The sequence below is a fragment of the Streptomyces capparidis genome, assembly GCF_054782095.1.
In genome coordinates this window covers 115,029-163,165 of the sequence record NZ_BAAGTD010000012.1, presented here as the reverse complement: position 1 = coordinate 163,165, position 48,137 = coordinate 115,029, and the positions used below count along the sequence as shown (strand labels likewise).

The 48,137-nt window shown below is 75.4% G+C and carries 45 protein-coding genes (1 of these 45 only partly in view); 15 read left to right on the top strand and 30 right to left on the bottom strand.

Translation table 11 applies throughout. The features are described from left to right. Positions 1-177: 177 nt before the first annotated feature. The 3 genes from ACYVO2_RS12910 to ACYVO2_RS12900 form a co-directional block, all read right to left on the bottom strand. Entirely contained in the window at positions 178-1,131 is a 954-nt protein-coding gene (locus ACYVO2_RS12910) for an aldo/keto reductase (RefSeq protein ID WP_461007873.1), read from the bottom strand. Between the two features lie 237 nt (positions 1,132-1,368). Beyond that, on the bottom strand, positions 1,369-3,435 hold the full coding sequence (locus ACYVO2_RS12905; RefSeq protein WP_461007864.1) for a neutral/alkaline ceramidase: 2,067 nt from the start codon (positions 3,433-3,435) through the stop codon (positions 1,369-1,371). A 251-nt stretch (positions 3,436-3,686) separates the two neighbouring features. Beyond that, positions 3,687-4,322, bottom strand: a complete 636-nt coding sequence (locus ACYVO2_RS12900; RefSeq protein ID WP_461007863.1) for an NAD(P)-dependent oxidoreductase — start codon at positions 4,320-4,322, stop codon at positions 3,687-3,689. Positions 4,323-4,504: 182 nt separating this feature from the next. Between ACYVO2_RS12900 and ACYVO2_RS12895 the strand changes: the two genes are divergently transcribed. Both ACYVO2_RS12895 and ACYVO2_RS12890 read left to right on the top strand, forming a co-directional pair. Continuing rightward, the gene (locus tag ACYVO2_RS12895; protein ID WP_461007862.1) at positions 4,505-5,119 is read left to right on the top strand and encodes a TetR/AcrR family transcriptional regulator; all 615 of its coding nucleotides are present in this window, start codon (positions 4,505-4,507) and stop codon (positions 5,117-5,119) included. A gap of 238 nt (positions 5,120-5,357) precedes the next feature. Further along, positions 5,358-6,377, top strand: coding sequence for a synaptic vesicle VAT-1 family membrane protein (locus ACYVO2_RS12890; protein WP_461007861.1), 1,020 nt, complete (start codon positions 5,358-5,360; stop codon positions 6,375-6,377). 35 nt (positions 6,378-6,412) lie between these two features. Here ACYVO2_RS12890 and ACYVO2_RS12885 read toward each other — a convergent pair whose 3' ends face one another. Then, positions 6,413-7,750 (bottom strand): cytochrome P450, encoded by a 1,338-nt coding sequence (locus ACYVO2_RS12885; protein ID WP_461007860.1) that lies wholly within the window; start codon positions 7,748-7,750, stop codon positions 6,413-6,415. Between the two features lie 182 nt (positions 7,751-7,932). Between ACYVO2_RS12885 and ACYVO2_RS12880 the strand changes: the two genes are divergently transcribed. Further along, positions 7,933-8,250 carry a DUF2795 domain-containing protein gene (locus tag ACYVO2_RS12880; protein ID WP_461007859.1) on the top strand — a complete coding sequence of 106 codons (318 nt, stop codon included), beginning with the start codon at positions 7,933-7,935 and terminating at the stop codon, positions 8,248-8,250. A 66-nt stretch (positions 8,251-8,316) separates the two neighbouring features. Here the strand turns inward: ACYVO2_RS12880 and ACYVO2_RS12875 are convergent, their stop codons facing one another. After that, positions 8,317-10,149 carry a ricin-type beta-trefoil lectin domain protein gene (locus ACYVO2_RS12875; protein ID WP_461007872.1) on the bottom strand — a complete coding sequence of 611 codons (1,833 nt, stop codon included), beginning with the start codon at positions 10,147-10,149 and terminating at the stop codon, positions 8,317-8,319. 407 nt (positions 10,150-10,556) lie between these two features. Here ACYVO2_RS12875 and ACYVO2_RS12870 point away from each other — a divergent pair, with 407 nt between their 5' ends. Further along, positions 10,557-11,117: a GNAT family N-acetyltransferase gene (locus ACYVO2_RS12870; protein ID WP_461007871.1), complete on the top strand. Its 561-nt coding sequence runs from the start codon at positions 10,557-10,559 to the stop codon at positions 11,115-11,117. 13 nt (positions 11,118-11,130) lie between these two features. On the opposite strand, the gene ACYVO2_RS12865 is transcribed toward ACYVO2_RS12870, so the two are convergent. The 4 genes from ACYVO2_RS12865 to ACYVO2_RS12850 form a co-directional block, all read right to left on the bottom strand. Further along, on the bottom strand, positions 11,131-11,727 hold the full coding sequence (locus tag ACYVO2_RS12865) for a TetR/AcrR family transcriptional regulator (protein WP_461007858.1): 597 nt from the start codon (positions 11,725-11,727) through the stop codon (positions 11,131-11,133). 43 nt (positions 11,728-11,770) lie between these two features. Next, on the bottom strand, positions 11,771-12,610 hold the full coding sequence (locus ACYVO2_RS12860) for a TetR/AcrR family transcriptional regulator (RefSeq protein ID WP_461007857.1): 840 nt from the start codon (positions 12,608-12,610) through the stop codon (positions 11,771-11,773). A 276-nt stretch (positions 12,611-12,886) separates the two neighbouring features. Continuing rightward, a complete protein-coding gene (locus tag ACYVO2_RS12855; RefSeq protein ID WP_461007856.1) occupies positions 12,887-13,309 on the bottom strand; it encodes a CBS domain-containing protein in 423 nt (140 codons plus the stop codon). A gap of 93 nt (positions 13,310-13,402) precedes the next feature. After that, the gene (locus ACYVO2_RS12850; RefSeq protein WP_461007855.1) at positions 13,403-13,828 is read right to left on the bottom strand and encodes an SPW repeat protein; all 426 of its coding nucleotides are present in this window, start codon (positions 13,826-13,828) and stop codon (positions 13,403-13,405) included. Positions 13,829-14,151: 323 nt separating this feature from the next. Here ACYVO2_RS12850 and ACYVO2_RS12845 point away from each other — a divergent pair, with 323 nt between their 5' ends. Continuing rightward, positions 14,152-15,060 (top strand): lytic polysaccharide monooxygenase, encoded by a 909-nt coding sequence (locus ACYVO2_RS12845; protein WP_461007854.1) that lies wholly within the window; start codon positions 14,152-14,154, stop codon positions 15,058-15,060. Between the two features lie 98 nt (positions 15,061-15,158). Then, positions 15,159-16,376, top strand: coding sequence for a pyridoxal phosphate-dependent aminotransferase (locus ACYVO2_RS12840; RefSeq protein WP_461007853.1), 1,218 nt, complete (start codon positions 15,159-15,161; stop codon positions 16,374-16,376). A 77-nt stretch (positions 16,377-16,453) separates the two neighbouring features. Here the strand turns inward: ACYVO2_RS12840 and ACYVO2_RS12835 are convergent, their stop codons facing one another. The 3 genes from ACYVO2_RS12835 to ACYVO2_RS12825 form a co-directional block, all read right to left on the bottom strand. Continuing rightward, positions 16,454-17,608 (bottom strand): methyltransferase, encoded by a 1,155-nt coding sequence (locus ACYVO2_RS12835; protein WP_461007852.1) that lies wholly within the window; start codon positions 17,606-17,608, stop codon positions 16,454-16,456. Continuing rightward, positions 17,605-18,102, bottom strand: a complete 498-nt coding sequence (locus ACYVO2_RS12830; protein ID WP_461007851.1) for a VOC family protein — start codon at positions 18,100-18,102, stop codon at positions 17,605-17,607. The genes ACYVO2_RS12835 and ACYVO2_RS12830 overlap by 4 nt, the downstream gene beginning before the upstream one ends. A 115-nt stretch (positions 18,103-18,217) precedes the next feature. Further along, positions 18,218-20,812: a PA14 domain-containing protein gene (locus ACYVO2_RS12825; RefSeq protein WP_461007850.1), complete on the bottom strand. Its 2,595-nt coding sequence runs from the start codon at positions 20,810-20,812 to the stop codon at positions 18,218-18,220. A gap of 356 nt (positions 20,813-21,168) precedes the next feature. On the opposite strand from ACYVO2_RS12825, the gene ACYVO2_RS12820 reads away from it, so the two are divergent. Then, a complete protein-coding gene (locus ACYVO2_RS12820; protein WP_461007849.1) occupies positions 21,169-23,847 on the top strand; it encodes a glycoside hydrolase family 97 catalytic domain-containing protein in 2,679 nt (892 codons plus the stop codon). Positions 23,848-23,878: 31 nt separating this feature from the next. Here ACYVO2_RS12820 and ACYVO2_RS12815 read toward each other — a convergent pair whose 3' ends face one another. Then, a complete protein-coding gene (locus tag ACYVO2_RS12815) occupies positions 23,879-24,625 on the bottom strand; it encodes a uracil-DNA glycosylase (RefSeq protein ID WP_461007848.1) in 747 nt (248 codons plus the stop codon). A 208-nt stretch (positions 24,626-24,833) separates the two neighbouring features. On the opposite strand from ACYVO2_RS12815, the gene ACYVO2_RS12810 reads away from it, so the two are divergent. Both ACYVO2_RS12810 and ACYVO2_RS12805 read left to right on the top strand, forming a co-directional pair. Further along, entirely contained in the window at positions 24,834-25,073 is a 240-nt protein-coding gene (locus ACYVO2_RS12810) for a phosphopantetheine-binding protein (protein WP_461007847.1), read from the top strand. Positions 25,074-25,191: 118 nt separating this feature from the next. Further along, positions 25,192-25,392 (top strand): hypothetical protein, encoded by a 201-nt coding sequence (locus tag ACYVO2_RS12805; protein ID WP_461007846.1) that lies wholly within the window; start codon positions 25,192-25,194, stop codon positions 25,390-25,392. A 201-nt stretch (positions 25,393-25,593) separates the two neighbouring features. Here the strand turns inward: ACYVO2_RS12805 and ACYVO2_RS12800 are convergent, their stop codons facing one another. The 6 genes from ACYVO2_RS12800 to ACYVO2_RS12775 form a co-directional block, all read right to left on the bottom strand. Then, positions 25,594-25,977, bottom strand: coding sequence for a DUF2267 domain-containing protein (locus tag ACYVO2_RS12800; protein ID WP_461007845.1), 384 nt, complete (start codon positions 25,975-25,977; stop codon positions 25,594-25,596). 107 nt (positions 25,978-26,084) lie between these two features. Further along, on the bottom strand, positions 26,085-27,182 hold the full coding sequence (locus ACYVO2_RS12795; protein ID WP_461007844.1) for a Gfo/Idh/MocA family protein: 1,098 nt from the start codon (positions 27,180-27,182) through the stop codon (positions 26,085-26,087). Further along, positions 27,182-27,937, bottom strand: coding sequence for a sugar phosphate isomerase/epimerase family protein (locus ACYVO2_RS12790; RefSeq protein ID WP_461007843.1), 756 nt, complete (start codon positions 27,935-27,937; stop codon positions 27,182-27,184). Before ACYVO2_RS12790 ends, ACYVO2_RS12795 begins: the two co-directional genes overlap by 1 nt. A gap of 314 nt (positions 27,938-28,251) precedes the next feature. Then, positions 28,252-29,286, bottom strand: coding sequence for a LacI family DNA-binding transcriptional regulator (locus ACYVO2_RS12785; RefSeq protein ID WP_461007842.1), 1,035 nt, complete (start codon positions 29,284-29,286; stop codon positions 28,252-28,254). 247 nt (positions 29,287-29,533) lie between these two features. After that, positions 29,534-32,152 (bottom strand): glycoside hydrolase family 48 protein, encoded by a 2,619-nt coding sequence (locus ACYVO2_RS12780; RefSeq protein WP_461007841.1) that lies wholly within the window; start codon positions 32,150-32,152, stop codon positions 29,534-29,536. A gap of 428 nt (positions 32,153-32,580) precedes the next feature. Beyond that, complete coding sequence (locus ACYVO2_RS12775; protein WP_461007840.1) at positions 32,581-33,048, bottom strand: ATP-binding protein; 468 nt, start codon at positions 33,046-33,048, stop codon at positions 32,581-32,583. 855 nt (positions 33,049-33,903) lie between these two features. Between ACYVO2_RS12775 and ACYVO2_RS12770 the strand changes: the two genes are divergently transcribed. Together ACYVO2_RS12770 and ACYVO2_RS12765 are read left to right on the top strand one after the other, a co-directional pair. Further along, a complete protein-coding gene (locus tag ACYVO2_RS12770) occupies positions 33,904-34,911 on the top strand; it encodes a glycoside hydrolase family 6 protein (RefSeq protein WP_461007839.1) in 1,008 nt (335 codons plus the stop codon). A 209-nt stretch (positions 34,912-35,120) separates the two neighbouring features. After that, a complete protein-coding gene (locus tag ACYVO2_RS12765; RefSeq protein ID WP_461007838.1) occupies positions 35,121-35,576 on the top strand; it encodes a DoxX family protein in 456 nt (151 codons plus the stop codon). A 5-nt stretch (positions 35,577-35,581) separates the two neighbouring features. Here ACYVO2_RS12765 and ACYVO2_RS12760 read toward each other — a convergent pair whose 3' ends face one another. The 4 genes from ACYVO2_RS12760 to ACYVO2_RS12745 all read right to left on the bottom strand — a co-directional run bounded on the left by ACYVO2_RS12760 (position 35,582) and on the right by ACYVO2_RS12745 (position 39,000). After that, entirely contained in the window at positions 35,582-36,445 is an 864-nt protein-coding gene (locus ACYVO2_RS12760) for an AfsR/SARP family transcriptional regulator (RefSeq protein ID WP_461007837.1), read from the bottom strand. A 97-nt stretch (positions 36,446-36,542) separates the two neighbouring features. Next, positions 36,543-37,613: a translation initiation factor IF-2 gene (locus tag ACYVO2_RS12755; RefSeq protein ID WP_461007836.1), complete on the bottom strand. Its 1,071-nt coding sequence runs from the start codon at positions 37,611-37,613 to the stop codon at positions 36,543-36,545. Further along, a complete protein-coding gene (locus tag ACYVO2_RS12750) occupies positions 37,610-38,548 on the bottom strand; it encodes an ABC transporter ATP-binding protein (protein WP_461007835.1) in 939 nt (312 codons plus the stop codon). The genes ACYVO2_RS12755 and ACYVO2_RS12750 overlap by 4 nt, the downstream gene beginning before the upstream one ends. Then, positions 38,545-39,000: a GntR family transcriptional regulator gene (locus tag ACYVO2_RS12745; RefSeq protein WP_461007834.1), complete on the bottom strand. Its 456-nt coding sequence runs from the start codon at positions 38,998-39,000 to the stop codon at positions 38,545-38,547. Before ACYVO2_RS12745 ends, ACYVO2_RS12750 begins: the two co-directional genes overlap by 4 nt. Positions 39,001-39,260: 260 nt before the next feature. Here ACYVO2_RS12745 and ACYVO2_RS12740 point away from each other — a divergent pair, with 260 nt between their 5' ends. Together ACYVO2_RS12740 and ACYVO2_RS12735 are read left to right on the top strand one after the other, a co-directional pair. Further along, the gene (locus ACYVO2_RS12740; RefSeq protein ID WP_461007833.1) at positions 39,261-40,838 is read left to right on the top strand and encodes a glycosyltransferase family 39 protein; all 1,578 of its coding nucleotides are present in this window, start codon (positions 39,261-39,263) and stop codon (positions 40,836-40,838) included. A gap of 55 nt (positions 40,839-40,893) precedes the next feature. Then, positions 40,894-41,439 carry an HD domain-containing protein gene (locus ACYVO2_RS12735; RefSeq protein WP_461007832.1) on the top strand — a complete coding sequence of 182 codons (546 nt, stop codon included), beginning with the start codon at positions 40,894-40,896 and terminating at the stop codon, positions 41,437-41,439. Here ACYVO2_RS12735 and ACYVO2_RS12730 read toward each other — a convergent pair. After that, positions 41,436-42,296 carry a fructosamine kinase family protein gene (locus ACYVO2_RS12730; protein ID WP_461007831.1) on the bottom strand — a complete coding sequence of 287 codons (861 nt, stop codon included), beginning with the start codon at positions 42,294-42,296 and terminating at the stop codon, positions 41,436-41,438. The two genes, ACYVO2_RS12735 and ACYVO2_RS12730, sit on opposite strands and share 4 nt — an antisense overlap. 94 nt (positions 42,297-42,390) lie before the next feature. Here ACYVO2_RS12730 and ACYVO2_RS12725 point away from each other — a divergent pair, with 94 nt between their 5' ends. Next, the gene (locus ACYVO2_RS12725) at positions 42,391-42,726 is read left to right on the top strand and encodes a YnfA family protein (RefSeq protein WP_461007830.1); all 336 of its coding nucleotides are present in this window, start codon (positions 42,391-42,393) and stop codon (positions 42,724-42,726) included. 62 nt (positions 42,727-42,788) lie between these two features. On the opposite strand, the gene ACYVO2_RS12720 is transcribed toward ACYVO2_RS12725, so the two are convergent. From ACYVO2_RS12720 to ACYVO2_RS12705, 4 genes are all read right to left on the bottom strand, one after another. Continuing rightward, the gene (locus ACYVO2_RS12720) at positions 42,789-43,415 is read right to left on the bottom strand and encodes a class I SAM-dependent methyltransferase (RefSeq protein WP_461007829.1); all 627 of its coding nucleotides are present in this window, start codon (positions 43,413-43,415) and stop codon (positions 42,789-42,791) included. Between the two features lie 78 nt (positions 43,416-43,493). Next, positions 43,494-44,219, bottom strand: coding sequence for a tyrosine-protein phosphatase (locus ACYVO2_RS12715; protein WP_461007828.1), 726 nt, complete (start codon positions 44,217-44,219; stop codon positions 43,494-43,496). A 76-nt stretch (positions 44,220-44,295) separates the two neighbouring features. After that, positions 44,296-44,718, bottom strand: a complete 423-nt coding sequence (locus ACYVO2_RS12710) for a DUF2267 domain-containing protein (RefSeq protein WP_461007827.1) — start codon at positions 44,716-44,718, stop codon at positions 44,296-44,298. A gap of 233 nt (positions 44,719-44,951) precedes the next feature. Continuing rightward, positions 44,952-45,407 carry a MarR family winged helix-turn-helix transcriptional regulator gene (locus tag ACYVO2_RS12705; RefSeq protein ID WP_461007826.1) on the bottom strand — a complete coding sequence of 152 codons (456 nt, stop codon included), beginning with the start codon at positions 45,405-45,407 and terminating at the stop codon, positions 44,952-44,954. 332 nt (positions 45,408-45,739) lie between these two features. Between ACYVO2_RS12705 and ACYVO2_RS12700 the strand changes: the two genes are divergently transcribed. Continuing rightward, positions 45,740-46,531, top strand: coding sequence for an SDR family NAD(P)-dependent oxidoreductase (locus ACYVO2_RS12700; RefSeq protein WP_461007825.1), 792 nt, complete (start codon positions 45,740-45,742; stop codon positions 46,529-46,531). 23 nt (positions 46,532-46,554) lie between these two features. On the opposite strand, the gene ACYVO2_RS12695 is transcribed toward ACYVO2_RS12700, so the two are convergent. Together ACYVO2_RS12695 and ACYVO2_RS12690 are read right to left on the bottom strand one after the other, a co-directional pair. Continuing rightward, on the bottom strand, positions 46,555-47,691 hold the full coding sequence (locus tag ACYVO2_RS12695) for an MFS transporter (RefSeq protein ID WP_461007870.1): 1,137 nt from the start codon (positions 47,689-47,691) through the stop codon (positions 46,555-46,557). A 41-nt stretch (positions 47,692-47,732) separates the two neighbouring features. Further along, positions 47,733-48,137 carry the 3' portion of a glycoside hydrolase family 2 TIM barrel-domain containing protein gene (locus tag ACYVO2_RS12690; protein ID WP_461007824.1) on the bottom strand. The gene runs 2,610 nt beyond the window's last position, so only the last 405 of its 3,015 coding nucleotides appear in the window; its start codon lies beyond the right edge, outside the window; the stop codon is at positions 47,733-47,735.

Here is a 48,137-nt window from a genome sequence, read left to right as displayed (position 1 = left end):
CCCGCCGCGCTCGCGCTGCTCGGCCTCGGCGCCGACCCCGGGCGCGCCGCCCCGGACGACCCGCCGCCCCCGGCGCACCGCACCGCGGCGCCCGGGGCGGCGTCTCCCCGGGCGGGGCGGCGGCGGGCCGGGAGGGGGTGAGCCGCCGGGCGGCGGCCGTGGGCGCGGAGCGGGCCGTCAGCCCAGCAGGCCGTCCAGCTCGGCCAGTTCGTCCTCGTCCAGCGGGGCGGTGTCCAGCACGCCGAGGTTCTGGTCGAGCTGGGGCACGCTGCTCGCGCCGATCAGCACGGAGGTGACCCGCTCGTCGCGCAGCACCCACGCCAGCGCCAACTGGGCCAGGGTGCACCCGCGCGCCTTGGCGAACGAGTCCAGCGAACGCAGCAGCGCCAGCTGCTCCTCGGTGAGCGACTCCCGCTTCAGGAAGTGCCCGACGGCCGCCCGGGAGTCCGCGGGCACGCCGTTGAGGTAGCGGTCGGTGAGCTGTCCCTGCGCCAGCGGCGAGTACGCGATCACGCCCGCGCCCTGCTCGGCGGACGCCGCCAGCAGCCCGTTCCGCTCGACGGTGCGGTCCAGCATGCTGTGGGCGTGCTGGTTGATCAGCAGCGGGGTGCCGAGTTCGCGCAGCATCCGCGCCGCCTGCACCATCCGCTCGGGGCTGTAGTTGGACAGCCCCACGTACAGCGCCTTGCCCTGGCGCACCGCCGCGTCCAGCGCGCCGACCGTCTCCTCCAGCGGGGTGACCTCGTCGGGCCGGTGCGAGTAGAAGACGTCCACGTACTCCAGGCCCGTCCGGGCCAGCGACTGGTCCAGGCTGGCCAGCAGGTGCTTGCGCGAGCCGAACTCGCCGTACGGGCCCGGCCACATGTCGTAGCCCGCCTTGGTGGAGATGAACAGCTCGTCCCGGTACGGCCGGAAGTCGCGGGCGAAGTGGACGCCGAAGTTGGCCTCGGCCGAGCCGTACGGCGGGCCGTAGTTGTTGGCCAGGTCGAAGTGGGTCACTCCGCGGTCGAAGGCGCGGCGCAGGACCGCGCGCTGGATCTCCATCGGGTGGCCGTCGCCGAAGTTGTGCCACAGGCCGAGCGACACCTTGGGCAGCAGCACTCCGCTGCGCCCGCAGCGCTTGTACTCCATGTGGGTGTAGCGATCCTCGGCGGCGAGGTGGTGCGGGGGCTTCACGTGGGTCCTCTCGGGGAGCGCGAGTGATCGGGTGGCGGGCGGGGGCAGTCTCACCAGCAGGCGACCGGGGTGTCAATCGGCGACCCGTCGGCCTCGCCGCACCGGGGCTGCCGCCCGGTTCCCGCGCGGGGCCCGGATCCGTGGGGCCCGCGGTCCGCGTCCCGGCCCGGGCCCCGGTCCCCACCCGGGCCCCTACCGAACCGTGAACTCCCGCGACGCCCCGGTGAAGGGGGTGATCTTGCCCGTCAGGTTCTTCCAGTCCCCCGAGTGGGTGATGCGGTACGTGCCGGGCGGGGTCTCGGGGCCGATGTCCCAGGTGATGGTCGCCTTGGAGGTGCCCGCGGCCCAGTCCAGCCGGGACCAGCGGTAGCGGGTCTGCCAGTCGCCGTCGTCCAGGTACCGCGTCCACGCGCCGTCGACCAGCCGCTGCACCTCCAGGAACGTCCCGTTGCGGTGCAGGTCGTTCTTCGGGTGACCGGTGACGAACTCCACCGTCGCGGTGGCCCCGCGCGCGTACGACGCGGCGGGCTCCGTCGTCACCTGACCGAACGCCGTCCCGGACGGCGCGCTGTCGCGGACCACCCCGGTCTGGAGGTTGAGCTGCCGGTCCGACAGGTCCGGCGGCTGCGGGCCGCGCGGCACCGCGGTGCCGTCCCGCATGGCCCTGGCGAGCCGGGCGAACTCCTGCTGCTGCGCGGGCAGCGTGTACATGCCGTACAGGGTGGAGCCGCCCTCGTAGTTCTGGGTGCGGTACTCCTCGGGCGTGGTGACGTACTGGCTGTACGCGTTGGCGTACCCCTGCATGAGCACGTTCTCCAGCGGCACCCCGAGGGCCTGCGCGACCGAGCGCCTGATCCGCAGCCCGGAGACGATGGTGTACTCGGCGGGCCCGGCCACCAGGTAGAGCTGCCCGATCCGGACGATCTGGAGCGGCAGGATCCGCGGGGTGAACGGCAGCGGTTCGTTCACCAGGCCGGTCGGCACCAGGGACGCCTTCGGGTACTGGCAGCCGACCAGCCACTCCGGGGGCTCGATGTGCAGCGGCTCCAGCCACTTCGCGACGGGGCTGAGCATGCCCTCGGTGAAGCCCGGCAGGGCGGGCCCGTCCTCGATGCTGCCCGCGAACGTGGAGGCGCCCACGGTGGCGGGGCACGTGGTGTGCTGCTTGCCGTCCGGGGTGTACGCGCCGTCCACGGTGACGTTCTCCATGTCCACGTACGCCATGCGGTGGTCCACGGCGCCGCCGACCGGGGTGCTCGCGCTGTCATAGACCTGCTTGGCCTTGGTGAACTGGCGCTCGCCGATGATCCGGGTGTTCTCCACCTCGTCCTCGGTGGGTCCCGAGCCCGGCTTCAGGTTGAGGTTCGGGGACATGTCGCCCGCGTTGGTGTTGGGGAACGCCGCGACGAAGCCGGGGGCGTCGTCCAGGTACCGCACGCCCTCGTGGTCGTGCTCCCAGTGGTATGCGGCGTACCCCTTGTTGTCGGGGCTGATGAGTGTGTTCTTGTTCGTCAGCGACGTGGTGTGGGTGGCGAACCAACTGATCGCGCCGACGTCGGCACCGCCCTGGCGGAAGCGCAGCACGGTCATCGCCGGGTCGATGGCTCCGGGGAACGCGGCCCGGTCGGCGGCGGGGTTCTTGTCGAAGGCGGCGCGGGAGCGGTTGACGCTGGCGTTGGTCAGCTCGCCGCGGCCCAGGGTGATGGTGCCGGGCCTGAGGTCCTGGTGGGCCTCGGCGACGGACTCCACGATGCCGTTCACGATCGCGTCGAAGGTGGCCTTCTGGAAGCCGAGGACCGACAGGTTGTACGCCAGGTGGTGGGAGTGGCCGCCGGTGCCCGCGTGGGTGTGGGTGGCCGAGAGCAGCACGTTCTCCTCGCCGTACAGCGACCCGTACCGCTGCGCCAGCTTCCGCAGGACCTCCTGCCGCACCGACTGGAAGATCATCCCCAGGTCGGCGTTGACGTAGGCGACGCGCTTGCCGCTGTCCTGGTCCACGACCACGAAGGCGCGGGAGCGCTGGCGCTGGTGCAGCCCGGTGGCCTTCTGGTCGAAGCTGGAGTACCCCATCATGCCGACTTCGGCGATCTCCCCGGTGACGTCGGAGATGCCGCGGCCGACGAGGTACGTCGTGGCCTCGGCGGAGGTGGGGGAGGACGGGGCGGCGGTGCTCGGCGCACCGGCGAGGCCGGTGAGGGCGAGGGAGCAGGCCAGCGCGGCTACGGCCGCCGTGGCGAGCCCCGGGCGGAAGGACCGCATGGGTGGCGTCTCCTGACTCCCGCTGGCCCGCGGGTGTGGACGAGTGGGGACGCGGATCCGGCGTGCCCGCCGCGCGGCTTCGGCCTGCGCGCGGTGCGCACGGGCGTGCCCGCCCAGGCTCAGCTCTTGACGGGTATCTGTCAATACCGCGTCGGCCTGTCAAGACCCGGTCGGGCCGCGGCCGTCTCCCCGCGCCCTCCGGGCCCCTCCCGCGCCCGGGCGCCCCCGGCCCCCGGCCCCCGGCCCCCGGCTCAGTAGGCCACCTCCACCACCTGCTTGACCGCCGCCGGGTCCGCCGCGAGCGCCAGCATCGCGTGCGCCAGGTCCCCCCGGGAGATCGACCGGCCGCGCCGCACCCTGCCCCCCACCGCCGTGCGGTACCGCCCGGTGACCGGCCCGTCCGTCAGCCGCGGCGGGCGCACCACCGTCCACTCCGCGCCGCCGCGCCGGATCTCCGCCTCCATCGCGGCCAGGTCCGCGTACACCTCGCGCAGCGCCGCCCGCAGCAGCGGCAGCACCACCGACCGGTACAGCACCCCCTCGTCCGCGGGCGTCGGCCCCACCGGCACCGCGCTCACCGCCAGGAACCGGCGGGTGCCCGTCTCCGCCATGGCCCGCAGGATCGCGCCCGCGGCGGCCGACGCGATGCCCGTGCCCTTCCTGCCCCGCGCCCCGAGCCCGGACAGCACCGCGTCCCGCCCGGCCACCGCGGGGGCCAGCGCGGCGGGGTCGGTGACGTCGGCGGTGACGACCTCCAGCGCCGGGTGGTCGGCGGTGAGCCGCGCCGGGTCGCGCACCACCGCCGTCACCCGGTGGCCCGCGTCCAGCGCCTGCCGCACCATCTGCCCGCCCGTGCCGCCCGTCGCCCCGAACACCGTGAGCTCCATCGCAGGTCCTTCCTGGTCCGTCCCGCGTCCCCCGTTGGTGGGTGAGCGTTTACTCACCACTAGGGTGGGTAGCGCGTCACCGATCCGTCAAGGCGGTGCGGTGGCGGGCCGGGTGACCGGCCGGAGTCTGCGACGACCGCCTGGACGACCGCTCAGGCGACGGTGAAAGGCAGGTCCCCGCGATGGCCGAGCGCCCCGCGCCCGCTGTGCCGACCCGGCAGCGCCTCCTGGACGCCGCCGAGCACCTGATGCGCACCATCGGGCTGGCCCGCGTCACCACCCGGGAGATCGCCCGCGCCGCCGGGTGCTCGGAGGCCGCCCTGTACAAGCACTTCTCCGGCAAGGAGGAGCTGTTCGTCACCGTGCTCGGCGAGCGGCTGCCCCCGCTCGGCGCGCTGCTCGCCGAGCTCACCGACGACCCCGGCGGGCGCACCGTGGAGGAGTGCCTCACCGACATCGCCTGCCGGGCCGCGCTGTTCTACGACTCCAGCGTGCCCATCGCCTCCTCCCTGCTGGCCGAGACCGCGCTGCTGGAACGGCACCGCGAGGGCCTGCGCGCGCTCGGCACCGGCCCGCACACCCCGCTGCGCGCCCTGGCCGAGTACCTGCGCGCCGAGCGCGACCACGGCCGGATCCGCGCCGACGCCGACCCGGAGGCGGCCGCCTCGCTGCTGCTCGGCGCCTGCTACCAGCGGGCGTTCCTGCGGCACTTCATGGGCGAGGCCGAACCGCGGCGGGACTCCGTGGAGGAGTTCGCCGCGGCGATCGCCCGGGTCGTCGCCGACGGCATCCGCTGACGGCGGGCCCGCACCGGCCCGCCCTCGGCCCGAACCGGCCCCGAACCGGCCGGTGGCGGGCCGGTCGGTCCGGGCAGGAGCCTCCAGCCGGGTTCGAGCGGGACTTCCGGCGTGTCTCGAGCGAGGCGCGGGGGGCCCGGCGAAAGGGTGTTGACGGCCCGGTCACCGGTGCCACAGTGGCCCCTTCGACCACTGCCGTTTCCGCCACTGCTGTTCCGCTGCCCGCTGGGAGGCCGTCATGCGCGCCGTGTGGATCACCCGCCACGGAGGACCCGAGACGCTTCAGGTCCGCGAGGGCCCCGAGCCCGAGCCCGGCCCCGGCGAGGTCCGGGTGCGGGTCCGCGCCGCCGGGCTGAACTTCTCGGACGTGATGGCCCGCATGGGGCTCTACCAGGACGCGCCCAAGCCGCCCTGCGTCGTCGGCTACGAGGCCGCGGGCGTGGTGGACGCGGTGGGCGAGGGCGTGGCCGAGCCCGCCGTCGGCACCCGGGTGCTGGCCTCCTGCCGCTTCGGCGGGCACGCCGAGGCGGTGTGCGTCCCCGCGGAGAGCACCGCGCCGCTGCCCGAGGCGATGAGCTTCGAGGAGGCCGCCTCGCTGCCCGTCAACTACCTGACCGCCCACCACCTGCTGTTCCGGGTGGGCGGCCTGCGCCCGGGCGACCGGGTGCTGGTGCACCAGGCGGCCGGGGGCGTCGGTATCGCCGTGCTCCAGTTGTGCCGCACCGTGGAGGGCGTCACCGTCTTCGGCACCGCCTCCGCGGCCAAGCACGAGCGGCTGCGCGAGGAGGGCTGCGACCACCCGGTGGACTACCGCACCCGCGACTACGCCCGCGAGGTGCGGCGCCTGACCGGCGGCGAGGGCGTGGACCTGGTGCTCGACCCGCTCGGCGGCCGGGACTGGCGCCGCGGCTACCGGCTGCTGCGGCCCGCCGGGCGCCTGGTCGCCTACGGCTTCAGCAACATGGCGGTGGGCGAGCGGCGCAGCCCCGCCCGGCTGGTGCGGCAGTTGGCCGCCGTGCCGCTGTTCTCCCCGATCGGCCTGATGGACACCAACCGCACCGTGGCCGGGGTCAACCTGGGCCACATGTGGGACCAGCGGGAGATCCTGGGCCCCCAGATGGAGCGCGTATTGGAGCTGTACGGCGAGGGGGCGGTGCGGCCCCGCATCGACGAGGTGTTCCCCTTCGAGCGGGCGGCCGACGCGCACCGCAGGCTCCAGCAGCGGCGCAACACGGGCAAGGTGCTGCTGACGCCGTGACCGCGGCCCGGGCCGGGCGGGCCCGCCCGGCCCGGCTACCCGCGCGCGGCCGTGACCCGGGCGGGCAGCCGGTCCGGCCGCATCACCGTGAACCCGATCGGACGGCCGTACGGGGTGACGGGGAAGCGCAGCTCCACCCGCCGCAGCAGTTGCGCCAGGATCACCTTCATCTCCACGGTCGCGAAGACCGCGCCGATGCAGCGGTGCGGCCCGCCGCCGTACGGCAGGAACTCGTGCGGGCCCGGCTTGCGGTACCCCGGCGCGTCCGGGTCCCAGCGATCGGGGTCGAAGCGCAGCGGGTCGGGCCACACCTCGGGCAGCCGGTGGGTGACGTAGGGGCTGAGCACCAGCAGCGCGCCGCCCGGCACGCGGTGGCCGTCGAAGGTGAACGGCACGGCCACCTTGCGGGCGTTGAACGGGGCGGCCGGGTACAGCCGCATCGTCTCGTTCACCACCCGCTCCAGGTACACCAGGCGCGGCACGTCCGCGGCGGTGACGGGACGGCCGTCCGGCAGCACCTCGCGCACCTCGGCGCGGGCCCGCTCCCACACCGCCCGGTCGCGGGCCATCGCGTGCGCCGCCCAGGACACCGCCGCGCTCGTCGAGTCGTACCCGGCGGCGATCAGGCTGATCACCTGGTCCAGGATCTCCACCTCGCTGAGCGCGTCCCCGCTGTCGTCCCTGGCGTCCACCAGCAGGCTCAGCACGTCCCAGGCGTCCTCGTCCGGATGGCGGCGCCGGTGCTCGATCTCGGCGCGGACCCGGACCGCGACCTCGGCGCGCGCGGCCAGCGCCCTGCGGTAGCCGGGCAGGCCGAGGCTGCGCACCCGGTGCAGCAGCGGCGAGCCGTTGATCAGGTCGAGGACCAGTTGCAGCTTCCGCCCCAGCAGGTCCTCGTCCGCGGCCAGCCTGCTGCCGAACAGCACCTCGATGGTGATGCGCCGCACCACCGCCCGCAGCTCCTGGTACAGGTCGACGGTGCGCCCCGCCCAGCCCGCCATCGCCTCGTCGGCGCGCGCGTGCATGACCTCGACGTAGCGGTCCACGGCCTGGCGGTGGAAGGCCGGGGCGACCAGGCGCCGCCTGCGGCGGTGCTCCTCCCCGTCGCTGACGATCAGGGCCGTCTCGCCGTCCACGGGGATCAACTGCTCGAACGCCTCGCGCCAGCGGAAGAGGTGGGAGTTGGCGAAGATGAAACGGTTCGCCTCCGGGCCCAGCAGATACACCCAGGAGTGGCTGCCGGTGCCCAGTTGCCAGACCGGGCCGTGGGTGCGGTACAGGTTCTCGGCTCCGGCGTAGGGGTGCCGGGCGAGCTCGGCGACGGTGCGCAGGTACCGCGCCGGACGACGGGCGGGGCCGGTGAGCGTTGCCACGTTCGAAGACTCTTCCCTGCGGGGTACGGGTGTGCGAATGCCCAGTGACCCTAGTGACCGGCCACTCGACCCGCCCTCGATCGCGTCCTCGACCCCGTCCTCGACCGCATCGAGAGGAATACCGGGCGGGATCACCGGAGAGGCGCCCGGGAGAGCCCCACGACGAGCCGGAGGAGGCAGACATGGCGCACACGAGCGTGCGGCAGGTGCTGGACGCGGTGAAGGACGTCCGCTTCCCGGCGGGCAAGGACGACCTCGTGGCCGCCGCCCGCCGCAAGGGCGCCCCGCAGGAGGTGGTCGCCGCCCTGCGGGGCATCCCCGCGGAGGAGTACCGCAACCGCGACGACGTGGCCCACTCGGTCCGGGTCGACCCCGACTCCGACCTCGACCTCGACGAGGACCAGCGCGCCCGCCAGGCCAGGCAGGGTGGCCGCCCCGGCCAGTCCCAGCACCTGCGCGACGTCCCCAGGTCCCCGATCAGGGATGAGCTGGACCGCTGAGACCGGCGCGGACACCCGGCGCGGCGGGCGCCCGGCGCCCGCCGCGCCGGTGGGGGGTCCGGCGGATCACACCGGGTTCAGCGTCCACTTCTGGTTGGCCGCGCCGGTGCACGTCCAGATCTGGGTGCGGGTGCCGTCGGCGGAGGAGTTGCCGGTGACGTCGAGGCACTTGTCGGCGGGAGTGTTGACCACGTCGTGGGTGGTGGCGTTGTAGGTCCAGCGCTGGGCGCCGGTGCCGTTGCATGTGTACAACTGCACCTGGGCGCCGTCCGCGGTGGAGCCGCCGGAGACGTCCAGGCACTTGCCCAGGGCGCGGACGCTGCCGTCGGCGGCGACGGTCCAGCGCTGGGCGGCCGAGCCGTTGCAGGAGGTGAGCTGGACGGGGGTGCCGTCGGCGGTGGAGGCGCCCGCCACGTCGAGGCACTTGCCGGCCAGGCCGGTGAGGATGCCGGTGGTGCCGCCGGTGCCGCCGCTCTGGGTGCCCGACCAGGTGAAGGTGGCGCTGGTGCGGGCGGGCAGGGTGTAGGTGAAGGACTGGCCGCCCCAGTTGACGCGGACCGACTGGGCGGAGGTGCCGCCGTTGTGCGCGATCAGCGCCTTGGAGCCGTCGGTGTTGCGCCAGGCGATGTTCTGCACGGTGCCGTTCGCGGTGGAGTCGATGCGGTGGGCGCCGGGCCGCACGAACTTCGTCAGGTGGCCGGTGGTGTAGTACTCGACGGTGTAGTCGACCTGGCCGGCCCGCGGGCCGCCCTCCTGCACCGTGATCAGTCCGGTGCAGGTGCCGCAGCCGCCGTTGTGCGGGCCCATGTTCTGGTTCAGGGCCAGGCTCCACTTGACGATGCTGCCGCTCCAGTTGCGGCCGTAGTTGACGATGTCGGCCATGTCCTCGTTGTGCTGGTCGGCGATCCAGGTCCCGCCGGAGTGCTCGGTGCTGAACTGCCGCACGTTCGGGTACTGGTTGCGGACCTGGGTGCCCACCGCCGGGTCGCCGAAGTAGCCGTGCCAGGCGATGCCGCCGAACAGCGGGTCGTTGCGCACCCCGGCGTCGCCCAGGACCCCGGAGCCGAAGTCGGCGTAGTCGCCGTAGTTCCAGTCGTGGACGAGCACCTTGGTGTTGATGCCCGCGGCCCGGAACGCCGGGTAGACGTGGTTCTTGGTGAACTCCACCAGGCCGGAGGGGTTCCAGCTCATGCCGGGGTAGTTCATGGCGGTGGGGTTGGCGGCCTGGCAGCAGTTGGGCTCGTTCTGCACCGACAGGTAGTCCACCGGGACGCCGGCGGCCTGGTAGCTCTGGATGTACTTGACCAGGTACTGCGCGTACATGGGGTAGTACTCCCACTTCAGCCAGCCCATCTGGTCCATCCGGCCGTTGTCCTTCATCCAGCCGGGCGCGCTCCACGGCACGCCCTTGACCCGCAGCGCCGGGTTGAGCTGCTTGGCCTGGACGGTCAGCAGCCGCACGTCGGTGTCGTAGCCGTTGGCCCCGAAGTCGGACAGGTCGCAGCAGGTGTCGTCCAGCGACACATGGCCGGGCCGGGACAGGTCGGAGGCGCCGATCGGGTTGCGCACGAACGACAGGCCGATGCCCTCGGTCGGCGAGAACAGCCTGCGCATCACCGCGTCCCGGGTGGCGGCGCTGACCGCTCCGCCGCGCAGCAGATGGGCGGTGGTGTCGGTGATGGAGGCGCCGCCCCCCTCGAACTGCTGGTACCTGACGTTCTCGTCCACGGTGACGGTGTGGGCGGCGCTGCCGCCGCCGGAGCCGAACGCGATGGGTGCCTGCTGCTGAAGACCCCGGGTGACGGTGCGGCCGCCGGAGTCGGAGGTGGTGGTCAGCCAGACGTCGACGCGTTCGCCCGCCGCCGCTGCCGGCGGCGTCAGTCCGGGGGAGGCGAGCATCGCGGCGACGGCGAGCAGCGCGACGGTCAGCGCCGCCAGCGGACGGCGGGCCGAGCCGATGGTGCGGGGGGATCTCAAGGCGTCCCTGCCTCTCTGCGGTCACCGGCGCGCCGGCCGTCTCCGCTGCTGCGGCGCCCGGGCGGCGGCCGGCGCGGCCGCAGCAGGTGCGGCCGTGCGGGCGGTGGGCGGGCGAAGGAGCGCGGCCTCGGCTCGCGCCGTGGGGTGCGAGCCCGCGCTTTTCTTATACCCTGACTTAATGCGTGATTGAACTAGTGAGCCATGCGCATGTCAACGCTCGCGGAGCGGGCGGTTCCGCGGCCGCGCGCATCCGGCGGCACGGTCCCGCGTCCGTGAGAAGATCGCTCCCCGGCGCTCGGCTGGACACGGTGAACGCGGAGGACGACACGATGTACGCGATATCCCTGGGCGACGACGGCGCCGAGCTGCGCCCGCTCGAACCGTGGCGGGCGGAGGAGTTCCTGGCCCACATCGAGCGGGGGCGGGAGTTCATCGGGCGGCACATCGCCTTCCCCGACACCGTCACGGACCTGGAGTCCAGCCGGTCGGTCCTCCAGCGCTACGCGGAGAAGGCCGCCGCCGACAGCGGGCGCATCTGGGGTATCTGGACGGACGGCAAGCTGGTCGGCGGGGTCCTCTTCCGGGCGATGGACCCCGGCCTGGGCACCGCCGAGGCGGGCTGCTGGCTCGAGCCGTCCGCGGTGGGCCGGGGCCTGGTCACCCGGGCCGTGCGGGTGACCATCGACTGGGCCGTCGAGGAGCGCGGCATCCACCGCGTCGAGTGGCTGGCCTCGTCGGCGAACGAGGCCAGCATCGCCGTGGCCCGGCGGCTCGGGATGACCAAGGAGGGCGTGCTCAGGGAGAGCTACCCGCACCGGGGCAAGCGGCACGACGTGGAGGTGTGGTCGGTGCTGGCCCCGGAGTGGCGGGCGGCCCGGCGGGAGAGCTGAGCGGGCGCGCCGCTCAGCCGTCCTCCCGCGGGGCGGCCGGGCCAGCGCCGGTCTCCGTCCCTGGGGGCGGCGGCCCGGTCATGCCGGACAGGCCCTGGCGGAGGAAGGCGGCCAGGCCGTGGCCCGCCGCGGTGATGCGGAGCAGCAGGTCGAAGGCGGCGGCCGGGTCGGTGGCGAGGCGGCTCACCACGGGCACCAGCGCGGTCGCCAGCGCGTCCCGCGCCGCGGCGAGTTCGGGGTGGTGGGACGCGTCCAGGCCGGCGTTGAAGGTGACGTCGAAGAGGGCCGGCTCCTCGGCGGCGAAGCGCACATGGGCGGCGGCGAACGCGGCCAACTGCTCGGCGGGGTCGCCGCCCGCCCGGAGCGCCTCGACGAAGCGGGCGAGCTGCTCGCGGTAGCCCTTCGCGGCCAGCGCGGCGAGCAGGGCGTCGCGGTCGGGGAAGTGCTCGCCGGGCGCCGCCCCGCCCACGCCCGCCCTGCGGCCCGCCTCGGTGAGCGTGAAGCCGTGCGGGCCCCGCTCGGTGACGAGTTCGAGCGCAGCGCGCTCCAGGGCGGTGCGCGGGTCACCGCGGTCGGGGCCGGCGGGGCGCCGCTCGGCGGGGGAGTCCATCGAGCCAGGTTAGGGCCTGTCGTCGAATCCCCGTCCGCCCCGCTCAGGTACTCCCCGGCGAACCGCTCCCGCGGCGCCCGCCCTCGCCCGGCCCTCCCGGCGACCCGGGTGCGGCGCTCTCGCGCGCCGCCGCGCGGGCCGCGATGTGGGCGTCCAGGCCGTCCAGCAGCCGCTGGAGCCCGAACTCGAAGTAGAACTCCCCGCCCTGCCAGGCGTCCTCGCCGATCCGGGCCAGGGTGGGGTAGTCGCCGCCGCGCAGCACCCTGCCCAGCACGGGGACCTGCGCGGCCCAGAAGTCCGCGTCGCTGACCCCGGTGCGCCGCTCGGCCTCGACCGCGGCCAGGTGGTCCCTGGCCATGCCGGCGACGAAGCTGCCGACGAGCGCGAGCACGGCCACCATCTCCCGGTCGCCGAGCCCGACCCCGTCGATGCCCGAGAGGAAGCGCTCCACGCCGCGCACCGCGTTGGGGCCGAGCAGCGGGCGCGCCTGGTCCACCTGGAGCAGCCACGGATGGCGGTGATACAGCGCCCAGGAGCGGCGGGCCGCGGCCTCCACCTCGGCGCGCCAGCCGGCGCCCGGCTCCGGCCGCTCCCCGCGGGGCGGCAGGTCCTCCCCGCTGACCCGGTCCAGCATCAGGTCGAGCAGCTCGCCCTTGCCGGGCAGGTAGCGGTACAGCGACATCGTGCCGACCCCGAGCTCCGCGGCGACCCGGCGCATGGACAGCGCGCCGATCCCCTCGGCGTCGGCCACCGCGACGGCGGCGGTGACGATCCGCTCCAGCGTCAGCCCCGGCCGCGGGCCCCGGCTGGGCCGCGCCGCGGTGCCCCACAGCAGCTCCATGCTGCGCGGCACATCGCCGCTTCCGCTGTGCGCCGTGCTCATCGCCTCGCCCTCCCGGATTGCGGACAAGCCTACCCATTCGGGCGCTTCGTCCGCGTCCGCTGCGCGCGGCGGCGGGACGGGGCCGCGTACGACGCACGCGGATCCGCGTACACCGCACGCAAGGGAACGGCGGCCGGCAAGAAGGGTTCACTCCGGGGGGCGACCGTCCAGGGGCCCGCGAACCGGTCGGCTCACGGGCCCCTGGAGGTCTCCCGAGGAGGATGCCGGCCCCGGCGGCTCCGTGCGGGCGGTGCCGCCGGGACCGGCACGCCGAGGTCAGCGGTTGGGTTCGGCGGCGCTGATGTCGGCGAGCGCGGACTCCTCGTCGCGCTCGATGGCCATGTCGCCGATGCTGACGATCCCGACGGGGTGCTGCTCCTTGTCCGTCACCGGAAGGCGGCGCAGCGCGTTGGCCCGCATCAGCTCCACGGCGCGGGAGGCGTCGTCGTCCGGGCCGACCGTGACCAGCGGGCCGCTGCACACGCTGTGGGCCGTGGTCTCCTTCGCGTCGCGCTCGTCGGCGAGGGCGCGGACGACCAGGTCGCGGTCGGTGACCAGGCCCTGGAGCCGGTCGTCCTTGACCACCAGCACCGCCCCGATGTCGTTGTCCCGCATCTTCCTGGCGACCTCGGTGATCGGCGTGCGGCTCTCCACGGTGACCGGTTCCCTGGTCATGACGTCCCGTACGTGCTGAGCCACGGGATTCACTCCTTGCGATCGTGGTTGTCGCGGTGGGGCACCACCCGGCGGCAGGCCGCCGCCGGTGGTGCGGGGCCCGCGGGCGGCGGGCCGTCAGCGGCCCATCCGCCCCAGGACCATCGTGGTCAGGCCCAGCAGGCAGATGAGGGCGCCGGTGATGATGTTGCTGACGATGATCTTGGTGGTGTCGACGGGGCCCGAGACCACCCACGGGGCGACGACCGTCCACGCGCCCAGCGCCGCGGCGACCATGCCCATGCCGTGCGTCCGCTCGTAGATCGAGCCGAAGCTGAACGCCAGGGCGGCCACTGCCAGGCCGACGATCAGGTTGTTGATGGCGATCGTGTTTGTCGCCCCGCCGTTGAAACCGACCACCCACGGCGATATCGCCAGGTACATCCCGGCGAGCAGGCTCAGCCCTTCCACCGCCTGGGCACTGGGGGTCGCGCCTGCCCTCTCGTACTGGGCCCGCATGGCCACCAGGTCCGGATGGTGTTCGATGCGCGTGTGCGTCGTCACTGCACCCACCTCCTTCGGCATTCGCAGTCCGGTACGCCCGGGTTAGCCGTCCGCCACGGACGAAACCTCTCTCGGGACAAAAGGATCGAACCGGGATCAACCAGATACTTCACGGTACCTCCGTGCAACCCCTGCGTCTGCTGCGAATACGGTCACGAATTGGCAGGCCCCCGCCCCCCGCGGCGGACCGGTCGCCGGCGGCCCCGGATGGGCCGGACGGGTGACCCTCGGGTCGGCCCGCCCGCGAGCCGCCCCGCGCGATGAACACACCCGCCCCCGCGCCGCGTACTACCCACCGAGCCGAGCCGGGGAGGACCTTGCCGATGACCGCGCACCGCATGTCCGCTGCCGTCGTGGCCGCGCTTCCGCTGCTGATCACCGCGGTGGCCGCCGCGCCGGCCCGGGCGCACGGCGCCCCCACCGACCCGGTCGCCCGGGTGGTGGCGTGCGGGCCGGACGGCGGGGCGGACGCGCGCTCGGCGGCCTGCGCGGCGGCCGTCGCCGCCAACGGCGGGCGGGCGTTCCCCGACTGGGACAACCTCAGGGTCGCCGACGTCCGCGGCCGGGACCGCCAGGTGATCCCGGACGGCAGGCTGTGCAGCGGCGGCCTGCCCGCCTTCCGCGGCCTGGACCTGCCGCGCCGCGACTGGCCCGCCACCACCCTCGCCGCCGGGTCCGCCCTCACCGTCACCTACCGGGCGACCATTCCCCACCGGGGCACCTTCCACGTGTACCTGACCAAGCCGGGCTACGCCCCGGACAAGCCGCTCACCTGGGCGGACCTCGACCCCGAGCCGCTCGTCACCGCCGAGGACCCGCCCCTGGTGAACGGCGCCCACCGGCTGGAGGGGACGCTGCCCCGCGACCGGACCGGCCGCCACGTGCTGTACACCGTCTGGCGCAACACGGACACCCCGGACACGTACTACTCCTGCTCCGACGTGCTGCTCACCGGCGGCCCGGGCGCCGCCGCGGCCCGCGGGGACGGCGGCCGCACCACCCGCGAGGCCGGCTCCCGCGACCGCGGGGGCCCGGCGCCCGGGACCCCCGCCGCGCCCCTCGCCGACAGCACCTCCCGCCCCGCCCCCGCCGCGGGGGGCGGGGCCTCCACCGTCCCCGTGTCCGCGGACAGCTCGTCCGGCGGCGCCGTGAAGCTGCTCACCGGCCTGGTGGCCGTCCTCGCCGTCGTCGCCGCCCTGTCCGCCGCCGTCCTGCGCCGGCGCGCCCGCTGAACCCACCCCGTCCCCGCGCCGCGGCCCCGCTCACGGGCCGGGCGCCGCTGCTCCGAAGGCCCGCGCACGCCGGGCCTCCCCCTAAGGAGACCCCCGCCGTGGCCCAGCCCGTCGACACCAGCCTGCTGCACACTGCCGCGCACAGCCCGTCCTGGGCCTCGCTGAACCGGTCGGCGCCCGACACCCGCGCCGACCGGGTCGACTTCTGCATTCCCTGCAACCCGTACTTCCCCCCGCCGGAGATGTTCGCGCGGCTGCGGGGCGACCTGGAGAGCATCCTGACGTACTACCCGAGCGACAACGAGACGGTGACCGCCGAGCTGTGCGCCGCGCTCGGCCTGCACCCGCAGACCGTGGTGATGGGCAACGGCTCCACCGAGCTGATCACCTGGATCGACCACCTGCTGGTCCGGGAGAGCCTCGCGGTGCCGATCCCGACGTTCGGCCGCTGGACGGACCAGCCGCTGGAGACCGGCAAGCGCGTGGACATGTTCCGGCTCCGGGAGGACCAGGACTTCGCCCTGGACTGCGACGGCTTCGTCCGGTTCGTGCGCCGCCGGGGCTCCCGGGCCGCCGTGATCAGCAACCCCAACAACCCCGACGGCGGCTTCCTCACCCGGCAGAAGGTGCTGTGGCTGCTGGACGAGCTGTCCGACCTGGACCTGGTGGTCGTCGACGAGTCGTTCATCGACTTCGTCGACGCCGAGGCCGCGCCGTCCGTCGCCGACGAGGCCGCGATCCGGCACAACGTGATCGTGCTCAAGAGCCTCGGGAAGAACTTCGGCCTGCACGGGGTGCGCTTCGGCTACCTGGTCGCCAACCCCGCGCTCGCCTCTCGGGTGCGCGCCGCGCTGCCCAAGTGGAACCTCAACGCCCTCGCCGAGACCGTGGTGTTCATGCTCAAGGAGTACGGCCACCAGTACCGGCAGAGCCTGGCCCTGCTCGCCCGCGACCGCGCCGACATGGCGCTGGCCCTGGCCGCCGTGCCCGGCCTGGTGGTCTTCGCCTCCCAGGGCAACTTCCTGCTGGTCAAGCTGCCCGACGGCGCCGACGGCGGGCGGCTGCGCGACTACCTGCTCGCCGAGCACGGCGTCCTCGTGCGCGAGTGCGGCAACAAGCTCGGCAGCAGCAGCGGCTTCCTGCGCCTGGTGGTGCGGCCCTACCCGGACGTGGAGCGGCTGATGAGGGGCCTGCACGCCTGTCTCCTCGGAAGCTGGGCGGTCCCCGGCCACACCGCGTCCGTGCACGCCGTCCTGCCCCCGGCGCACGCCCACGCCCTCGCCACCCCGGCGCACGGCCTGTCCCTCCACGCCTGAGGGCCGCCGCCCGCGCGCCGCGGCCGGCCCGGCACCCGGGCACCGGCCCGCCGCACCGGGCCGCCGCCGCGCCGCCCTCACCGGCCGGTGAGCCGCCACAGGGAGGTCACCTCACCGGCGCGGGCCGCGTGCAGCGGGTCGCTCTCCCGCGCCGCCTTGGGGTGCGCGGGCCGCGCGTCCAGCCGCCCCGCCACGGTGAGACCCGCCTCGTCGAACGCCGCGAGCAGCTCCTCGCGGGTGCGCAGCTCCAGGCGCTCGGCCAGGTCCGACAGCACCAGCCAGCCCTCGCCGCCCGGCTCCAGACGGCCCGCCAGGCCGCGCAGGAAGCCGAGCAGCATCCGGCTGCCCGGGTCGTACACGGCGTGCTCCACCGGGGAGCTCGGCCGGGCCGGGAGCCACGGCGGGTTGCACACCACCAGCGGGGCCCGCGGCGGCGCGGCCGGGAACAGGTCGGCCTCGGCCACCTCCACCCGGCCGGCCAGGCCGAGCCGGGAGACGTTCTCCCGGGCGCAGGCCAGCGCCCGCGGGTCCTGGTCGGTGGCCACCACCCGGGCCACGCCCCGGCGGGCCAGCACCGCGGCCAGCACGCCCGTGCCCGTGCCCACGTCGAACGCCAGCGCACGGGACGGCAGCGGGGCCCGCGCCACCAGGTCCACGTACTCGCCGCGCACCGGTGAGAACACCCCGTAGCGGGGGTGGATCCGCCCGCCGAGCGCCGGGACCTCCACGCCCTTGCGCCGCCACTCGTAGGCGCCGATCACCCCGAGCAGCTCCCGCAGCGACACCAGGTAGGGCTCGTCGGCGGGGCCGTACGCCTCAAGGCACGCCTGGCGCACGTCCGGCGCCCGGCCCAGCGCCACCACGTGCCCCGGCTCCACCGGCACCAGCAGCATGCCCAGGATCCTGGCCCGCTCGGCCTGCTCCTTGCGGTGCAGGTGGAACGCCTGCGCGGGCGCCACCGTGTCCCGCGCCGCGCGGCGCCTGCCGCGGGCCCGCTCCACCCGCCGCCCCATCGCGGCCAGCACCTGCCGGGCCTGCCGGTAGTCGCCGCGCCACAGCACCGCCGTGCCCTCGCAGGCGGAGCGGTACGCGGCGTCGGCCGTGGTGCGGTCGTCGGCCGGGGCGACGCGCCGCGGCGGCGGCGCCCCGCTCTCGGAGCGCCAGCGGGCCCACGACTCCCGGTCGTCCTCGGTCCAGCGGGCGACCGGGCCCGCCACGTCCGTGCCGCTCACAGCACCCGCGTTCCGTACATCTCGCCGAGCGGGTCGGCGATCAGCTCCAACCGCGCCCCGTCCGGGTCGCGGAAGTACACCGACACCTCGCTGTGCACCTCGTGCTCGACCCCGGCCGCCGCCAGCCTGCCGACCAGGTGCCGCCAGCGGTCCGGCGCCACCGAGACCGCCACGTGGTGCAGCCCGCCGAGCACCTCCGCGTACGGGCCGAGGTCCAGGCCGGGGAAGTCGAAGAAGGCCAGCAGGTTGCCGTTGCCGATGTCGAAGAAGAAGTGCGAGGAGCCGGGGAAGTCCCGGTTCTCGATCAGCTCGGTGAGCGGGAACTCCAGCACCTCCTGGTAGAAGCGCACGGTGCGCTCCACGTCCGAGCTGAGCAGCGCGGTGTGGTGCAGGCCGCGCGCGGAGGAGGCGGGGCGCTCGCCCGCGGGGCGCAGGTACGCCCGCCGGATGCGGTCCCGCTCGGCGGCGCGCGCCTCGCGGCCGGTGCTCTCCATCACGCCTCCTCGCCGTCGCGGACCCGTCACCGACGACCCTAGCGAACGGCCCCGCCGCCCGGCCCGGGGCCGGGACCCGCCGTGGATCCCGGTCCCGGGCGCCCTCGCCGACGGCCTACCGGCAGCCCTCGGGCCCCTCGGGGCCGGCCGCCGCGGAGATCAGCTCCCGGTGCGCCGCGCGCAGCCGCTCCACATCCGGCTTGACCACCTTCCGGTCGTAGGTGAGCAGCCCGTTCAGCTCTCCCTCCACATCGGTGATCTGCGTGTACACCGCGCCGCTGCCGCCCTGGCACATCAGCGCCCGCACCTGGGCGAGCAGCTCCAGGTACGCGTCGGTGTACGCCTCGGCGTCCACGCTGACGTAGGTGTGCCGCACCGGCCAGGCGTGCCCCGGCACGGCGAGCCCGAGGCCCCCGTACTCGCCGGTGACCCTGGCCCGCCCCAGCGTGTCGTCGGGCAGCCGAGGGCTGGGGTAGCTGTGCGCGTCGGCGATGTCGCCGTTGCCGGTGTCGTGCCAGCCGCTCGCGCCGTTCACCAGCCGCGTCGGGTCCCACCGCGCGACCGTGGCGGGCACCCGCGGGCCGCCGTACTGGCCCCAGCCCTCGTTGAACGTCACCCACATCACCACCGAAGGGCTGCTCGCGTGCTGCTCCACGATCTCCAGCGCCTCGCGCTCGTACTGCTCCTGCGCCGCCGGCGTGGGTACGGTCGCGTCGTCCATGGCGGGCAGGTCCTGCCACACCAGCAGCCCGAGCCGGTCGGCCCAGTGGAACCAGCGGTCGGGTTCCACCTTGATGTGCTTGCGCACCGCGTTGAAGCCCATCCGCTTGTGCATCCGCAGGTCGTACGCCAGCGCCTCGTCCGTCGGCGGGGTGTGCAGCCCGTCCGGCCAGAAGCCCTGGTCGAGGGTGGCCATGGAGAACACGGGCCGCCCGTTGAGCAGCACCCGCCGCTCGCCGGCCACGGTGCCCACCGACACCTCGCGCATCCCGAAGTAGCCACCCACCCGGTCCGCGGCGGCGCCCCGGCCCGCCGTCACCGTCAGCCGGTACAGGTGCGGGTCGTCCGGCGACCACAGCCTGGGGTCGGGCACGGGCACCGCGAGGGGCTCGCCGGCGCGCCCGGTGGCCGTGCCGACCTTCCGCGCGCCGTCGTACGCGGTCGCGGTGACCGGGGTGCCCGCGGGCAGCCCGCGCGCCTCCACCGCCAGGCGCTCCCCGGAGAGGTCCGGGGTCAGCCGCAGGCTCTCCACGTGCTCGTCGGGGACCGGCTCCATCCAGACGGTCTGCCAGATCCCGGAGGAGGAGGTGTAGAAGATGCCGCCCGGCTTCAGGCTCTGCTTGCCCATCGGCGGGTTCTCGCCGCCCGCGGCGTCCGTCGGGTCGTACACCCCGACGACCAGCTCCTGGACGCGCCCGGGCCGCAGCGCGTCGGTGACGTCGGCGGAGAACCGGTCGTAGCCGCCGCGGTGCTCGGCCACCCGCCGCCCGTTGACGTACACCGTCGCCTGCCAGTCCACCGCGTCGAAGTTCAGCCGCAGCCGCCGCCCGTCGCCGATCCGCCAGTCCTCCGGGACGGTGAACGCGCGCCGGTACCACATGCGGTCCTCGTGCCGCTCCAGGCCGGACAGCGCGGACTCCACCGGGTAGGGAACCAGGATCCGCTCCTTCAGCCGCTGCCCGAACGGCGGGGCCTCGCCCGCCCGCGCGGCGGCGAACTCCCAGGTGCCGTTGAGGTTGCGCCACGCCTCGCGGGTCAACTGCGGGCGCGGGTACTCCGGCAGCGCGTTGCCCGGGCCGACCTCGTCCGTCCACGGCGTGGTCAACTGGTGCGCGGAGGCGTTGGCGCCGACGGTGAGGAAGGCGTCCACCGGGTCGCCGCCGTCCCGCGCCGCGAGCCCGCCCGCGCCGTCGTACCTGACCAGGGCCTCCCCGCCGCGGCCGACCACCGGCGCGCCCAGCGCGACCAGCAGCCGGGACGGGTCGGCGCCGTCCAGGCGGGCCGCGCCGAGCGGCCAGTCGGCGCCGCCGACGACGGCGGTCAGGTGCTCGGCCAGGTCCGCCGGGGGAGCGGCGAGCGGCTCGGCGAAGTCCAGGAGCAGGGTGCGGCCGTCGGGCCGGACGGAGGAGGCCAGCGGCCCGTCCCAGCGGAAGTCCTCCGGCGGCCGGAAGGCCGAGGGCGGCACGGGCTGCTTCGCGCCGCCCGGCGGGATCCAGTTCAGGTGGAGGTTCGAGCCGCCGTAGTGCTCGAAGAACTCGACCCTGATGTCGTGGGCGCGGCCCGCGGTGAGCTCGACCGGGGCGGAGGTCTGCTCCTTCTCCCAGTCGTCCACCCAGTGGTCGATGACCGGGCTGCCGTCGATCCACAGCCGGAACCCGTTGTCCCCGATCATCGAGAAGGTGTGCGGGCCGGATGTCTCGGGGACCAGCCGTCCGGTCCAGCGGACGCTGACATCGTTGTCCTGGCCGGTGGCGACGCGCAGCCGCGGTTCGAGGTTGCCGATGTCGAGACCGGTGTCGAGCGCGGTGGCCGTCAGCTCGTGGAAGTCGAAGGCGCCCGGGGCGGAGTGGACGTAGTACTCGCCCTTCAGCCCCCTGAGCTCGTCCGGGGCCGCCGCGGCCGAGGGACCCGGGGCCGCGAGCAGCCCCGCGGCGCCCAGGGCGGCGGCCAGCACGGTGACGAGGGGTCTGGCCAGTGGCGGGATGCGCATGTGCCCTCCTTGCTGTCGATCGCTGATGGTGCCGGGAGGAACAGCACTGATGCGGGTGATGGCCGATCAGCTCTGGGACAAGTGGGGCGCCCGCCATTGCGCCACCGCCCACAGAACCTGTCAATACCGAACGCGATCGCAACCGGTTGGGGTGCGGCCCGCCGTGGGAGGCGCGGGTGTCCGCCGACGGGTGCTCAGGACCGAGCGCGCCCCGCCCCGCGGGAAGGGGAGCCCTCGACCGGCGCGGCGCAATTCCCGTCCGGGGTCTTTACACCGCCTGACAACGTTGCCACCATTCCCACGAGCCCCAGCCCTGACAACGTTGCCAGAGCGCACGCGGCCCGCGGAGGACGCCCATGCCCACCCGCCCACCATCCGGAGCACTCGCCGTCCTCGCCGCCGCACTCGGCGGCGTCCTCGGCCTCGGGGTGCTGGCCCCGCCCGCGGCAGCCGCCCCGCCGCCCGCCGACCGCACCTGGACGGTCACCCAGCCGGCGCCCGGCACCGCGCGCGACGGCGCGGTCGCCGTGTCCGTCACCCTCGACGGCGCCACCGGAGCCCTGTCCCTGACGGCCCGGCACGGCGCCACCACCGTGCTGGAGCCCGCCCCGCTCGGCGCCGTCACCGACGAGGCCGACCTCACTTCGGGCCTGACCGCGGTGGGCCGCGCCGACCGCGTGGTCACCGAGCGGTACACCACCACGACCGGCAAGCGCCGGGAGCGCTCCGCCCTCATGCGCGAGACCCGCCTCGCCTTCGCCGGCCGGGACGGCCACCGCCTGGACGTGGTGCTGCGCGTCGCCGACGACGGGTTCGCCTACCGGTACGTCCTGCCGGACGGCGACGGCGACGGCCGGGTGACGGTGCGCCGCGAGGCGTCCGCCTACCGGCTGCCGGCCGACGCGACGGCGTGGCTGATGCCGTACACGGTCAACTACGAGCGGCCCCGCGTGCGGACCACGGCGGGCGACGCCGCCCCCGGCGCGTACGGCCACCCGTCGCTGTTCCGCGTGGGCGGCTCCCACGTCCTGCTCACCGAGTCCGACGTGGACGGCCGCTACTCCGGCAGCCGCCTGGTGCACCCGGCCGGTACCGCCCGCTACGAGGTGGCGCTCGCCGACGAGCAGGTCACCTCGACCGGCCCGCTGGCCACCCCGTGGCGCACCGCGGTCGTCGGCGACCTCGCCGAGGTCACCGGCTCCACCCTCACCGACGACCTGGCGCCGCCTTCCCGGATCGGCGACACCTCCTGGATCCGGCCGGGCAGGGTGGCCTGGTCCTGGCTCGCCGGGTTCGGCCAGGCGCAGCGCAGCCTGGCCACCCAGAAGCGCTTCGTGGACTTCAGCGCCGCCCACGGCTGGGAGTACACGCTGGTGGACGACGGCTGGAAGACCACCGACTGGATGCCGCGGCTGATCGAGCACGCCACGGCGCGCGGTGTGCGGATCCTGCTGTGGGTGCACTGGACGGACCTGGACACCGCGGGGGAGCGCGAGGAGCTGCTCACCCGCTTCCAGCGGTGGGGCGTCGCCGGAGTGAAGATCGACTTCATGGACTCCGACGCCCAGGAGCGGTACCGCTGGTACGACGAGGTGCTGGAGGCGACCGCCGAGCGGCGGCTGCTGGTCAACTTCCACGGCTCGACCATCCCGCACGGCATCCAGCGCACCTGGCCGCACGTGATGTCGATGGAGGCCGTGTGGGGCGCCGAGCAGGGCAACGTCGGCATCGGCGACATCACCACCCTGCCGTTCACCCGCAACGTGGTCGGCTCCATGGACTACACGCCCATGGGCTTCCAGTTCGGCACCCGCACCACCACCGAGGCCGCCGAGCTGGCCCTGTCCGTCGTCTACGAGTCCGGCTTCCAGAACTACGCGGGCTCGGTGGAGGCCTACCGGCAGCGGCCCGAGCTGGTGCGCTTCCTCGAGCAGGTGCCCACGGTGTGGGACGACACCCGGCTGCTGTCCGGCGGGCCCGGCGACGAGGCCACCTTCGCGCGCCGCGCCGGGGACCGGTGGTTCCTCGGCTCGGTGGCCGCGGCCGGCGGGGAGCGGCGGGTCCCGCTGGACTTCCTCGGCGCCGGGCGCTGGCGCGTGGACGTCGTCCGGGACGGCGCGGACGGGCTGGAGCGGGAGAGCAGGCTCGTCACCCGGCGCGACACCCTGACCGTGCCCACCCGCGACGGCGGCGGGTTCGCGGCCCTGGCCTGCCGCCCCCGCCCGGACACGCTGAGCTGCGACCGGCCGGTGGACCGCGTCCCGCCCACCACCCTCACCGTCACCCCCGCCCGCGCCGGCGCCGACGCCGGCGGCACGCTCGAGGTGACCGCCCGCCTCACCGTGGACGAGGTCGGCCCGGTCCGGGACGTGACCGTGGCGCCCGAGGTCCCCGAGGGCTGGACCGTGCGGGGCGAACCGGCCCGCGCGGCCGAGCTGGCGGTGGGCGGCGAGCTGACCGCCCGCTGGACGCTCACCGTCCCCGGCGACGCGCCCCCGGGAGCCGTCGGGATCCCGGTGACCGCCCGCTACCGGGTGCCCGGCGGCCCCGCCCTGAGCAACGGGGAGACCGTGCGGGTGTCCGTCTCGCCGCCCGGTGTGGACTACGTCAGCGACCTGCCCTTCACCGCGCAGCGCAACGGCTGGGGGCCGGTGGAGCGCGACATGTCCAACGGCGAGACCGGCGACGGCGACGGCGGGCCGCTGCGCGTCGGCGGCACCACCTACGACAAGGGCCTCGGCGTGCACGCGGCGTCCGAGGTGACGGTCGCCCTGAACGGCGCCTACCGGCGGTTCACCGCGCGGGTGGGCGTGGACGACGAGGTGAGCAGGCCCGGCACGGTGGTGTTCGAGGTGCTGGCCGACGGCGAGCTGCTCGCCCGCACCGGCGTGCTGAGCCTCGGCGACGAGGCCGCGGTGGTGGACGTGGACGTCACCGGAGCCGGGGAGCTGACGCTGCGGGTCACCGACGGCGGGGACGGGGTGGACTCCGACCACGCCGACTGGGCCGACGCCAGGCTGCTCCAGGCCGGGTAGCCGGCCCGGCCCGCCGCGGGTCCTCCGGCGGTCAGGGCGCCGGAAGACCCGCGGCCCGCGCCGCGTCCGCCAGCACCGCGCCCAGCATCTCCCGGGTGAGCCGGCCGGTGAAGGTGTTCTGCTGGCTGACGTGGTAGCAGCCGAACAGCCCCAGGTCGGGCCCGCCGTCCACGGCCCGCAGCGTGGTGCGCGCGCCGTGCCCGAACACCGGGCGCGGCCTGGGCACCGCCCAGCCCGCGGCGGCCAGCGCGGGCAGCGCGGCGGTCCAGCCGAAGGACCCGAGCACCACCACCGAGCGCAGCGTCGGCCGCAGCAGCTCCAGCTCCCGCACCAGCCAGGGGCGGCAGGTGTCGCGCTCCTCCACGGTGGGCTTGTTCGCGGGCGGCGCGCAGTGCACGGGCGCGGTGATCCGCACCCCGTGCAGCTCCAGGCCGTCGCCGCGGTGCGTGGAGGTGGGCTGACTGGCCAGTCCCGCCGAGTGCAGCGCCGCGTACAGGAAGTCGCCCGAGCGGTCGCCGGTGAACATCCGGCCGGTGCGGTTGCCGCCGTGCGCGGCCGGGGCGAGCCCTATGACCAGCAGCGCCGCGTCCGGCGGCCCGAAGCCGGGCACCGGCCGCGCCCAGTAGTCCCAGTCCTGGTAGGCGCGCCGCTTGGCCCGGCCCGCCGCCTCCCGCCAGGTCACCAGGCGCGGACAGGCGAAGCAGCGGGACACCAGCGCGTCCAGGTCGGCGACGCCCGGCGCGCCGGGAGCCTCGCGCGCGGGCTCGGAGACGGTCATGCGGCCTCTCGCGGGGGTCGGGTGCGTGGCGCCGTGCGGCCCGGGGCGGCCGTCGGCGCGGACGACGATACCGGGAGCGCCCACCCGCCCCGTCCGGCACCCGGGTGCGGCCCGGCCCGGCGGTGTTTCCGCCCGCGCGGGCGTGGTACTGGCCAGGGTGCCACCGCGGTCGGGGGACCGCACACCCCGAGGGTTACAGGGAACGGCGATGAAGACCCACGAGCAGCGGGTGAAGGAGATCGTCGCCCGGCACTTCGGCATCCGGCCGGACGCCGTCGGCTACTCCTCGCACTTCGTCCAGGACCTGGGCGCCGACGAGGAGAGCAGGCGCGAGCTGCTGCGCACCATCCAGCGGGAGCTGCGCTGCGACATCTTCAACAGCGACGCGGACGCCATGATGACGCCGAAGCAGATCGTGGAGTACGTGCAGGAGTACTACGGGGAGTGAGCGAACCGCCTCCTCCCGTCACCCGCCCGGCTCCCGCGCAGGGGGATTCATGCGGTTTGTCGGCATATGTCCTGGGAAGCCGAACCGGAGGCCCAAGGGACCCAAGGAGGTGGACGCCGTGCCCGAACCCGGGAGCAAGAAGTACGACACCAAGCGGGCGAAGCTGCGCAAGGAGGCGGAGGACCGGGGGATCCCCGACCGGCACGCCAACGAGCACGCCAACGAGACGCTCAAGGACGACCCGCACTGGCGCAGCCGCGGCCCGCGCACCGAACGCGGCCTCGGCCCCAAGGGGGAGCGCCCCGGCAGCCACAAGTGACCCGCGGCCGGTGAGGACGGCGCACCCGGGGGCCGCCCCGCGCGCGCGCCGTTGGGCCGCGGCCGCGGCTCGACCCGGCCGCGGCTCGACCCGGCGGAGCCGGAACGGCGGACCCCGGCGGAGGCGACGCGCACACCGTGCCGCCGCTCCCGCCGGGGTCCGCCCGTCGCAGCCCCGCCCGGCCCCGCGGGGGGCCGGGCCTCACGCCAGTTCCGGCTTCCCGAACAGCGGCGCGAACCCGGAGGGCAACTGGCTGATCAGCTTGTTCAGCTCACCGCCGCTGACCTCGTCCGCGATCACCGAGAGCACCGCGCGGGTGTGCTGCTCCGCCGTCGGCCCGTCGGCGTCCGTGCTCTGCGCGACCTGGTGCACGAACTCCCTCACACCCCAGGTGCGGGGCGCCGCCTGGGAATCCTCCAGGATCTCGGAGAGCTCCCGCGGCAACTGGTCGGCCAGGTGCTCGGCCGACGCGGGGGCCAGCCGGTTGCCCAGCGTCCGCACCACGGCCTCGGTGATCCGGTCGGCGTCGTCACCGGCGTGAGGGTCGCGGTCGCGTACGGCCGCCAGCATCTCTCCGTACTTCATCGGCTGCTCCGCTCCTCGTCGCTCTGGGCCGGGACACGGCGCCGCTCCTGGTCGAGCGCCGCCCCGGACCGGAATACAACCGCCGTACGTACCACCGCCCCGGCCCGCTAAACACCGGCCGTGTACGGGTCCCAGTCCTCCGGCAGCGGCTCGGGGACCGCGCAGCCACCCGGCACCGGCACGAACGCGCCCGTGGACGCCGACCGCTCCACCGCGGTCATCGTCTCCAGCACATGCAGCGCCAGCTCGCCCGACGCGCGGTGCGGCACCCCGGCGCGCAGCGACCTGGCCATGTCGAGCACGCCCAGGCCCCGGCCCCCGACCGGCCCTTGCGGCTCCACCGCCGTCCACTCCCGCGCGCCCGCCCGGCGCAGCCGCACCGCGCCGTCGAACCGGTTGGGGTCCGGCAGGGCCAGGGTGGCCTCCGTGCCCGTGATCTCCAGGAAGCCGTCCCTGGACAGCGGCGAGTCGTAGCTGAGCACCACGGACGCCGCCTGGCCCGCCGCGTAGTCCACCAGCGCCGCCACATGCGTGGGCACCTCCACCGTGAACTCCGTGCCCGCCTTCGGCCCCGCCCCGATCACCCGGCGCTCCCTGGACCGCCGCGCCACCGAGGCGACCCGCTCCGCCGGGCCGAACAGCGTGGCCAGCGCCGTCAGGTAGTAGGGGCCGATGTCGAACAGCGGCCCGGCGCCGTGCCGGAAGAGGAACTCCGGGTCGGGGTGCCACGACTCGGGCCCGGGGCCCTGCATCAGCGTCAGCGCCGTCAGCGGGGTCCCTATCGCCCCGGACTCGATGACGCGCCGGGCCGTCCGCAGCCCCGCGCCGAGGAAGGTGTCCGGCGCGCACCCCACCCGCACCCCGGCCCGTTCGGCCGTGTCCATCAGGGCCCGGCCCGCCACGGGGTCCAGCGCCAGGGGCTTCTCGTTCCACACGTGCCGGCCCGCCTCCACGGCGGCCATGGCCACCTCGGCGTGCGCCGCGGGCACGGTCAGGTTCACCACCAGCTCCACCCCGGGGTGGCGCAGCGCCTCCTCGGTGGTGCCCGCCCCGGCTATGGCGAACTCGGCGGCCCGCGCGCGGGCCCGCCCGGGGTCGAGGTCGGCGCAGAACAGCACCCGCAGGTCGGGGAAGGAGGTGAGGTTCGTCAGGTACTCGTGGCTGATCGTCCCGCAGCCGACCACCGCCACGCCGATCGGCGCCATCACCGCGCTCCGCGGGAGGTCAGCCAGGCGTGGCTCTCCCCGACGGCCGCCAGCACGTCCGTCGCGCAGTGGTCCAGCTCCACCACGTGCCACTCCACGCCGGGCAGCGCGTCCAGGACGGCGGCGACCGGCATCCGCCCGGCGCCCACGGCCGTCATCGGGTCGTCCTTGGTGATCGGACCGTCCTTGACGTGCAGGTGCGTGACCCGCCCGGTGCCGCCGTCCAGCGCCCGCAGCAGGCCGGGCACGTCCTCGCCGCCCACCGCCGCCCAGTAGGTGTCCACCTCGAGCAGGACCCCGGGCGCCAGCTCGTCGGCGAGCACCCGCAGCGCCGCCCGCCCGCCGGGCCGGGAGGACAGCTCGAAGTCGTGGTTGTGGTAGCCCAGCCGCAGGCCCTCGTCGGCCGCGCGCCGCGCCGCCTCGTTGAGCTCGGCGGCCAGTTGCCGCACCGCGTCGGTTCCGGTGAAGCGCTCCGGCGGCTGGTAGGGCACGAACACCGTGTCCGCGCCCACCACCCGCGCCCCGCGCCACGCCCGCCCGGCGTCGCCGCCGAGCACCGGGGCATGGGTGGCGCACACGGCGAGCCCGGCCTCGGCCAGGTCGTCGCGCAGGCGCTCGGGGTCGGTGATCACGTCGTACGCCTCGACCGCGGTGTACCCGAAGTCCGCCAGGGCCTTCAGGGTGCCGGGGCGGTCGGTCGCCAGGCGGTCGCGGACGGTGTAGAGCTGCACGGCCAGTGGGGTTCTCGTCGTCATGCACGGCCTCTCGGGGGAGAAGGGAGACGCCCGGCACACACAGAAACTCACACGAACACACACGCGAGCATCAGCGTAAAAACCCGCTGACATGTGGTCAATATCCCCAACAGCCCCAGTTTTCCCAAGAAAACCGGAGGAACCCCCGTTCCGCGCCCCCGCGCCCCCGCGGCCGCCCGCCGGGCCCGCTCAACCCCGCCCGCCCGAGCACGATCCGGTACGGCCTCCGGCTCCCGCCCCGCCCCGGCTCAGGGGCGGGGCGCCGCCCGCCCGGTCACCTCCCGTGCCCGGCCCGCGCCCCGCCTCACCCGCCGTCAGGTCGTCGCCCGCCGCACCAGCTCCGTGGGCAGCAGGATCGACGGCGGCAGGTCCGGGTCCCCGGCCAACTGGGACAGCAGGCGCCAGGTCATCGTCCGGCCCAGCTCCTCGATGGGCTGGCGGATCGTGGTCAGCGGGGGCGTGGTGGTCGCGGCGAACTCGCTGTCGTCGAAGCCCACCACCGCCACGTCCTCCGGGATCCGCCGCCCGGCCGCCCGCAGCACCCGCATCGCCCCCACCGCCATCAGGTCGGAGGCGACGAACACCGCGTCCAGGTCCGGGTGCGCGGCCAGCAGCCGCTCCATCGCTGCCGCCCCGCCCTCCAGGGTGAAGTCGGCGTGCTCCACGGCGTCCGCGGCCAGGCCCGCCGCGGCCATGCCGCGCCGCCAGCCGCTGAGCCGGTCGATGCCCACCGCCATGTCACGGGGGCCGGCGATGGTGCCGACCCGGCGGCGCCCGGTGTCGATCAGGTGCTTGGCCGCGGCGCCGGCGCCGCCGAAGTTGTCCGAGTCCACGTACGGCGCGTCCACCCGGGTCAGCGGACGGCCGCCGAGCACCACCGGCAGCCCGGCCGCCACCAACTGCCCCGGCAGCCGGTCCTCCCCGTGCATGCTGGCCACCAGCGCGCCGTCCACATGGCCGCCGCACACGTAGCGGGCGAGGCTGCCCTCGTCCTCCTCCTCGCTGGACATCAGCAGCACCAACTGGAGGTTGCTCTTGGCCAGGCCCCGGTGGATGCCGCGCAGGATCCGCGCGAAGAACGGGTCGCTCAGTACCAGGTTGCCGGGCTCGGACACCACCAGCGCGATCGACCCGGTCCGCCGGGTGGCCAGCGACCTGGCGACCCGGTTGGCCCGGTAGCCGAGGCTCGCCACCGCCTCGGCCACCGCCTCCCGCGCCTTCGCGCTGACATAGGGGGCGCCGTTGATGGCGCGGGACGCCGTGGCGCGGGAGACCCCCGCCGCCCGCGCCACCTCGTCGAGGGTCGGGGACGGGCGTGTCCCGGACCGGACCTCGGAATCAGTAGTCACCGGCTCTCCGTTCGGCGGCGCGCCCTGGTCACGGCCCTGGTCACGGCAGATCTGGAAGCGCTCCCAGACTACCTTCGCCGCCTCCGCTCACGAAAGCTCCGCCCGCCCGCCCGTCGCCCCACCGCCGCCCCGGCGGCGGGCGACGCGACGGGTGGGCGGGCGCGGCGTGCCTCCGGGCCCGCCGTCCGCCGGCGGGCCCGGAGGCTCTTGCCCGGATGTCCCGGTCACCTGCTGTCGCGGCTTCCGGTCAGCCGAACAACTGCCCGTGCTTGGCGAACGCCGTGGCGATCTCCGTCTGGGCCCAGAACCGGTGGTAGGTGAACGTCGGCGCGGCGCCGCCGTTGAGGTAGCTCTGCACCTTCGGCCAGTCCGGGTCGGACCGGTAGAACGAGCGGATCGACAGGAACGTGGAGCTGGAGTTGATCGCGTCCCCGTTGGGCATGGTGCCCGTCCAGCCGCTCGGGATGTACAGCTTGTTCTCCGCGGAGGTGTCCGTGAACCGGTTGTAGTCGGCCCGGGTCTCCGGGGTCGTGATGCCCTTGCTGGTCTGGTGGGCCAGCAGCGCGTCCAGCAGCCCCTCCGCGACCGTCCTGGACTGGGTGTGGCCGGAGCCCTTGGCGTAGTACATCAGCGTCTTGGCGAGCGCCGCCGCCACACCGACGTCCTGGTTGCGGTTGACCACGCTCACGTGCAGGTTGGTGTTGGTGCCCGGGCTGGAGGGGTTCCAGGTGTTCGGACGGCCGCTCCAGGACAGGTCCGCCGGGACCTGGAAGTTCCCGTTCGTGCCCACCTGGGTGTTGGCGATCGCCCACGGCACCCACTTGTCCAGCAGCGCCTTGGCCCGGGTGTTCCCGGTGCGCTGGTACAGCTCGGCGAAGCGCTCCATGCTCCACACCTGGAAGCCGAACCACCGGTTGCTCGGCGGGTCGTGCCACACCGGCTGCGGGTCGTAGAACATGCCGTAGAACGTCGGCGAGCCGGACGGCGGCGTGCCGTACTGGCCGTCCCAACTGTTGGTGGCACCGCCCGCGATGCCGCCCTCGCTGGACTGGAGCCAGCGCATGAACTCCAGTTGCCGGGTCAGGCTGGTCGACCAGTCGCTCGCCCCGGTGGACGACACGGGCCTGAGCTGCGCGTCGTTGGCCAGCGCGTACGCGGCCATCGGGTTCTGGTAGCCCTGGTGCGCCGCGCCGTCGCCGATCCGCCACGCCCACGCGTTGGAGGTGTCCAGTGAGCCGCCCCAGGCGTAGTACCAGGACAGCAGGTAGTGGCTGCTGTTCTTGCCGCTGCCCGCCGGGCAGGAGGAGGGGCCGACGCAGTTGCCGATCCGCTTGAAGTACTTGTCGAAGAACGAGTACCGCAGGTAGTCGCCCATCTTCGACGCCTTGCGCACCACGTCGGCGATCTGCGCGCTCTTGCCCTGCGCCGCCGCGGCCAGCTTGGCCTGGTAGACGACCTGCACCACGCGGGCGTCGGCGTCGGGCGCGTTGGTGTACTTCCACTGCTTGGCGTAGGAGGAGTCACCGGTGAACAGGTCCAGGTAACCGTTGCGCCCGCCGAAGGCGAACGTGTCGCAGGACGGCTGGGTGACCGTCTCCCACACCGACTCCTGGGAGCCGCGCTGGAAGGTGTTGATGAAGGCGGGCGCCGTGGTCCGGTCGCCGCACCGGCCGAAGCCGTAGGTGTTGTCCACGTCCAGCAGCCAGTGCATGCCGTAGATGTCGCTGGTGCCGTACGCGGAGCGCAGCTCGGCGGCGAGCGGGTCCTGGCCGACGGGCACGTTCGGGTCCAGCCGCGACGGGTAGCTCTTCGGGCTCGGGTACTCGGCCGCGTAGGTGGCGGGCTTGCTCGCGTTGTACCCGCTGTTGGTGGGCTGGTCGGCCGCGGGCGGGATGGCGTAGCGCTCCAGCGACTGGTAGGCGCGGTTGAACGGCGCCCAGTCGCCGGTGATCCTGCCGTACTCCGACTCCAGCCACAGGTAGTAGCTGAACGCCTCGGAGGTGGTCTGGTGCCCGTGGTCGGGCGCCTCCACGATCAGCGTCTCGATGGAGTGGTACGGCACGAGCAGGCTCCCGAAGGTGCGGAAGTAGCCGCTCGACGGGTTCTTGATCTTGTTGTACTGGGTGAGGAACGCCTGGTCGTACGGGGGAGCGGCGGCGGACAGCTCCTGCACCGGCACGGACGCCGCCGCGAAGCCGGGCGCGCCGGCCTCGAAGGTGGCCTTGCCCAAAGCTCCCTCGGTGTCGGCCGAGCCGACCGTCACCTTCCGCGGCCGGTCCCAGTCCTCCGGGGTGAACACGAGCGTGCCGGGGCTCGCCGCCAGGTCGGAGCTGCCGGAGGCGCGCCGCACCTGCACCGTCACCGGGGAGGCGGGGCGGGTGGCCAGGGAGACCTCGAAGGAGGTGCTGCGGCCCTGCCTCACCTGTGCGGTGGTCGCGGAGGCGACCACGGTCGGCTTGGCCAGCACCTGCACCTGGGCCGCCCGCGACCCGGCGACGACCTCGCCGGAGTCGTCGTACGCCTTGGTGGTCACGGTGTACTGGCCGGGCGCCACGTTCGTCCACCGGCCCTCGTACGGGGCCGCGGTGTCGGTGGCGAGCAACTGGCCGTCCGCGTAGAACTCCACCTTGGCGACGTCGCCCGCGGCCTCGGCCGCCAGCGGGATGCTGGCCCGGCCCATGAAGTAGTTGGTCGCGCCGGTCTCCAGGGAGCCGAGCGCGACCGTGGACACCGCGCCGCGGCCGGCCTCACCGCCGGCGGACTGGGCGGCCGAGGTCGCGGGCAGGACGCCCGCGAGCAGACCGGCGAGCGCCAACGCGCCGGTGACCGGTCCTGGCCTGATGCGGCGTCGGGAACGTAAAGGCATCGCCTGATTCCTTCCCTGTCTGCGCACATGGGGGGAGAAGGCCGGTTCCGGGGAGGAGCGCCGCCCGCACGTCCGCCCCCGGAACCGGGGCATGTGGGGAATCCGCGCAGCGACGCCGATGGGGCGGCGGGGTGGAGCGGTGGGGCGCCAGGACGGGGCCGGCGGGTGGGGGGACGTGACCGCCGGTCGGCCCTGGATGCGGCGCTGCGGATGAACGGAACTGCTCGGTGGAGCGGTGGAGCGGTGGATCCGTGGGGGAGGATCCGTCGGCCGCCGCACGCGAGGCGCTGTGCGCGCGGGACCGGGGAGCGCTTTCCGCGGCTCGTTGGAAGCGCTTCCAGTCAGGACTGTATCCGTGACATGACAATCTGGAAACCCTGGCGGAACGAGTTGTTCCCCCGATCCTCGGCGGCGGGGCGGCCGCCGGGTCACGGGAGGGGGAGGCGCACCACCACGGTCTTGCCGGCCCCGTCGGGGTCCGCGGGCACGGACTTGCTGCCGCCCGCCTCGGCCACCAGCGCCTCGACCATGCGCAGGCCCCAGCCGCCGGTGCCGTCCGGGTGGGGCTCGGGCGGGGTGGCGGGCCGGAGTGGGTGGCGGTCGTGCACGGCGACGGTCAGCGCGCCGTCCGCCAGCGCCACGGAGACGTGCATCCGCGGGGAGAGCGCGGCGGCGTGCCGGACGGCGTTGGTGGTCAGCTCGCTGAGCACCAGTAAGGCCGTCTCGCGCAGCGCGTGGTCGCCGGTCAGGCCCCACGCGTCCAGGGCGCCGGCGACGACGGTGCGGGCCGCGGGCACCGAGGGCGGGGTCGTGGGCAGGTCCACGTTCAGGCGGCAGCAGTCGCGGCGGCGGACGCGGCGCCCGCCGGCGGCGGGCGCGGCCCCGGCTGCGTGCATCACGGTCTTCCTTCCGGCCAGGAGGGGGACGGGACACCGCCGTCGGCCGCGCGAGGGGCCACCCCGGTGCGGGCACCGTCCGCCGGGCGGGGCCGTGCCCCGGCCGTGCGCGGTGACGGGGCGGCCCGGCCTCGCGGCTGTCTGGAAGCGCTCCCAGCGATCCCGACTGTAACGGTGCGGAAACGTCTTTGAGAAGGCGTCGGGCGGCAACGGCCGCAATCGGGGCGGACCGCACCGGACCCCGGCCCGTCCGCGCCCGGGGCCCGGCCGCGGGGCCCGGGCGGCGCCGGCCGCGGCGCGCGCCCCCGGGCCCGCGTCCCGGGTGCCCGAATGCGTGCGGCCCGTCCACGCCGGGCGCGGGCGACCCCGGGCGGTCGGCGCGCTCGGTGGTGTGCGCGGCGGCGCTCCGCAGGTCGGAGGCGGTGCGCCGGGACGGGGCGGGGCCCGAGGGTGTCCCCTCCCCGGCGCCCCGCGGGGTCTGACCCCGCGTCGCCGCCCCGCCCCGTCCGCCCGCCCCGAGTACCCCGTCGGCGGCGCGTCCCGCCCTCTCCGGCCCGCCGCGCACCGCGGTCCGCGCCCCCGCGTCGCCCGTCCCGCCCCCCTGTGACGCTCCCCTTGACACGGAAGACGCGCTTCCTAATGCTGCTTGGAAGCGCTTCCAATTCCCCCCACCCGTCCGCGCAGTGGCCCGGTCCGGGCCGCGGCGCTCCTTCGGCGGCATCGCGCCACCCGTCCCCCCGCCCGGTGCGCGCGGCCGTTCGCCGTTGTCGGTGCGCCTGCGCCTTCCCACGGCCGGATCCGTCCGACCTCCCGCGCGTCGTTCCGCCTTCCGTCACCCGCACTGATGGAGATGTCATGTCCATGATCAAAAAGCGGCCCTCGCTCGTGGCCGCCGCCCTGCTCGCCCTGGCGACCGCGGCCACGGTGTCCGTGCCCGCCGCCGGCGCGGCCCCCGCCGCGTCGTCCGCGCCCCGCGCCGACTCCGCGTTCTACGTGGACCCCCAGACGCAGGCCGCCAGGTGGGTCGCCGCCAACCCGGGCGACGGGCGCATGCCCGTCATACGCGACCGCATAGCCTCCGTCCCCGCCGCACGGTGGTTCACCACCACCAACACCAGCACGATCCGCAGCGAGGTCAGCTCCTACGTGGGGGCGGCCGCGAACGTCGGCAAGATCCCGATCCTGGTCGTCTACGACATGCCGAACCGGGACTGCGGCGGCCCCAGCGGCGGCGGCGCGCCCAGCCACACCGCCTACCGCCAGTGGATCGACGAGCTCTCCGCGGGGCTCGCCGGGCGGCCCGCCACCATCGTGCTCGAACCCGACGTGCTGGCCCTGATGTCCAACTGCATGAACAGCGGGCAGCAGGCCGAGACCGTGGCGTCGATGGCCTACGCGGGCAAGAAGCTCAAGCAGGGCTCCGCCCAGGCCAAGGTGTACTTCGACGCCGCCCACTCCACCTGGCTCGCCCCCTCCGAGATGGCCAACCGGCTGCGCCGCGCCGACATCGCCAACAGCGCCGACGGCATCTCCACCAACGTCTCCAACTACAACCGCACCGCCAACGAGGTCTCCTACGCCAAGTCGGTCCTCGGGGCGCTCGGCAACAGCAGGCTGCGCGCCGTCATCGACACCAGCCGCAACGGCAACGGCCCTGCGGGCAGCGAGTGGTGCGACCCGTCCGGACGGGCCTTGGGCACCCCGAGCACCACCAACACCGGCGACGCCCAGATCGCCGCCTTCCTGTGGGTGAAGCTGCCCGGCGAGGCGGACGGCTGCATCGCGCCCGCCGGCCAGTTCGTGCCGCAGCGTGCCTACGAGCTGGCGATCGCCGCGGGAGCCCGCACCGCCACCACCCGGTGACGTGACACTCCGCGCCATCGGGCGCGCGGCGGCGCTCGGCGCCGCCGCGCGCACCCGCATCGGGGCCCGGCCCACCACAGGACCGGCCCCCCGCCCGCCCCGGCCGGTCGCCTCGCGGCGCCCGGCCGGCCGCGCACCGCACGCAGGCAAGGCGCACACCGATCCGCCACCGGCCCGCACGGGCCGCCCGAGACCTTATGGAGTACCCAATGGACCTGCTGGGCCTGGTGGACAGAGCCAGGGACTACGTCCTGGCGGCGTTCCGCATCCTGGTGGGGTTGCTGTTCGCCTGCCACGGGGCGGCGACCCTGTTCGACGTGATGGGCGGGCCGCACGGCGGTGACGTGCCCGACGCCGGGGCCTGGCCCTCCTGGTGGGCCGCGGTGATCCAACTGGTGGGCGGCATCCTGGTCGCGCTCGGGCTGGGCACCAGGCTGTCGGCGGTGCTGTGCTCGGGCTCCATGGCCTACGCGTACTTCACCGAGCACCAGTCGGAGGCGTTCTTCCCCATCGAGAACGGCGGCGAGGCCGCGGTGATGTTCTGCTGGACGTTCCTGATCATCGCGCTGTACGGCCCCGGCAAGTGGGCGCTGGACCCGCTCCTGGCCCGCTCCCGCGCCGGGCAGCGGCAGGAGGCGCAGGGCACGCCGACCGCCCCGGTGTGAGCCGCTCACCGCGGCGGCCCGGCCCCGCTCGCCGCCCGGCACCGTCCCCCGCGCACCGCCCCGGCCCCGCGGCCTCCCCCCACCCGCGGCCGGTGCGGTGCGCGGACCGGCGCGGGGGAGTGCGCGGGGGCGGCCAGGCCCGGGTCGCCGCGCCGGATCGCCTCCTCCAGCGCGCGCAGCCCCGGCCCCGGCGCCACCCCCAGCTCGCGCAGCAGCAGCCGCCGGGTCTCGCGGTACGCCTGGAGCGCCTGCGCGGTGCGGCCGTCGCGGTGCAGGGCCAGCATCCACTGGCCGGTGAACACCTCGTGGGCGGGGTGGGCGCGGGCCGCCCGGCCCAGCTCCTCCAGCACGGCGCCGTGCCGCCCCAGGCGCAGACAGAGCTCGAAGCGCTCCCGCATGGCGGCGAGCCGCAGCTCCTGGAGCGCCGGCAGCTCGACGGCGCGCAGCGGGCAGTCGCCGACGTCCTCCAGGGCCCCGTCCCGCCACAGCGCCAGCGCCGCGTCGAGCCGGTCGGCCGCGGCGGCCGGGTGGTGCCGCGCCTCCCGGCGGGCGCGGTCGCGCAGGGCCGTGAACCGTGCCAGGTCGATCTCGTCCGGCCGGGCGAGCAGTTGGTAGCCGCCGGGGCGGGTGGCGATCCGGTCCTGGCCCAGGGCCCGGCGCAGCCGCTTGACGTAGTTCTGCGCGGTGACCCTGGCGGTCGGCGGCGCGGCGGCCCCCCACAGGCGCTCGGCGACGAGCTCCACCGGGGTGACCTGCCCGGCCCGCAGCAGCAGCGTGGCCAGGGTGGCGCGGAGCATGGGCGCGGTCAGCGGCACGGGCGCGCCGTCGTCGTCCCGTACCTCCAGCGGCCCCAGGATGCGGAAGTCCACGGGTCCGTCCCCCCGTCTGCGTCGTCGTTGGTTCGTCGTCGTGGGCGCGGCGGGTTCGTGGGCGCGGCGGGCCGCGCCGCGCCCGGCGCCGGGCCGCTCACAGCGGCCTGCGCCGCGCCCACCACAGGCACAGCGCGGCGAGCGCCGCGGCGGCGGCGAGCAGCAGCCCGGTCTCGGTCCACTGGAGGCGGCCGGCCCAGTCGCCGGGCAGGTGGTACTCGACGGAGGCGTGCAGGGGCTCGCCGTCCGGGGACAGGCAGGGCCGCGCGTCGCGCGCCGAGGCGGCGGGCGACTCCCAGCAGGGGATGCCCTCGTACCCCAGCCGCTGCCCGGAGTCGGTGACCAGGCGGTGCTCCACCGGCCACGCGCCGTCCGGGATCGGCGGCGCGGGCGCGGAGAAGGAGTCGGCGGGGGCGGCGGCCACCGCCGTGTGCCGGGTGAGCAGCAGCGGGTGCAGCCGGTCCAGCAGCAGTTGCACGGCCCCCGCGCAGGCCAGGGTGAGCGCCATCGCGGGCACGGTGCGGCGCAGCAACAGCCCGGCGGTCGCGCCGAGCAGCAGGCCCAGCAGCGCCATGGCCACCGGCACCGGGCCGACCGCGCTGTAGGGGACCGTGTGCCACCACTCGTGCAGGTTCATCCGGTACCGCTCCCGGCTCCACCACCAAGTGTAGGCCGCCGAGAGCACGGTGGCGCACGCCGCGGTGACGGCGGCCGGGAGGGCCAGCTTGGCGGCGAACCACCGCAGGCGCCCGGCCGACTGCGTCCAGACCAGCCGGTGCGTGCCCTGCTCGAACTCGCGGGCGAACAGCGGCGCGCCCAGGAAGACCCCGATGAGCACCGGCACCGCGCGCAGCCACTGCCCCGTGTCCATCAGCAGGCCCCGGTGGGTGTCCAGGAAGGACGAGTAGTCCGCGTACCTCCGCTCCTCGCACGCCCCCTCCAGGCAGGCGGCCAGGCCGTGGCCGTCGAACCAGGCCGTGGCGCGGGCGCGGGCCACCAGCATGAAGCCCACCGCCAGCAGCGTCAGCAGCGCGAACGCCCCGAGGGCCAGGCGGTGGCGGCGCCAGACCAGCCACACCGCGCCGCGGGGCCGCGGCACGGCAGTACGCCGCTTCGCCGGCTCCCGCGCCGGGCCCTTGGCCGCGACCGCGACCTCGGTGGCGCTCATGCCGTCACCCCCGCGCGGTCGGCCGAGGGCGCGCCGGAGGCGTGCAGCGGGGGCGCGTCGGGGGAGCGCAGATAGGCCAGCAGGACGTCCTCCAGAGCGGGTTCGCTCACCGCCCACTCGGGGCGCGCGGGCGACTGGAGGCGGATCAGGGCGGTGTACTGGCGGCCGGTCACCCGGCACTCGACCACGGTGTGGTCGTCCAGCGCGGACGGCGAGCCCGCCCCGGTGACCAGGCGGTGGGCGGCCAGCAGGTCCTCCACGTCCCCGGCCAGGCGCACCCGGCCGCCGGCGAGCAGCAGCACGTGGTCGCACACCCCGTGCAGCTCCGCCAGGAGGTGCGAGGAGATCACCACGGTGGTGCCGCGCTCGGCGACCTCCGCCATCAGGGTGCCGGTCAGCTCGTGCCGGGCCACCGGGTCGAGCTCGGCCATCGGCTCGTCGAGCAGCAGCAGGTCGGCGTGCCTGCCGAGGGCGAGGGCCAGGGCGAGCCTGGCGCGCTGGCCGCCGGAGAGGCCGCCGACGCGGGCGGAGAGGGGAAGGCCGCCCCGGCGGACGATCTCCTCGGCGGCGGCCCGGTCCCAGCCGGGGTTGAGCTCGCCGCCGAGCCGCAGGGTCTCGGCCACGGTGAACCCGCGGTACAGCGGCTTGTCCTGGGTCAGATGGGCCACGCGCGGTCGCGCCGAAGCGGACCCGGGGGCGTGCCCGCCGAACAGGCGGACGGTGCCCTCGGTCGGCTCCGTCAGGCCGGACAGCAGCGCGAGCAGGGTGCTCTTGCCCGCGCCGTTCGCCCCCACCAGAGCGCACACGCGCCCGGCGGGGATGGTGAACGAGCAGTCGCGCAGCGCCCAGCCGCGCCGGTACCTGCGGCCCAGGCCGGACGCCTCGACGGCCGTCTCCTCCTCCGCCTCCCCGCCCGTGGTGTCCCGCTGGCTCATCCGGCCTCCTCCTGCTCGTTCTCGTGCTCATGGCCGGGCTCGTGCCCGGGGGCGCGGACGGTGGCCGCGCCGTCGTGGAAGTACGCGTCGAGGACGGACGCGAAGAGCGCGGAGACGTCCTCACGGCCGAGCCCCGAGGCGCGGGCCCGCCCCATCCAGTCCGCCAGGGAGGTGCGCAGGGGCGAGTCCGCCGCGGCCTCCGGCCGGGCCAGCGAGCGGCGCACGAAGGTGCCGAGCCCCGGCCGCGGCTCCACCAGGCCCTCGCGCTCCAGCTCCCGGTACGCCTTCAGCACGGTGTTCGGGTTGATGGCGGTCGCCGCCACCACCTCCTTGGCCGTGGGCAGCCGGTCGCCGGGCAGCAGCAGGCCCAGGCGCAGGGCCTGCTTGGTCTGGTGGACGAGCTGGAGGTACGTGGCCACTCCGCTGCGCCGGTCGATACGGAACTCGATCACCTCCCGCACCACCCTTTCACTAATCAGTTAGTGGAATGATGCTGACGGTCTTCCGAGACTCTGTCAACCCACGCCCACCTGCGCCGATACCCCGACCGGCCGGGCGCGGGCCCCACCTGACGGCGCGTCGGCGCTAACCAGGCGCTAAGCGGCGGCTAGAGCGCCGCCCCAGGGTGTGCGAGCCCGGAGGGAGCCGGCGCGGCCCGGCCGCCGAGGGCTCCCTCCGGGCCCCTGACGCCCCGACGCCCCAGGAACCGCCCATGCCCGCGCCCCTCCCCGCCTCACCGCCCACCCCCACCCGGCACACGCCCCCCGCGCCCGCCCGCACACCGGCCCGCCACGGGGCGCCCGGCGCGTCACGGACGGCGCCGCCCCCGCACCGCGCCACCGCGCCGGCCCCGCGCCGCCCGGCCCTCGCCGGCGCCCGGCGCACCCCGGGCCGGCCGGCGACCGTCCTCGCCCCCGCGCTGCTCACCGTCGCGCTCGGCCTGTGGGGGATCGGGCGGCAGGGCGGGGTGTGGCGGGACGAGTCCTCCACCCATCAGATGGCCCGCCGCGGCCTGCCCGAGCTGTGGCGGGCGCTGGAGCACGTCGACGCCGTCCACGGCCTGTACTACCTGCTCATGCACGGGGTGCTCGACGTGTGGGACGGCGGCGCGGTCGCCCTGCGCCTGCCCTCGGTGCTGGCCATGGCCGTGGCGGCGGCCTGCGTCGGCCTGACCGGGCGCGCGGTCGCCGGGCCACGGGCCGGGCTCGCCGCGGGGCTGCTCTTCCCGCTCCTGCCCGAGGTGCAGGAGTACACCCAGGAGGCGCGCTCCTACGCGCTGGTGTGCGCCGCGGTGGCCTGCTCGTGCCTGCTGCTGGTGCGCGCCCTGGCCCGGCCGCGCCGCCGGGCCTGGGCGGGCTACGCCGCGGCGGGACTGGCGGCCTGCCTGCTGCACGAGTTCGCCGTGCTGGCGCTGCTCGCGCACGGCGCCACCCTGCTGCTGGTGCGGGCGCCGCGCCGGGTGCTGGGGGCCTGGGCGGTGGCGGCGTCCGGGGTGGCCGCGGGTCTGCTGCCCCTGGCGCTGGTCAGCCTGGGCCAGCAGGCGCAGGTGTCGTGGATCGCCCCGCCCTCGGCGCTGTCCCTGCTCGGCTTCGCGGTGCCCGCCGCGCTGGGCGCCGCCTGCGCGGCGTGCGCGCCGCCCCTGGCGCGGGCGCTGGCCGTTCCGCTGCTGGTGCTGCCGGGGCTCGCGCTGCTGGCGCTGTCGCTGCGCGAGCCGGTGTACGTGGACCGCTATGTGCTCTACGGGCAGATCGGCCTCGCCGTGGCGGCCGGGGCGGCCGCCGACCGCCTGCTGCGCGCCGCCGCCCGCGGATCCGCCCGGTGGGCCGCGGTCCTGGCCGTGTTCGCGGTGCTGGTGCCGCTCCTGGCCTGGGGCGCGCACCTGCGCACCCCGGAGAGCCGCAAGGACGACGTGGCCGCGGCGGCGCGGGCCGTCGCCGAACTCTCCCGGCCAGGCGACGGGGTGCTGTTCACCCCGGGGCGGCGCCGGGAGCCCGCCGCGTACCGCCCCGAGGCGTTCGCCGGGCTGCGGGACGTCGCCCTGGCCCGGGACGCGGTCGCCGCGGGCACCCTGCACGCGGTGGAGGTGCCCGCCGGGCGGATCCGCGGGCGCATGCTCACCGCCGCGCGCATCGTCGTGGTGGCCGACCCCCTCGGCGCGCCCAAGGACGACACCGCGGTGGAGCGCGCCAAGGAGGACGTGCTGCGCCGTGACTTCCGGGTGTGCGCCCGCCGCCCCGTGCACGGCATGCTCGTCACCCTCCACGCCCGCCCCGGCCGCTGCGCGGGCTGACCGCGGCCCGCGCGACGCCCCGCCCGTACACTGCGCCCAGCCGGAAGGAGCGCCCGTGCCCCACCTCGCCCTCGCCGACGTCGACGCCCTCGCCGAGCGGGCCCACCGCGGGCAGACCGACCTGATCGGCGTCCCCTACGTCGCCCATGTGCGGGCGGTCGCGCGCGGCCTCGCCCCGCTCGGCGAGCGCTACGCCGCCGCGGGGCTGCTCCACGACGTGATCGAGGACACCGGCTGGACCGCGCCGGGACTGCTCGCCGCGGGCGTGGACCCCTGGGTGGTGGACGTGGTGGAGCGCGTCACCAGGACCCCCGGCGTCCCCTACCCCGACATGATCCGGGCGGTCGCCGCGTACGAGCCCGCCGCCCTCGTCAAGATCGCCGACAACGCCCACAACTCCCACCCCGACCGCGCCGCCGCACTGCCCGCCGAGCGCCGCGCGAAGTACGCCGAGCGCTACCGGGCCGCCCGCGCCGTGCTGTGGCCGGCCGTGGACCCGCGGGCGCTGCGCGCCGTGCTGGAGCGGGTCAACCCGGCGCTGCTCGCCGAAGCCGAAGCCGGTACGGCCACCGGTGCCTGTACCGGTACCGGGGAGAGCTAGCCGTAGCGCCGCACCAGGCGCAGCACCGGCTCCAGCGCCCACTGCGTCTGCCCCGCCGCGAGCAGGGACAGCAGCTCCCGCAGGTGCAGCAGCTCCAAGTGCTCGCGCCAGCCCGGCTCCGGCGGCCGGATCTCGTGGTAGGCGGCCAGGAACCGCGCCCCGGCGCGGGCCCTGCCGGGCGCGGCCAGGGTGCCGTCGTACAGCATCATGCTCAGGTCCGCCTCCGGCCAGCAGTACGACACCGCGCAGTCGATGACGGCGGGCGCGCCGTCCGGCGTGGCCAGGAAGTTGCCCGACCACAGGTCGCCGTGGGTCAGCGCGGGCCCGGACGGCGGCGGCACCAGATTCGGCAGGTCGGCGCAGATCCGCTCGACGGCGGCGAGCTGCGCGGTGTCCAGCGCCCGCGTCACGCCGGGCTCGCGCAGGAACCGCAGGATCCGGTGGCGGGCGTAGAACTCGTGACCGTCGTCGGTCCAGGTGTTGACCTGCCGCCACGGGCCGAGCCAGTTGTCGCGGTGCCAGCCGAACGCCGGTCCCCGCACCGCGTGCAGCGCGGCCAGCGCCCGCCCCGCCCGCTCCCAGAAGCCGAGGGCGTCGTCGAAGCCGGGCACCGGCTCCAGCGCCTCCATGGCCAGGTGCCCGTCGTCGTACGCGATGACGCGCGGCGCCGCGATCGCACCGCTGTCCCGCAGCGCGGTCAGCCCCTCCGCCTCCGCCTCGAACATGCCGGGCGGGGCGCCCGGAGTGGCCTTGACGACGCAGCGCGAGCCGTCCGCCTGCACGGCCAGCCAGCACTGGTGGTGGGTGCCGCCGGCGAGCGGTTCGACGTCCACTGCGGTGTCCAGGAGGGAGGTCACCGCGGCAGGGTAGCGCCCCGGGAAGCCGCTGGGGCAGGCCGTGGGCCAGGATGGATCCGCCCGTGACGCCGACCGACGGAAGGCCAGGACCGCCGTGTTCGTCCTCCGCTCCACCGCCCTGTTCCTGCTGGCCGCCGTGCTGGAGATCGGCGGGGCCTGGCTGGTGTGGCAGGGCGTGCGCGAACACCGGGGCGTCGCCTGGGTCGGCGCCGGGCTGATCGCCCTGGGGCTGTACGGCTTCGTCGCCACCCTCCAGCCGGACGCCGACTTCGGCCGGGTGCTGGCCGCCTACGGCGGGGTGTTCGTCGCGGGCTCCCTGGCCTGGGGCGCTGTCGCCGACGGCTACCGCCCCGACCGCTGGGACGTCGCGGGCGCCCTGGTCTGCCTGGCGGGCGTCGCCGTGATCATGTACGCCCCGCGGGGGCGCTGAGCGGCCCGGGGGCGCCGACCCCGCCCCGCCCGCGCCCGGCCCGCCCCGCGCCCGGCCCGTCGTCAGCCGCCGGCCCGGGTCAGGAACATGGCGTGGCCGCCGTCGCCCTCGGGTACGAACTCCTCCCGCTCCACGGTGAGACCGGCCCGGGTGATCCACGTCCGGTAGGTGTCGGCGTCCGCGTGGCTCCACCACATGGCGGCCCCGCCGCCCAGCCAGTCCTCGTCCACTCCGGTCCAGGCCCGGTGCCCGGTGGTGGCCAGGAACCGGCCGCCCGGCCGCAGCCACCGGGCGATCCGCCCCAGCAGCGGCGGCTGCTCCGCGAGCGGCATGTGGATCAGCGCGTACAGGCAGACCACCGCGTCGAACGAGGCCTCCGCGAAGTCCACCGCGGTGGCGTCGGCGCGGACGAACTCCGCCCTCGGCACCCGCTCCCGCGCCCTGCGGACCTGCGTCCCGCTGATGTCCACGCCCGTCACCCGGTGGCCCGCCGCGGCCAGGTCCCGGGCCAGCGGCACCCCGCCGCCGCACCCCAGGTCGAGCACCGCCGCCCCGTCCGGGAGCAGGCCGAGCAGCTCGCGGATCCACGGCCGGTACTTCGTCTCCGCGCCGTACGCCTCCTCGTACCGCGGCGCCAGCGCGTCGTACCCGCGCCGCACCAGCTCCTTGGGGTCGCCATCGGCAGTCATGGGCCCGCACGCTAACCGCCCGCCCGGCCCCGCCGCGAGGCGATATCCGGCGGCCGGGCGGGCACGGGGGCCGCGGGCTCACTTCTCCAGCAGGTTCCCGCGCAGCCGCCGCACCAGCTCCTCGTCCACGCCGAGCTGCTTCTCGGCGTAGCCCCGCACGGAGCCGTAGGTCGCCGCCAGGTCGGCCAGAAACAGCCGCATGACCTGCTCCGGAGCCCGCCCGTACCCGGGCCACCTCAGCTCCCGGTCCGGGTACGCCGCCCGCCAGTCCTCCACCAGCCGCGCCGTGGCCAGCTCGGTCAGGGCGAAGTCCGCGACGATGTCGTCCTCGGGGACGTCGAGCAGCGCCAGCACCAGACCGGCGAGCAGCCCGGTGCGGTCCTTGCCCGACGCGCAGTGGAACACCACGGGCTCGTCGGCGCCGGCGATCACGTCGAGCGCCTGCCGCAGCTCCTCCGTCCCGTCGTGGGCCACCTCGGCGTAGCGGTCGGCGAGGTACCGCCACGGGTCCAGCGCGGGGTCGATCTCCGCCTGGTCGTAGGGGCGGTGCTCGATGCTGTGGTTGTGGTAGGCGAGGCCCTCGTACTCCGGCACCCGCCCCTTGGCGGCTATCTCCCACGGGTAGCGCAGGTCGATGACGGTGCGCACCCCGAGGCCGAGGAAGCGGTCGAAGTCCGCGCCCTCCAGCTTGGCCAGGGAGTCGGAGCGGTACAGCCGCCGCCACCGCACGGTCCGGCCGTCGAGGGCGCGGTACCCGCCCAGATCCCTGAAGTTGTGCAGGCGCGCGAAACCGACATGTCTCATCCGGGGATCATACGATCAAGATCGGGACTGCTCCGGTCGGCCCGATCCCCGGCCCGGGGCCGCGGCGGGGCCGCCCCTACGCGCCCTGCGCCCGGGAGATCGGCAGCAGTTCGCGGATGTCCGCGGGCAGGACGCGGCCGAGCCGGTCCATCAGCTCCGGGGCGACGGCGGCGTCCACCACCTCCAGGACGGCCGTCGCCTCCCGCAGCGCCTCGTCCTCCGGGCAGCCGGCGCGCCACGCGACCCGCCCGAGGAACGTCGTCAGGTCGAACCGGTCGCCCCGGCCGCGCTGCTCCCGCGTGCGCTCGTGGGACGCGGTCACCCGGCGCAGATGCTCCCCCACCTCCCGGGGGAGCTGGGCGGCCAGGTGGTCCGCGACGCCGTCGGGCAGGCGCTCCGCGAGGGTCTCCAGGGTCGCCCGCACGGCCCGCTCCGCCGACCCCCGGTCCGGCAGTCCGGCACCCGCCTGGACCCGGCCGATCAACGCGTCATGGTGCATCGTCTGACCCCCAGCGTGCTCTCGCGGTGCCTTCGGTGGACGCTGCCGGCCCGTGGCGGGCCACCCGCCGGCGCGGGCCCCCGGCGCGGGCGGAAACCCGTGCCCGCACCCCGCTCGGGCCCCCGTTCCGGCCATGGACGCCGCAGTACCCCGTCCCGCCCGGTCCATGCCCCGCCCGACGCGCCCCGGACCGCGCAGGCGGGGCGGCGGGCGCGGTCCAGGTCGGCCGGGGGCTACTCCGGTGCCTCGAGCGAGCGGACGGCCGCGACCAGCGGGGCCAGCTCGGGGCGCTTCTCGGCCTCGACCAGGGCTTGGTGCAGCGCCGCGTCGTTGGTGGGCCTGGCCTCCTCGAGGAGCTTGCGGCCGGCCTCGGTGACCTCGGTGTAGATGCCCCGGCGGTCCGTCGGGCACAGATAGCGGGCGAGCAGGCCGCGGTCCTCCAGCCGGGTGACCAGGCGGGTGGTGGCGCTCTGGCTGAGCACCACGGAGTCCGAAAGCTCGTTCATCCGCAGATGCCCGCCGTCGCCCGAGTGCTGGCCGCTGAGCACGTTCAGCACGGAGTACTCGCGCACGCTCAGGTTGTGCTTCTCCTGGAGCACGCGCTCCAGGTGCGCCTCGATGCGGCTGTGCAGCATCGACAGGGCGCACCAGTTCTGGGCCGGGCCACCAGGTTTCGCCGGCTGGGACATCCACGCCCTCCTTCGGGTCTCCCGCGCTCAGCCTCCCGCGGGGTGTTCCCAGACTACCGCGTTTACCCCCTGTGAGTGATAGCCAGCGTTTGCAAGTAAAGGGCGGTGGCAATTATTGTGGACGCTGGTTGGCGGCGTCGGTGTGAGGTCCGGCCCGCCGCCCGGGTTTCGGCCCGCCCGGCCCGGGGCACGGTGCGTGCCGCGCGACCGGGCTCGCCCGGGGACCGCCGCGGCGCACGCGCGCCCGGCGCCCGGGAAGTCCGCCGGCACCAGCAGCACCAGCAGGACCAGCAGGACCAGCAGGACCAGAACCGAGAGGATCGAGGAACTCCATGCAGATCGACCTGTCCGGCCGCACCGCCGTGGTCACCGGCTCCACCTCCGGCATCGGCTACGCCATCGCCGGCGCGCTCGCCGGGGCCGGGGCCCGGGTCGTCGTCAACGGGCGCGGCGAGGAGCGCACCGCGGAGGCCGCCGTCCGCCTGGCCAAGGAGTCCGGGGGCGAGGTGGTGCCGGTCGCCGCCGACGTCGCCACGGCCGACGGCGCCCGGGCGCTGTTCGACGCGGTGCCCGACACCGACATCCTGATCAACAACGCGGGCATCTTCGCCGCCCAGCCGGTGTTCGAGATCCCCGACGAGGAGTGGCGCCGCTACTTCGAGGTCAACGTCCTGTCCGGGGTGCGCCTGGCCCGCCACTACACGCCGCGCATGGTGGAGCGGGGCTGGGGCCGGGTGGTGTTCGTCAGCAGCGAGTCGTCGGTGCAGGTCCCCACCGAGATGGTGCACTACGGCATGACCAAGACCGCCCAGCTCTCGGTGGCCCGCGGCATGGCGCAGGAGGTCGCCGGCACCGGCGTCACCGTGAACTCGGTGCTGCCCGGCCCCACCCTCACCCCGGGCGTGGAGGAGTTCGTCGCGAGCCTGAAGGGCGACGGCATCCCCTTCGAGGAGGCCGAGCGCCGCTTCATGGCGGAGGACCGCCCCACCTCGCTGCTGCGCCGGCTGATCCGCCCCGAGGAGATAGCCAACCTGGTCCTCTACGTCAGCTCCCCGCTGTCCTCGGCGACCACGGGCGCCGCGCTGCGGGTGGACGGCGGGGTGGCGCCCACGATCGTGCCCTGAGCGGGACGGGCCGCGGCGGGCGCTCAGGTCCTGCGGGTGGCGCGGACCAGCCACACCGCCGCGGCGAGGCCCACCGCCGACAGCGCGGTCAGCAGCACGGGCACGGCGTCGATGCCCGCCCCCTCGATGCCCGCGCCCAGGGCGGGCGGCGCGGCCACACCGCCCACCATGGAGGCGGCGATCACCCAGGCGCCGGCCTGCCGTGCCCTCGGCACCGCCCGGTGCAGCCACGGCAGCCCCGTGGGGAAGACCGGTGCGATGAACAGGCCCACACCCGCGTAGGCCACCGGCGCCACCTCGGGGATCGTGGCCAGCAGCAGGCACGCGGTCATCCCGGCGGAGCAGACGGTGATGATCCGCTCGGTCGACCAGCGCAGCGTCAGCGGCACCACCAGGAACCGCCCCGCCGTCAGCATCAGCCAGTACACTGCCGTCGCCGACGCCGCGGCGGCCGAGGAGTAGCCGACCGTCTCCAGGTGCGTGGGCTCCCAGCCGCCGACGCCCGCCTCCACGCCCACGTTGAGCACGTACAGGACGACGAAGCCGAGCAGGATCGGGGACAGCACCACCCGGCCCGCCGGGGCGGCGGCCCTGCCGCCCCCCTGCTGCTCGTCCCCCGTGCCCCGCCGCACGCCCCGGGTGCAGGCGATCAGCGCCGCCGACAGCACGGCGCAGCCCGCGAAGACGTACGGGTAGTCGTCCGGGCCCAGCACCGCGAGCAGCGCGGGGGCCAGGACGGCGCCGATGCCGAAGTGCGCGTTGAGGATGTTGAGCATGGCGGCGCTGCGGTCCCCGAAACCGACGGCGAACAACTGGTTGAGGCCGTAGTCGATGCCGCCGAAGCCCAGGCCGCCGAGGAAGGCGGCGGCCAGCGCGAGCGGCCAGTTCGGGGCGAACGCGAAACCCGCCCCGCCCAGTGCCATCAGGCCGTAGGAGGTGCCGAGCAGCGTCCGGTTGCTGATCCGGTCGTGGATGGCGTTGAACGCCAGCACCCCGGCGACCCCGCCGACGAAGTGCAGGCTCAGGCCGAGCCCCGCCGCGGCGGGGGACAGGCCGAACTCCTCGCGCAGCGCCGGGACCGCGGGGCCGTACAGCGCCTGGAGGGCGCCGATGAGCACGAAGCCGACGCACGAGGCGACCGTCGCCGTCCGGCTGAACATCGGGACGGCGACGGTCTCCCGCGCCCGGTCCTGGGCTTCCGTCAACTCCCGGCTCCGACCGAGAAGGTGAACGAGAACTCCGCGGGGGAGGCGTGCAGGTGGTACGGGGGCAGCACACCGGGGCCGCACGACTGGCTGCCGATGCCGTGCAGGCCGTGGTCCAGGTTCACCCACACCGTGTCCGGCGACGGCACCAGGTCGGGGAGGTGCCGGGCCGCGTCGAGCTGCTCGCTGGTCCAGCGGCGGGCGGTGAAGCAGAACACCGGCTCGCCCTCCACGCGCAGGCTCACGCCGTCGCCGCCGAGCACCGCCCAGCGCACGTCCGCGCGGGCGCCGTTCTCCTGCGGCCGCACGTACGGGGTCTGCATGGCGTCCACGGGCAGCTCCCACAGGCCCACCATGGAGGCGGAGCGGGTGTCCGGGTACGCCTCGCCCGGTCCGCCGCC

Bases quoted from the DNA above. Each gene is read 5' to 3' on its own strand.
- ACYVO2_RS12870 (WP_461007871.1), top strand. From the start codon at position 10,557: ATGTACGCGATATCCCTGGGCGACGACGGCGCCGAGCTGCGCCCGCTC.
- ACYVO2_RS12830 (WP_461007851.1), bottom strand. From the start codon at position 18,102: ATGGAGAGCACCGGCCGCGAGGCGCGCGCCGCCGAGCGGGACCGCATC.
- ACYVO2_RS12775 (WP_461007840.1), bottom strand. From the start codon at position 33,048: ATGCACGCAGCCGGGGCCGCGCCCGCCGCCGGCGGGCGCCGCGTCCGC.
- ACYVO2_RS12700 (WP_461007825.1), top strand. From the start codon at position 45,740: ATGCAGATCGACCTGTCCGGCCGCACCGCCGTGGTCACCGGCTCCACC.
- ACYVO2_RS12720 (WP_461007829.1), bottom strand. From the start codon at position 43,415: ATGACTGCCGATGGCGACCCCAAGGAGCTGGTGCGGCGCGGGTACGAC.
- ACYVO2_RS12810 (WP_461007847.1), top strand. From the start codon at position 24,834: ATGAAGACCCACGAGCAGCGGGTGAAGGAGATCGTCGCCCGGCACTTC.
- ACYVO2_RS12710 (WP_461007827.1), bottom strand. From the start codon at position 44,718: ATGCACCATGACGCGTTGATCGGCCGGGTCCAGGCGGGTGCCGGACTG.
- ACYVO2_RS12820 (WP_461007849.1), top strand. From the start codon at position 21,169: ATGCCCACCCGCCCACCATCCGGAGCACTCGCCGTCCTCGCCGCCGCA.
- ACYVO2_RS12845 (WP_461007854.1), top strand. From the start codon at position 14,152: ATGACCGCGCACCGCATGTCCGCTGCCGTCGTGGCCGCGCTTCCGCTG.
- ACYVO2_RS12860 (WP_461007857.1), bottom strand. From the start codon at position 12,610: ATGAGCACGGCGCACAGCGGAAGCGGCGATGTGCCGCGCAGCATGGAG.
- ACYVO2_RS12905 (WP_461007864.1), bottom strand. From the start codon at position 3,435: ATGCGGTCCTTCCGCCCGGGGCTCGCCACGGCGGCCGTAGCCGCGCTG.
- ACYVO2_RS12705 (WP_461007826.1), bottom strand. From the start codon at position 45,407: ATGTCCCAGCCGGCGAAACCTGGTGGCCCGGCCCAGAACTGGTGCGCC.
- ACYVO2_RS12865 (WP_461007858.1), bottom strand. From the start codon at position 11,727: ATGGACTCCCCCGCCGAGCGGCGCCCCGCCGGCCCCGACCGCGGTGAC.
- ACYVO2_RS12890 (WP_461007861.1), top strand. From the start codon at position 5,358: ATGCGCGCCGTGTGGATCACCCGCCACGGAGGACCCGAGACGCTTCAG.
- ACYVO2_RS12815 (WP_461007848.1), bottom strand. From the start codon at position 24,625: ATGACCGTCTCCGAGCCCGCGCGCGAGGCTCCCGGCGCGCCGGGCGTC.
- ACYVO2_RS12900 (WP_461007863.1), bottom strand. From the start codon at position 4,322: ATGGAGCTCACGGTGTTCGGGGCGACGGGCGGCACGGGCGGGCAGATG.
- ACYVO2_RS12795 (WP_461007844.1), bottom strand. From the start codon at position 27,182: ATGGCGCCGATCGGCGTGGCGGTGGTCGGCTGCGGGACGATCAGCCAC.
- ACYVO2_RS12740 (WP_461007833.1), top strand. From the start codon at position 39,261: ATGCCCGCGCCCCTCCCCGCCTCACCGCCCACCCCCACCCGGCACACG.
- ACYVO2_RS12790 (WP_461007843.1), bottom strand. From the start codon at position 27,937: ATGACGACGAGAACCCCACTGGCCGTGCAGCTCTACACCGTCCGCGAC.
- ACYVO2_RS12780 (WP_461007841.1), bottom strand. From the start codon at position 32,152: ATGCCTTTACGTTCCCGACGCCGCATCAGGCCAGGACCGGTCACCGGC.
- ACYVO2_RS12875 (WP_461007872.1), bottom strand. From the start codon at position 10,149: ATGCTCGCCTCCCCCGGACTGACGCCGCCGGCAGCGGCGGCGGGCGAA.
- ACYVO2_RS12895 (WP_461007862.1), top strand. From the start codon at position 4,505: ATGGCCGAGCGCCCCGCGCCCGCTGTGCCGACCCGGCAGCGCCTCCTG.
- ACYVO2_RS12880 (WP_461007859.1), top strand. From the start codon at position 7,933: ATGGCGCACACGAGCGTGCGGCAGGTGCTGGACGCGGTGAAGGACGTC.
- ACYVO2_RS12770 (WP_461007839.1), top strand. From the start codon at position 33,904: ATGTCCATGATCAAAAAGCGGCCCTCGCTCGTGGCCGCCGCCCTGCTC.
- ACYVO2_RS12755 (WP_461007836.1), bottom strand. From the start codon at position 37,613: ATGAGCGCCACCGAGGTCGCGGTCGCGGCCAAGGGCCCGGCGCGGGAG.
- ACYVO2_RS12695 (WP_461007870.1), bottom strand. From the start codon at position 47,691: ATGTTCAGCCGGACGGCGACGGTCGCCTCGTGCGTCGGCTTCGTGCTC.
- ACYVO2_RS12750 (WP_461007835.1), bottom strand. From the start codon at position 38,548: ATGAGCCAGCGGGACACCACGGGCGGGGAGGCGGAGGAGGAGACGGCC.
- ACYVO2_RS12765 (WP_461007838.1), top strand. From the start codon at position 35,121: ATGGACCTGCTGGGCCTGGTGGACAGAGCCAGGGACTACGTCCTGGCG.
- ACYVO2_RS12800 (WP_461007845.1), bottom strand. From the start codon at position 25,977: ATGAAGTACGGAGAGATGCTGGCGGCCGTACGCGACCGCGACCCTCAC.
- ACYVO2_RS12825 (WP_461007850.1), bottom strand. From the start codon at position 20,812: ATGCGCATCCCGCCACTGGCCAGACCCCTCGTCACCGTGCTGGCCGCC.
- ACYVO2_RS12910 (WP_461007873.1), bottom strand. From the start codon at position 1,131: ATGGAGTACAAGCGCTGCGGGCGCAGCGGAGTGCTGCTGCCCAAGGTG.
- ACYVO2_RS12715 (WP_461007828.1), bottom strand. From the start codon at position 44,219: ATGAGACATGTCGGTTTCGCGCGCCTGCACAACTTCAGGGATCTGGGC.